Here is a 40,553-nt window from a genome sequence, read left to right on the forward strand (position 1 = left end):
CGCGCTGCGGGGCGTCTTCGGGGCCGTAGGTCCACAACGCGCCGGAGGGCGAGACGAGTTCGACGCGGAAGTCGTCGAGCGGCGCGGGGAGTCCGTGCACGCCGAAGGCGAAGTCCCGGGTCCGTACCCCGATCCACACCACATGCCTCAGCCGGTCGGTAGGTGTGCGCGCCACACCCAGTGCGTCGGCGACGTCCAGACCGTGGGCCCAGGTCTCCATAAGTCGGGCCGTGGCCATGGAGGCAGCCGACATGGGTGGGCCGTACCAGGGGAAGCGGACGCCGGTCGGCGCCTCGCGCAACGCCGCGTCGAGGGCAGCCCGCCCTTCCCGCCACCTCGCCAGTAGCTCGGCGGGCGGAAGTCCGGCCCCCTCCTCCGCCCCCTCGTCGACGAACGAACCCGGGGTGACCAGCGCCTTCTCCACCAGCGCGTGGAACGCGTCCACGTCGGTCACCGCCAGCAGCGCCGAGCGGTCCGTCCAGGCGAGGTGCGCGATCTGGTGGGCGACGGTCCAGCCGGGCGCCGGAGTCGCGAGTGCCCACCGCTCGGGGCTCAACTCGGCCACGAGCCGGTCGAGTTCCTCGCTCTCCTCGCGCAGATCGTCGAACACAGGCGTCGGATCGGACACGGTGCGCTCCCCTCGGGACACGGCGGTGTGCGGGGTGGTGCGGTGTGTGGCGCTGCGGGATGGTGCGGCGTGGTGAGGAGCATGGCAGCGGAGAAGAAAACAAGCAAGCACGCTTGCATGAATCAAGAGGCGTTCATGAAGGGAAGGGTGTGCGTGTGGGTGTGGATGTTGGCGTGCACTCAATACACTCGGCCGTCGCGCCTGCGGCATCGGCAACGCAACGCATGAGTCACGCATCGGGGGAAGCACAACGATGAGCAACTGGAACCCGAGCGGGCAGCCGCCCTACGACCCGCACGGCCAGCAGCCGTTCCCGCCGCAGCCCGGGCCGTACCCGCCCCCGCCGGCAGCGCCCGCACCGCCCGCCGGAGGCCATCCGCCTCACATCCCGCACCCTTACTCGCCGCACCCCCATCCGCCCTACTCGCCGTACCCGGTTCCGCCGATGCCCGCCCCGCCCGGGCCCTTCACGCGGCTGTGGCGGAAGATCGGGCCCATCCACACCGCGCGCAGGGTCTTCAAGCCGTCCAGGCCGGGCATCGTCGAGGACCTCGCGGTGGTCCGTATGCAGAAGATCCGCACCATGGTGGGGCTGGGCGCGATGGTGTGGCTGTCGGCCACATACAAGATCGCCAACTCCGTGCAGGACGCCGCCAGTGACCGTTTCAACCAGTCCTGGATCAGCGTTCTGGTGCTGTGCGTGACCTTCCCGGTCGCCGTGGGGATCCTGCTCGCCCTGGCCTCTCCTGAGGCACGGCGGGAGCTGCTGCGCCGGGCGGCCAAGTGCTTCGGTGCGATGGTGGCCCTGGTGGCCGCGGTGTTCGTGTTCCCGGCCTCCGTTCTCACGGGCTTCATGGACGGCCGTTTCGCCACCAACCCGGTGATGACCGTCCTCACCTACATGGGCATCGCGCTCACCTTCGTGTGGGTGCTGCCCTTCATCGTCTGGGGCATCGGCCTGGCCCTGGTCCACGTGTTCCGCACCGCCGACATCCACGAGACGATGCCGCCGCTGCTGGCCATGACGCTGGTGTGGGAGATGGCTCTGATCGACATCTTCACGAACCCCTACGAGGCCGTGCCGCTGCCGGTCCGGGTCGTGTTCATCCTGGGCGCCCCCGTCTCGGTGACCGCGGTGGGCCTGTGGGAGCTGCACCGGCTGCGCGTCCATCACGGCCGTGGAATCCAGGGATTGCTGATGCGCTAGCCGCGACCGCCGGGCCGCGACCGCCGGGCCGCGACCGCCGGGCCGCGACCGCCGGGCCGCGACCGCGCGCCTAGCCGTTCAGGACGGCTTTCGCCTTCCCCCGGCCCACCTGCGTCCGCACGGCCCCCATGCTCGCCGCGATGACCAGGGCGATCGCCAGGGCCTGCAGGGCGGACAGGGTCTGGTCGAGGATGAGGAAGCCGGCGGCGGCGGCGAGGGCCGGCTCGAGGCTCATCAGGACGGCGAAGGTCGCTGCGGGCAGGCGGCGCAGGGCGAGGAGTTCGAGGGTGTAGGGGAGGACCGAGGAGAGGATGGCCACGGCCGCGCCCAGTCCGAGGGTCACGGGGTCGGTGAGCTTCATGCCCGATTCGGCGATGCCCAAGGGGAGGAAGAGCACGGCGCCCACCGCCATCGCCAGGGCCAGTCCGTCGGCCTGGGGGAAGCGCCGGCCCGTGCGGGCGCTGAAGATGATGTAGGCCGCCCACATGGCGCCGGCCCCCAGGGCAAAGGCGACACCTATGGGGTCGAGGCTGCCGAAGCCTCCGCCGCCGAGGAGGAAGACGCCGCCGAGAGCGAGTCCGGCCCAGAGGACGTTGATCGCACGACGCGAGGACAGGACGGAGAGGGTGAGCGGGCCGAGCACCTCGAGGGTGACCGCGGGGCCCAGCGGGATACGGGCGACCGACTGGTAGAAGAGGCCGTTCATCGCGGCCATGGTGATCCCGAAGACGATCACCGTGGCCCAGTCGGTACGGGAGTGACCGCGCAGGCGCGGCCGGCAGACCAGCAGCAGGACGACCGCCGCCACCAGCAGCCGCAGCGCCACCACCCCGAGCGCACCGGCCCGCGGCATCAGGCTCACCGCCAGGGCACCGCCGAACTGCACCGAGACCCCTCCGGCGAGCACCAGACCCACGGGGCCGAGGGCGCCCCAGCGGCGCGGGGTGCCGACCGTCGGCTCGGGGACGGCCCGGGTGTGGGTCGGTGCGGGTGTCGCGGCGGCGTCAGGGGTGCTCACGGGCGTTCCAGGGCTCGGCTCAGGGATTCGTTTCGTTCATCACGCTGTACTGCCTAGTCCAGGGTATTGGACATCGTCAGGTGTGTGAACCTATGACGCGGCTGTCTCAGAGTGTGGTCGGGTGAATTCCGAGCGAGGCGCGGGGAGGCGAGCTACCGCCGAGCCATGTACAGGTCCAGTGCCTTGTGCAGCAGCCGGTTGAGCGGGAAGTCCCACTCCCCCAGGTACTCGACCGCCTCACCGCCGGCGCCCACCTTGAACCGCAGCAGGCCCAGCAGATGGTTGGACTCCTCCAGCGTGTCGGTGATGCCCCGGAAGTCGTAGACCGCGGCGCCGAGTTCGTGGGCGTCGGCCATCATGCGCCACTGCATGGCGTTGTTCGGCTGGACCTCGCGCCTGCGGCTGGTGGAGGCGCCGTAGGAGTACCAGACGTGGTCGCCGACGGTCAGCATGGTGGCGGCGGCGAGGGTGTCGCCGTCGTGGTGGGCGAGGTAGAGCCGCATGCGGTCGGGGTGTTCGGCGGTGAGCGCAGTCCACATCCGCTGGAAGTAGGGCAGGGGGCGCGGGATGAAACGGTCGCGCTCGGCGGTCTCGGCGTAGAGCTCGTAGAAGACGGGCAGGTCCTCGTAGCCGCCCCGCACGACCTTCACACCGGCCTTCTCGGCCTTCTTGATGTTGCGCCGCCACTGCTGGTTGAGGCCGCGGTGGATGTCCTCCAACGACAGCCCGGCGAACGGCACTTGGCAGACGTACCGCGGCTGCCCGACGGCGAAGCCCTCCTCGCTGTCCGGCTCGGCCTGCCGCCAGCCGGCCCGCCGCAGCCGGTCGGCGATGTCGAGGGCGCGCGTGTCGCATGACGTCGGCTCCGCGTCGCGCAGCCGCCGGGCGGCCGGGTCGGCGATGGCCGCCTTCGCCGCCTCGGTGTTCCAGCGGCGTACGACGACGGGCGGGCCCATCTTGACCGAGAAGGCGCCCTGCCGCTTGAGGTGGGCGAGCATCGGCTCCAGCCAGCGCTCGCCGAGGTCGGGGGCGTACCAGTCGATGAGCGGGCCCTCGGGGAGATAGGCCAGGTACCGCCTCAGCTTCGGAAGCGGCCGGAAGAGGACGAGCCCCGCGCCGACCAGCCGTCCCGCCTCGTCGAACCACCCCAGACTCTCCGCCCGCCAGTCGGGCTTCACGTCGCCCCAGGAGGGCACCTGCGTGTGGCTGGCGGAGGGGCGGGACGCGACGAAGGCCAGGTGCTCGTCGCGGGTGATGGGCTGGAGGCGGAGGGACATGGGTGGGCTCCTGTGCGTCTCGGCGGCTGAGCCTGTCAGCTTACGAGGCGGCCTCCCGGCCATCCCTCGGTCCGAACACCCTCAGCGCGTCGGCATCCGTGGCACGGGCATGGAGGAAGTAGTCCGCCCACTTGGCGATGTCGGCGTACCCGCACTGCGCGGTCAGCCGGGCGATCGCCCCCGGAAGGTCGTACGCCGTCACCCGCAGGTCGACGCCCGGCCCGAGCAGGCACCAGTGGGCGCCCGCGCGCCCGTACGGCATCCCTACACTCCCCGGGTTGACCACCAGCCGTCCGTGGGCGAGCCGTGCGTACGGCATGTGGGTGTGCCCGCAGACGACCGTGCGGACGGAGTCGGCGACGCCGTCGAAGACCTCCGCCCATCGATCCGGGCGCGAGTCGACCAGGACGACCTCCTCGTCGTCGCGGGGCGTGGCGTGGCAGAACAGGACGTCGCCCAGGCCGTGCACCCGGAGCGTGAGCGTCTTGGGGAGGGAGGCGAGGAACTCGACCTGCTCCTCGGTGAGCCGACCCGCCGCATAGGGGCCGATCGGGTCGGGAATCTCGTCCCGCTCGCCCCGGCGGTACTCGACCAGCTCCCGGTCCGCGTTGCCCGCGATCCACAGCACGCGGTCGCCCTGCTTGTGCAGGAGGTCGAGCACCTCTGCGGGCTGCGGTCCCGCCGTGATGTCCCCCGTGACCACGATGCGCTCGGCGGCCGCGACGTCCGGCTCGGCGAGCACCGCCTCCAGGGCGGGGAGCACCCCGTGGAAGTCGGAGAGGACAGCCACCCTCCCCAGTCCCACAGCCATCCGCCCCCGCTCAACGCCCGCCCGTCCCCGCTCACCGGTCATGTCCGTGGCCGCCCTCCAACGCCTCCGCCAGCACCTCGGCCAGATGCCGCCCCCGCACCCCGGCCAGCTGCTCCAGCTGCGTCCGGCAGGAGAACCCGTCCGCCAGCACCACAGTCCCCTCCCCCGCTCCCCGCACCGCCGGCAACAACTGCTCCTCGGCGCAGGCCACCGACACCTCGAAGTGCCCTTTCTCGAAGCCGAAGTTACCGGCGAGACCGCAGCAGCCCCCACTCAGTTCGCCGGAGAGCAGAGCGGCTTGACGCAGCCGGCGATCGGCCCCGTCGCCGAGGACCGCGTGCTGGTGGCAGTGCGTCTGACCGACCACCGGACGGTCCAGCCGGGGCGGCGTCCAGTCGGGAGCGAGGCGCTCCAGCGTCTCCGCGAACGTCAGGACGCGGTCGGCGAGGAGGCGGGCACGCGGGTCGTCGTGCAGCAGCTCCGGGAGGTCCGCGCGCAGGACTGCCGCGCAGCTCGGCTCCAGGACGACGACCGGGGCGGCCGTCTCCAGCACCGGCTCCATGAGATCGAGGGTGCGCCGCAGCACCGCGCGGGCGTGGTCGAGCTGCCCCGTCGAGATGTACGTCAACCCACAGCAGACGCGACCCCGGCCCCGCAGGAGGGACCCGGGGTCCAGCGCCACAGTCGTACCGCCGCCCGCCGTCTTCAACCGCACCGTCGGCGGCAGCGCCACCCGCAGCCCGGCCGCCTCCAGCACGTGTACGGCCGCCTGCCCCACGGACGGCGAGAGGTGCTCGGTGAAAGTGTCCGGCCACAGGATGACCAGGTCGCCGCCCCCGCCGCGCCCGCCACCCCCGCCATCCCCGCCGCCCTCGCCACCCCCGTCAAGGGCCGCCTTCTCGCGCCGCCGCTCCCACCACGCGCTGAACGTCCGCGTCGCCAGCCGCGGAATCTCCCGCTCCGGCGCGATCCCACCGAGCCGTTTCGCCGCCCGGGCCAAGGGCGGTACGGCGGCCAGGGCGTTGACCAGTGACGCCGTACGCGTGCGTGCCACCGCGCGCAGCCACTGCGGCAGTCGCCCCATGCTGTAGTGCGCGGCCGGGCGTCGGCGGCCCTCGTAGTGGTGGTGCAGGAACTCCGCCTTGTACGTGGCCATGTCGACCTCGACCGGGCAGTCGGACCGGCACCCCTTGCAGGACAGGCACAGGTCCAGCGCGTCCCGCACCTCCGTCGACCGCCAGCCGTCGGTCACCAGCTCCCCGGCGAGCATCTCGTGCAGCAGCCGGGCACGCCCGCGCGTGGAGTGCTCCTCCTCGCCGGTGGCCCGGAAGGACGGGCACATGACGGCGGAGCCGGTCGCCGACGTCGTACGGCACTTGGCGACCCCGACGCACCGCCGTACGGCTGCCGAGAAGTCGCCGCCGTCGGCCGGGTAGCCGAAGGCCACGTCCACCGGTTCGCGGGGCAGGACGGAGAAGCGGAGGTTGGAGTCGAGGGGGGCCGGGCGCACCAGCATCCCCGGGTTGAGCAGGTCGTCGGGGTCCCAGACGCCCTTGGTCCGCTCGAACAGCCCGACCATCTCGTCGCCGTACATCTTCGGCAGCAACTCGGCGCGCGCCTGCCCGTCCCCGTGCTCCCCGGACAGCGAACCGCCGTGCGCGACGACGACCTCGGCGAGCTCCTCCGAGAAGCGCCGGAAGCGGCCGATGCCCGCCTCGGTCAGCAGGTCGAAGTCGATACGGACGTGGATGCAGCCGTCGCCGAAGTGCCCGTACGGCGTGCCGCGCAGCCCGTGGGCGGTCAACAGCGCGCGGAAGTCCCGTAGATACGCCCCGAGCCGCTCCGGCGGCACCGCGCAGTCCTCCCAGCCGGGCCAGGCCTCTCTCCCGTCCGGCATCCGGGTCGCCGTCCCGCTCGCGTCCTCCCGGATGCGCCACAAGGCCCGCTGCCCGGCCGGATCGGTCACGACCAGCGCGTCGACGACATCGGCGGCCCGCACGATCGCGTCCGCACGCGCGCGTGCCTCCGCCGCCGACTCCCCGCCCGTCTCGACGAACAGCCAGGCACCGCCCCGCGGCAGCGCCGTCGCCGACGGCACCAGGTCGGCCGCCATCCCCTCCACCGTCAATGGCCTGTGCGGCAGCAGCCCGGCCGCCGCCTCCGCGGCCGCGCTCTCGTCGGCGTATGCCAGCACGGCGAGCGCACGCGCGCGTGGCGCCTGAACCAGCCGTACGGTCGCCTCGGTGAGGATCCCGAGGGTGCCCTCGCTCCCGCAGAAGGAACGGGCGACATCGGCGCCCTTCTCGGGCAGCAGGGCGTCGAGCGCGTATCCGGAGATACGGCGGGGCAGTTCGGGGAAGCCGGTGCGCAGCCGCGCCAGGTCTCCTTCCACCAGGTCCCGCAGCCCCCGCGGCGCACCGGCCCACTCCTGCCCGAGCCGCAGCCGCTCCCCACGCCCGCTGATCACGTCCAGCTCCCGCACGCTGTCCGCGGTCGTCCCCCATGCCACCGAGTGCGAGCCGCACGAGTTGTTGCCGATCATTCCGCCGAGCGTGCACCGGCTGTGGGTGGAGGGGTCGGGGCCGAAGCGGAGTCCGTGCGGGGCGGCGGCGTCCTGGAGACGGTCGAGGACGAGGCCGGGCTGGACCACGGCGGTGCGGGTCTGCGGGTCCAGGGACACGATGCGGTTCATGTGGCGGGTGAAGTCCAGCACGATGCCGGTGCCGGTGGCCTGTCCCGCGATCGAGGTACCTCCGCCTCGTGCCACGACCGGCACCATGTGGTCCCGGCACACCTCCAGCACCGCTGCCACGTCAGCGGCGTCATGTGGTGCCACCACACCCATGGGGACACGCCGGTAGTTGGAAGCGTCCATGGTGGTCAACGCCCGAGAGGTGACATCGAAGCCGACCTCGCCTCGGACGGCGGTACGCAGCGCAGCCTCGAGATCCGTCATACCTCCAGCAAACCAGCCGACGCCCACCGAAACGCCGTCTCATCCGACGGACGAGGTTTCGCCCAGGTTTCCCCCACCGGCTAACCTCCCTGTCGTGGCTGAGATCCAGATTCCCGCTGACATCAAGCCCGCCGACGGACGTTTCGGCGCGGGCCCCTCCAAGGTGCGGACGGAAGCGCTGGACGCGCTGGCCGCGACCGGTACCTCCCTCCTCGGCACCTCCCACCGCCAGGCCCCGGTCAAGAACCTGGTCGGCCAGGTGCGCGAGGGCATCTCCGAGCTGTTCCAGCTGCCCGACGGCTACGAGGTCGTGCTCGGCAACGGCGGCTCCACCGCGTTCTGGGACATCGCGACGCACGGCCTGATCGAGAACAAGTCGCAGCACCTCACCTTCGGTGAGTTCAGCTCGAAGTTCGCCAAGGCCGCCAAGCTCGCCCCGTGGCTGGCCGAGCCGGAAGTCATCTCCACCGACCCCGGCACGCACCCCGAGCCGGTCGCCGCGGCGGGCGTCGACGTCTACGCCTTCACGCACAACGAGACCTCCACCGGCGTCGCCATGCCGATCAAGCGCGTGGCCGGTGCCGACGAGGGCGCCCTGGTCCTCGTGGACGCGACGAGTGGCGCCGGCGGCCTGCCCGTCGACGTCTCCGAGACCGACGTCTACTACTTCGCCCCGCAGAAGTCCTTCGCCTCCGACGGCGGCCTGTGGATCGGCGTCTTCTCCCCGGCCGCGATCGAGCGCGCCGAGCGCATTCACGCGTCCGGCCGCCACATCCCGGAGTTCTTCTCGCTCCCCACGGCGATCGACAACTCCCGCAAGAACCAGACGTACAACACCCCGGCGCTCGCCACCCTCTTCCTGCTGAACCAGCAGCTGGAGTGGATCAACGGCCAGGGCGGCCTGGACTGGTCGGTCCGCCGCACGGCGACCTCCGCCCGCACCCTGTACGGCTGGGCCGAGGACATCAAGTACGCCAACCCGTTCGTCACCGACCCGGCCAAGCGCTCCCAGGTCATCGGCACGATCGACTTCACGGACGAGATCGACGCCGCCGCCGTCGCCAAGGTCCTGCGCGCCAACGGCATCGTCGACACCGAGCCGTACCGCAAGCTCGGCCGCAACCAGCTCCGCGTCGCGATGTTCCCGGCGATCGACCCGGCGGACGTCGAGGCGCTGACGAAGTGCATCGACTACGTGATCGAGAAGCTCTGATCACTCCCGTACGACAACAAGGGGCGCCCGGTGAGTACCGGGCGCCCCTTGTTGTCGGCGTTGTCGGCTCACCGGCGCGATCCCCCTCGTCTCAGGCCGTCACGACGTTGAAGGCAGGAAAGATCTTCGGCTGCACATCGGCGACGCCGAGGTCCCGCAGGATGGGAAGGATGATCTGGCCGAACTGGTTGAAGGCATCCTCGGATTCCCAGACGTCCGTCACGAACCAGCCGTTCTGGGTGGGACCCGCGATGTGGGCGAGAAGACCGGGCACCGGCCAGTCGGAGCCGGCTTTGGGCAGGCCGCGCCCCTGGTTCACTCTGTTTGCCCCGTCCTCGTACTGGGCCTGCGTCATGCCGGGCATGTCGAACACCGCGATGATGGCCATGATCACTCCGTCTCGTCGAGAGTCCTCAGGGCTCCCAGTCGACAGGCCAGGCCACCCGCCCGCACCCCGAAGCCCGCCATCCGGACGAGCCGACCCTTCGACGGCGTCGGCATCCCGCGGTCCGGCGGGGCGCCCAGCACACCAGGCGCCCCGCCTCACAGCGCCGTCACGTCGCCGTACAACTCACACTCGGCACACCTCCACCCCCGGGCGCACCCCCGAACCCGAAACTCGCCGAACCTCCCGCCGCGATCGCCCCGTTGTGGCCCGCGTTGATGGCGGTGACGGTCGCCCCGGTCTGGGTGTACGACGCGTTCCACATGCTGGTCACCCGCTGGGAGCCGGTCCAGGTCCAGGTCACCTTCCAGGAGTTGACCGGTGTCGTCCCCGTGTTGGTCACCTTCACCTCGGCGTTGAAGCCGCCGCCCCAGTCGCTGCTGACGGTGTAGACGGCGCTGCAAGCGGCCGTGCCTCCGCCGGGGTCGGGATCACCCCCGCCCCCACCCCCGCTCCCCGGAAATCCCGGCGCCTTGACGCTCGCCAGGTACCCGTCCTTCACAGTGTCCACCGTCTGCCAGTCGTCCTTCAGGATCCCGCCGGTGTCACCGGAGTTGGGGTTCCACGACCAGAAGGTCCAGTGGAAGGAGTCGGCGCCGTACGTCGACGTCGGCCGCAGGTAGTTCACCAGCGCCGCCAGCCACTTCTGGTCCACCGCCGACTGGAGCGTCGTACCGAACTCGCCGACCCACACCGGGGCGATGTTCTGCTTGAAGATGTAGCCCCAGTACTTGTCCCAGATGCCCGGCATGTTGTCGGGGAACGCCGGATCGCTGAACCACGGCTGCTGGGCCACGGACGTGGCGTAGTCATGGGCGGAGTACACGAGCCGGTTCGGCACATCCAGTTGCACCGGGTACTGGGCCACGCCCATGAGGTTGCCGCCCCACCAGCCGTTGACGCCGTTGAACGACTGGACGCCCTCGACCATGATCAGCAGCTCGGGGTTGACGGACAGGACGGCGTTGCCGGCTCGTTGCGCGGCGAGGCGCCAGTCGCGGGTCGTGTCGCCGCAGCCCCAGCAGGCGGGGTCGTGGGGCTCGTTGTGCAGGTCGATGCCGATGACGGTGCTGTCGCCTTTGTAGCGCTGCGCCAGTGCCTTGAGGTTGGCGATCCACGTCGCCTCGGGGACCGACGCCGTGTACCAGAGCGCCGACTGGCCGCCGGAGTCTGGGCGATGCCGGTCGAGGACGATCTTCAGGCCGGTCTGACCGGCATACGTCACGATCTTGTCGAGGACCTGCAGGGACGTCAGCCCCTGCAGGTCGGCGTTCTTGCCGTCGGCGAAGTTGATGCTGTCCGGCATGGTGCCGGGCTTGAGGATGTCGTCGCTGAAGGGCAGGCGGAGGGTGTTGTAGCCCAGCGACCTCATCTGGTCGAGCATGCTCTTGTAGTCGCGGGCCCACAGGCCGTGGAGGACGTGGTTGCCGGTCTCGAAGCCGAACCAGTTGATCCCGGCGATACGGACCGGCTGCCCGGCCGCGTCCAGGATCTGCCGGCCGCTGGTGTGCCAGTATCCGGCGCCGGCCTCGGCCTCGGCCGCGTGGGCCGTTTGCGCGCCGACCCCGACCAGCGGTAACAGGAGCGCCGCGGTCACCACACACAGCGCTCTTCGCAAGCTGCGGAACATGTCGCTGCTTCCTCTCGGGAGGCGCGGGCCCGGAACATGTGGGAGCGCTCCCACATCCCGCACCTCCCATGGAAGTCGGGTGACTTGGACACGTCAAGGACGCCGTATCAATATGCGGCTCCGCCGCGCGGCGTCACCGGCTCAGCTTCTGGAACCTCCGCACCGCGAGCGGCAGGAAGATCACCGTCAGGATCACCGGCCACACCCCCGCCATCAGCAGCGCATGCTGCTCGACCCAGGAGTCCCCGGCGACAGCCGTGCCCGGCACCCCGAACAGCTCGCGGCTGGCCGCCGCCGTGGACGAGATCGGGTTCCAGGCCGCCACCCAGCCCAGCCAGTCGGGCATCAGCTGCGGCGCGACGAAGATGCTGGAGATCATCGTGAGCGGGAAGGCGACGGCGAACAGACCGCCCGCGGCCTCCGGGTTCGGGACCAGCAGGCCCAGCCACACCCCGATCCAGATCAGCGCGAACCGCAGCCACAGCAGCAGACCGAAGGCGCCGAGGAAGCCGAACCCGCCGTCCGGGCGCCAGCCCATCGCGAAGGCCGTCAGCATCATGATCGCCAACTCCGCGCAGGCGGCGAGCAGATCGGTGATCCCGCGCCCGGCGACCACCGCGGACGAGGCCATCGGCATGGAGCGGAACCGGTCGATGACGCCCTTCGTCGAGTCGTAGACGACGAGGGTGGCGGTGTTGATGAAGCCGAACGCCATCGTCATCACGAACATGCCCGGCATCAGGAAGTCCTTGTAGTTCCCGCCGCCGGGCACCTTCATCGCGCTGCCGAAGACATAGCCGTAGAGCAGGACGGACAGGATCGGGAAGCCCAACTGCCAGGCGATGTTGATCGGTTGGCGCTGGTAGTGGGTGAGGCCGCGGCGGACGATGTTCCAGACGTCGGCGAGGGTCCAGTACAGGCGGCCGTGCGTGGCCGGGACGGTCAGGTCTACGGCGGTCACGCGACGGCCCCCTTCTCGGTCTTCTCGGTCTGCTCGGTCTTGTCAGTCTTCTCGGCGCGGTGTCCGGTCAGGCGCAGGAAGACGTCGTCGAGGCTCGGCCTGCGCAGCCCGATGTCCTCGACCTGGACGCCCTCGTCCTGCAACGTCCGCGCGACCTCGGTCAGCGCGGACACCCGGTCGACCACGGGCGCGTGCACCCGCAACTCGCCCTCCTCCGTCTCGGGTTCGCCGTCCGAGACGCGGGCGACGACCTTCGCCACCTGGGGGAGGTCGGCCCGGTCGGCGACGACGACCTCGATACGGTCGCCGCCGACGAGGTTCTTCAGCCCGTCCGGGGTGTCGTCGGCGATGGCCCGGCCCTGGTCGATGACGGTGATGTGCGAGGCCAGCTTGTCGGCCTCCTCCAGGTACTGGGTGGTCAGCAGCACGGTCGTACCGCTCTCCACCAACGCCCGTACCGAGTCCCAGACCTCGCCCCGGCTGCGGGGGTCGAGCCCCGTCGTCGGCTCGTCGAGGAAGAGGACGGCCGGGGCGAGGATCATCGAGGCGGCGAGGTCGAGGCGGCGCCGCATACCGCCGCTGTACTTGCCCACGCCCTTGTCGGCGGCGTCGGTCAGGTCGAACTGTTCCAAGAGCTCGGCGGCGCGCAACTTCGCCCGTTTGCCGCCCAGATGGAAGAGCCGGCCGAACATCTCCAGGTTCTGCCGGCCGGTGAGCACCTCGTCCACGGCCGCGTACTGTCCGGTGAGCCCGATGCGGGCCCGCACCTCGCGCGGCTGCCGGGCCACGTCCAGGCCGGCCACCGTCGCCCGGCCGGCGTCCAGCCTGATCAGCGTGGACAGGATGCGTACGGCGGTGGTCTTGCCCGCGCCGTTCGGCCCGAGCAGACCGTGCACCGTGCCCTCGCGGACGGCCAGATCGAAGCCACCGAGGGCGCGTTTCTCGCCGTAGCGCTTCTCCAGCCCCTCGGCGCGGACCGCGTATCCGTCGTCACCCATGAGTCCCCCTTTCGATAACTGAGTACAGCGTACCCGATTGCGCGTACGCCGTACTCAGTTTTTTCGGAGGACTTAAGCTGAACTGCATGACGAGCGGCAAGGGCGGCACCAGCGGTACGGAGACCAGCGGCAGCGGCGACATCGTCCGCACGTTGGAGCTGCTCTGGGAGACGGGCCGGCGCCCCAGCCGCGGGCCGAAGCCGACCCTCACCCTGGACCAGATCGTGGAAGCGGCCGTCCGGGTCGCGGACGCCGAGGGCCTGGAGTCGGTGTCCATGCGCCGGGTCGCCGCCGAGCTGGGCACCGGCACGATGTCGCTGTACCGGTACGTCCCCGGCAAGGCCGAGCTGCTCGACCTGATGCTGGACCGCGTCCAGCGCCCCTCCGAGAACCCGGCCGACCTCGGCGACGGCGGCTGGCGCTCGGCCCTGGAAGCCCTGGGCCGGGCGACTCTGGCCCTCTACCGCCGCCACCCCTGGCTGCTCCAGGTCAACCAGTCCCGCCCGATCCTCGGCCCGAGCGCCCTGGACGGCATGGAGAAGGTGCTCGACCGCATCAAGCCGATGGGCCTGACCGACCGCGAGCTGGTCTCCGCGATCATCATGATCGACGGGTACGTCGTCGGCGCCGCGCGCACCCAGCTGTACCAGCGGGAGGCCGAGCGCCGGACGGGCCTGACGGACGGGGAGTTCTGGCAGGCCCAGGCGCCGATGCTGGAGAAGATCATGGCGTCCGGCCGCTACCCCCTCCTCGCCTCCCTCGACGAGAACACCTGGAATCCCGACTTCGACCACTTCGAGTTCGGGCTGCAGCGGATCCTGGACGGGCTCGAGGTCTTCGTCGCCCGGCACGGAGACCCCTCGCCCCGGCGCCCTAGCTAGGGCCTGTCTGACAATTCCCGTCGTCCGCCCGGAGGGCGGGCCCCGCGGCGTCATGGGGGAGGAGCCACGTGGGCGGTTCGGCAACGCGGCTGGGGGTCCCCCTCTGGGGGGAGTGCGTGCCAGGCGTCGCGGGGCAGGCGGGAATTGTCGGACAGGCCCTGACCGCTCACCTGCGGCGCACCAGCCGCCGGAACCCGAAGACGACCGCGCAGGCGACGAGCACGGCGATGGCGCCGAGCTTGAGGTCGCCGGTCCGGTCGCTGTCGCCGTCGTCCGAGGAGGCCGAACTCCCGCCGCCGGACGAGGATTCGGCGGACCCGGCGTTCCCGGGGGCGTCCTTCGCCACGACGCCGCTGTTGACTCCCTCGCTGCCGAGCATGATCTTCGTGCCGTCGGTGGAGTAGGAGACGGACTCCCCCTGGCCCAGGGGCACGCTGATGCGCTCCAGGCGCTTGAGCTTGCCGCTGTTCCAGTCGTAGGCGATGCCGCCGAAGTAGCCGCGTACGGCGAGCGTGTTGCCGTCCGGGGAGAAGGCGGCGTCGGTGGCCCACAGGTCGACCGGGCTGATGGGCTTGAAGACGTTGGTGCCGGTGGCGGAGAGCTCGGCCGGCGCCTCGTACAGGTGCCCGCCGTCCTCCTGCTTGTCGATGATGTAGACGCGCCCGGTCTTGGGGTGCACGACGAGCGACTCGGCGTCGCGCGGCCCGTCGGAGTACTTCACCACGTACTGCGTGGCACGGATCGTCTGATCCTTGAGCGTCTTCGGCTCGGGCAGCCGGTAGACCCACACATAGGGCCACTCCACACCGTCGTTGTCGCCGATGTCACCGACGTAGATCTCGTTCCCCGGCCCCATGGAGATGGCCTCCACGTCGCGCGGGGTGCCCACGCCGGTCAAGGTGATCGTCGCGACGGTCTCGCCGGTGCTGCTGTCGACGGCGTAGAGGTAGGCGCCCTTGTCCTGGTCGTTGTGCGTCCAGTAGATGCCCGGGTGCTGACGCGACGCGGCGAGACCGCTGGACTCTGTGATGCGCGGGTCCTTGATCGTGAAGTCCTCGTCGCCGTCGGCGGCGGAGGCGGGTAGGGCGCACGCGCCCGCGATCAGGAATCCGGCGAGAAGGGCGATCGGTCGGCGCATGTCCCCAAGCCTGCCATCCGGCCCGGTGTTTCGGAGTCCGGGTCGGCAGCGGGGTGAACTGCTCCGGGAGTGTCAGGCTTCACACCCGGCCGCCCCCTACCGAAAGGTAGCGATCGTCCATCATGAGCGGATGCTCAGGTTCATGCCCGTCGGCGACTCCCAGACCATCGGCAGCGCCGGCGAACACACATGGCGCTACCGCATGTGGCAGCACCTGCGTGAGACATACGGCGGCCCCTTCGCCCTCGTCGGCCCGCGCGAGACGCTGTACGACAAGGCCACGGACGCACCCACGTCGTACGAGTACGCCGACCCCGACTTCCCCCGCGCCCACCTCGCCGGCTGGGGAGAGGGCTGGCTGCACATGGCACCGCTGATCGGCGAGGCGGTGCGGGCGTACCGGGCGGATGTGCTGCTGGTGTCGCTGGGCCTGATCGACCTGGGGTTCTATACGAACGCGGGGCAGACAGCGGAGAACGTGCGGGGGTTCGTGGCGGCGGCGAGGGCGGCGAACCCGCGCGTTCGGATGGTCGTGCTCCCGGTGATCCCGAATGTGCGCGCAGAGTCCGAAGTGCTCTTCGCCGCCGAGGTCGCCCGCTTCAATGAACTCCTGGCGAAGGCAGTCGCCGACCTGGACGAACCCCGCTCACCCCTGCTCCTGGCCTCCCCTCCCCCGTCGTACGACATCCATCTCGACACGTACGACGGCACGCACCCGAACGCGAGCGGTGAGCACAAGATCGCGGAGGCGTTCGCGGAGGCGATGTACCAGGCGTGGGACCTGGGCGAGCCCTACGCGGTCTGAGTGTCCGGGGCAGGCATGTGAGGTTCCCTCGGTGTCCCGGTTACGGTGCGTATCGTTGTACTGCGCGGCTGCACCTTTCCGTGGAGCGGCCGGGGAGGAGCGCCACGATGACCGTCCTTGAAGACAGGATCGAGATGGCCGAGGAAGACGGCGAGCTGACTCTGGACGGGCTGTTCGAGTCGCTTGAGCGGACCACCCCCGAGGGCTACAAGGTCGAGATCGTCGAGGGGGCCATCTTCATGTCACCGCAGCGGGACACGCACTGGGAGATCATCGCCGACATCTACGAGCAGCTGCGCACCAAGTACCCGCGCAAGCGCGTGAAGTCGGATGTCCGCGTCGACTACCCGGGGCACCTCAACGGCTTCGCCTCGGACGTGACCCTCGTGGCCGAGGGAGCCGAGAAGAACGAGAAAGGCCTCTGGCGCTGCCAGGACGTCGTCTTCGTGGCCGAGGTCATCTCGAAGGGCACGGCCCACAACGACTACGGCCCCAAGAAGACCGCCTACGCCCTCGCCGAAGTCCCCGTCTATCTCATCGCCGACCCCTACCAGGGCAAGTGCCACCTGTACACGCAGCCCAAGGACGGCGACTACATCACGGAGACGACGGTCACCTTCGGCGGGGACGTCGACCTCACCATCACGGACATCGGCCTCACCCTCACGACCGACGAGTTCCCCCGCGACTGACTGACGCCGATCAAGACGTGCCGAAGGCCCGCCGGGCAAACCGGCGGGCCTTCGCGTGAGAGCGAGGTCAGGCTCGCTCAAGGGGCGGGATCACGGGTCGATGAAGATCGTGCAGGTGTAGGTTCCGGGCTCCAGGCCGGGGACTGAGAGGTCGGCCGGGTCGGCGAGCTCACCGCTGCTCTCGCCGTCGCAGGTGATCCGGGACTTGGTCTCGTCGTTCAGCTGACCCTTGACGTGCACCGTGAGATCGGTGAGCGGCGGGTCCGAGAACGTGACCTGGCCGTTGGACTGCCCGGTGGGCTGGTTGTCCGTGCAGTTCGTCCCGGAGACCACCGTGGCGGTCTTGGTGTCCTGGTCCCCGGCGTACCCCTGGGGAGCCTTGGTCTCGGCGACGGTGTACTGGCCGGGGGTCAGACCCGAGATGCAGATCTCGCCGGTCTCCGGGTCCTCGTCGGGCACCTGTCCGTTCGGGGTCGTCGTGCTGTCGGTCACCTTCTCGCTGTAACCGGAGCCAGTGACCGAGAACTCGGCGCCTGGGGTCTGGACGAGCCCGCCCTTGCTGCTGTTCTTCACGATCCGCAGGGCGCCGGGCTGAACCTGGCCGATGCAGAACGAGATATGGCTGAGGTCGAAGAAGCGGTTGTTCCGCGTGTTGACCGGCGCGTGCAGGAGGGAGTCGTCCGCGTTGCCGGTCGGCCGGTAGTCGTAGAGGTTGCCGCCCGAACCACCCTTGGCGAAGACACCGATGGCGACGAAGTCACCGTCGAAGTCGAAGCTGAACACCTGCCCCTGAGAGCTGTTGCTGACGTCGATGTCCAGCGTTCCCATCAGGGTCTGGCCCGTGTCGGCGTTCGTGAAGGACAGCGGGATGTTCGTCGCGTCCTCCACGGGCTCCTCCTGCTTGTACTCGAACAGGAAGGAGTCCGGGGGCAGGAGCGCGGCACAGGTCGGGTTGCCGTCCACGAACGTGGGCTGCACGTTGTCCCCACTGGGGGGCCCAGCCGTCTGGGCCGCCGCCGAGCCGGCGAGGCCGATCGACATCGCCGTCGCCAGGCCGACGGCGAGGAAGGACGTCCGGAGCCGTCTGACCCGGGACCGCGAAGGGGCTCGAAATGCTCGAGCGATTACTTTCATAGAGATTGCTCCACCTTGTTGGCGCTCGTCTTCGGGATTTCACCCAAGGGCGAGTATTCGAACCGGCAGACACAATTGGCACGCCGCCGCGCCGTCGAAGAACCCATATAGACCTTTCATCTGCCTATTCCGCCGATCCGGTGATGCGGGGGCGGCGACGGAGAAAGTTCCGGCTTCAATCTTGTTGGGATTTCAACACCACTTCGTGAAGCAGATCCCCACCACGAAAGGGACTTCCTCCGTCGGTATCGACCGCCATTCCAGCGGCCAGGTGACGCCGGTCAGGGCCGGTACGCCTACGTATGCCAGGCAGCCGGCGGCGCGTGTCAGGGTGCGTACGCCGGGGGGCCAGCGGTGGGTGGCGGCGGGTTGCGGGGGCAATAGGAAGTACAGGTATCGCTCGCCCGCGAGCTCGCGGATGATCGAGCCCGCGTCGAAGTGGGCGCGGAGGAGGAGTTCGACGGCGGTGCGTTCTGCCTGGGCGCCTTTCATGCGTACGGCGTCGAAGTGGATGCCGGCGTGGCGGAGAGCGTGGCCGGTGTCGGGGATCCAGGTGGGGAGCCAGGGGTTGGCGATTTTCTCGTACATGCCGCAGATGCAATCGGCTGCTTACATACTGTGACCAGAGGTTTGTGGTGGTGGTGCGGGGCTGTGCTGGAGATGTTCGGCTCGTTGTTGCGGTTCTTCCGCGAGCGGGCCGGGATGACGCAGGAGGCGCTGGGCAAGTACGTCGGGTACTCCAAGTCCCAAGTGGCCATGGTGGAGCGGGGAGAGCGGGCACCCAAGGGCAAGTTCGTCGAGGTCGCGGACGAGGTGCTCGGTGTACAAGGTGCACTCCTTGCAGCGGGGCGGGAGTTGAAGGTCAGTCGTTTCCGGTCGTGGTTCGAGGACTACGCGGAACTGGAGGCGACGGCGACCGTGATCTACATGTACGCCAACCACGTGATCCCCGGAATGCTCCAAACCCCGGCGTACGGGCGGGGGGTCTTCGCCTCCCACTGCCCGCAGCTGGAGGACGAGGAGATCGAAGCCGACCTCGAAGCCCGCCTGAGCCGACAGGCAGTCTTGCGGCGCAAGCCTGCGCCCATCGTCGGCTTCGTACTGGAGGAACACACGCTCAGGCGTCCGCTCGGCGGTAACCAAGCCCTCAAGGAGCAGTTGGACCACCTTCTCGATGTCGGCCAACAACGCAACGTCGAGATCCAGGTCATGCGCACCGACCGCGAGGGGCACGCGGCGCTGGACGGCCCGATGATGCTGCTCGAACCGACGAGCGCGAACGCATCGCGTACGTCGACGGGCCGAGCGGCGCGTACTTTGTGACCGAACAACCGCACCTGGGCAACATGTTCGCCCGGTATGGCATCCTGCGAGCGCAGGCTCTCAACCCCGAAGAGTCCTGTTGCAGTGGGACGACGAACGGGTGCCGCGCGCCCAGGGCTTGGCCCTGTTCGACGCCTTGGCCTCCGCCGAGAGAACCTTGCACGCCAACCCCGGCAGACACGCGGAGATCCCGGCGTTCGAACTGGACAGCACGCTACGGTTCTTCACCCGGCACCTCGGCCAGGGCCGCCGCAGAGCTACTCATCCACCCTCCGGGCCCTCGGCCAGTCGGCGCCACCACCAGCGATTGGAACGCCACGGCCGAGGAGCAGTAAGCGGATCCGGAAGTGTGCGCTGGACGTACTTGGCGTCCAGCGCACGCACTCGGGCATTGAGTTCGGCGCGTGGCCGGGGAGGCAACGCAAGACTTTCTCAAGCACGTCGCGGGCGTGCCGCACATCCTCGAAGGAGCAGCCGCGGCACGAACACCCGCCCTCCCGCGGATAGCGGGACCGTCGGCCCGGTGGATGCAGGAACGCCCGATAGCGCCGCAGTCCACGGGCGGTGGCGCCGGGGTAGAGGTAGCAGCCGTCCGAGAGCCTCTCGACCCGGTCTATCGCCACGCTGGTTCGGGCCGAGAGGCTGTGGATCCGGTCGGGAGGCAGACCCCACGCGACACAGAGAGACTGTCGAGACTGTTCAGCGCGCAGCGCGCCAGGCCGTCTACGCGGCATCGGCCTTTCGGTACATGGTCATGACCATCATCACGCCATCGCGAAGCGGGACGGCCCTAGAACATCCCGTTGTCATTCGCGGACGTCGCCGGCACATCCTGGATCACGTCCCAGTGCTCCACGATCTTCCCGTTCCGCACCCGGAAGAGATCCACGATCGCCTGCCCCCGCTCCCCCGGCGCGTTCACGTAGTGACTGTGCACCGCCACCAGGTCACCTTCCGCGATCACCCGCTTCGGCGTGACCTTCAGCTGCGGGAACGCCTCGAAGTAACCGCCCAGCCCTGACTTCACGCCCTCCACCCCGTCGGCGATCGCCGGGTTGTGCTGGTGGTATTCGGTACCCCAGTACCGGTCGATGGCGGACAGGTCCTTGTCGACGATGAGTTGGTCGAAGGCCTTGGTGACCAGCTTCTTGTTGTACGCAGTGAGCCAGGCCGGCCCCGGCCGCTGCGTCTGCGGCCAACTCACCGTGGAGAACATGTCGTTGCCGTTGGCGGAACTCTCCGGCACCTCCTGCCCCACATCCCAGTGCTCGGCGATCTTCCCGCCCTGGAAGCGGAAGATGTCGAAGACGGCCTGACCGCGCGCGCCCGGCGTCAGCACGACGTTGGAGTGGACCAGCACGAGGTCGCCCTCGGAGATGACCCGCTTGACGTCGTACTCGGCATCCGGGAACTGCTGGTGGATGGCCTTGCCGAGGTTCTTCAGCGTCTCGGCGCCATCGGGTGCCAGCGGATTGTGCTGGATGTAGTCGGGGCGGACGTAACGGTCCACGACGTCGGTGTCGCCGCGCTCGAACACGCCCTTCAGGACACGGACGGTGACAGCCTTCTGGTAGCCGAGGTGCGCGGAGTCTCCGTAACCGGCGAAGGAAGCGGCGAAGGCGGGCGCGGAGGCGACGGCCGGCACGGCAGCGGCGCCGAGCAGGGCGGCCGAGGCCAGTACGGCGACGAGGGCCTTGCGGGCAGAGGAGGTGGGGGTCACGACGCTCTCTTTCCAAGGAGATTGAAAGTTCAAGCTAGTGCTAACCAAAGGAAAGCACTAACCAGTGGTTAGCGTCAAGATCGCTTGCATAGAGCGCACTCGAAGCCGTTGGCTGGGTGGTCATGAAGTACACGCAGCTCGGACGCACGGGACTCAAGGTCAGCCGACTCGTCCTCGGCACCATGAACTTCGGTCCGCAGACCGACGAAGCGGACAGTCACGCGATCATGGACGCGGCGCTGGACGCGGGCATCAACTTCTTCGACACGGCGAACGTGTACGGCTGGGGCGAGAACAAGGGCCGTACCGAAAGCATCATCGGCAACTGGTTCGCGAAGGACGGCGAGCGGCGGGACAAGGTCGTCCTCGCCACCAAGGTGTACGGCAACATGGGCCCGGACGGCGCGGCGTGGCCCAACCACGACAAGCTGTCGGCGGTGAACATCCGGCGCGCCGTCGACGCCTCGCTCAAGCGGCTGCAGACCGACTACATCGACGTCTACCAGTTCCACCACATCGACCGCGCCACTGGCTTCGAGGAGATCTGGCAGGCGATCGACGTCCTCGTCCAGCAGGGCAAGATCCTGTACGTCGGCTCGTCCAACTTCCCCGGGTACAAGATCGCCCAGGCCAACGAGATCGCCGCCCGGCGCGGCGGCACCATCGGCCTCGTCAGCGAGCAGTGCCTCTACAACCTCTTCGAGCGCCGCGCCGAGATGGAGGTCATCCCGGCCGCGCAGGACTACGGCCTCGGGGTCATCCCCTGGTCGCCGCTGCACGGCGGACTGCTCGGCGGCGTCATCAAGAAGGAGGTCGAGGGCGGGCGCCGCAGCTCCGGCCGGGCCGCCGAGGTCCTCACCGACCCGGCCGTACGCACCAAGATCCAGGCGTACGAGGACCTCCTCGACAAGCACGGCCTGGAGCCCGGCGAGGCCGCCCTGGCCTGGCTGCTCACCCGCCCCGGCGTGACCGGCCCGATCGTCGGCCCCCGCACGGCCGAACAGCTCGACTCGGCCCTACGCGCGGCGGAGCTGGAGCTGAGCGAGGAACTTCTGGCAGGTCTGGACGAGGTGTTTCCCGGGCCGGGGCCGTCTCCTGAGGCGTTCGCCTGGTAGGGAAGCAGGAGCGGCGGCGGTGGCGCTCGGTTACCTGCCGAGCGCCGCAGCCAACGCCACCACCACGAACATCAACACAAGCGCACCGGCCATGATCCGGTTCCGGGTTTTCGGGTCCACGGAAACGAGCCTAACCGGCCCCTCCGAGCGGCCAGCGGGCGACCGCCTCGTACCGGGGCTGCTCGCCCGCCACCCCCGACTTCGGCAGATTGCTGCGCACCAGCACCAGCTCGTCCACCGTCCAGGTGCGGCTCGTGAACGAGTCGAGGGCCGCGACATACGGCCGTACGTCCACCGCCCACCGGCTCCTCGCCACCGTCAGGTGGGCCTTGTACCGCCGGTGCTCCCCCATCGGCACCCCGGCTTTGCGCGCCGCCGCCTCGCTGCGGTCCGCCAGCAGCCGCAGGGTCTCCAGGTCCCCTTCCGCGCCCGTCCACAGGGCCCGCCCGTGCCCGAACTGGCCGCCGCCGCGCAGGGCCAGCCGGAAGGACGCCGTACGGTGCGCGGCGCGCTCCAGGCGGGCCGAGAGGTCGGGGACGAGGTCGTCGTCGACCTCGCCGTAGAAGGCGAGGGTGAGGTGCCAATTAGCGGCTCCGCCGCGGGGCCAGCCGGGCCGGCCGGTCCAGCGCAGCCCGTCCGCGCCGGGCAGCTTCTTCAACTCGGCGACTTCGGTGGCCAGCTCACGCATCACGCCCTCTGGGGGCAGCACGGCGGCGAAGAGTCTCATGCCCCCAGCCTGGCACCATGAGGGGATGACGATCACCATCCGGGACGGCGGGCCCGACGACATCCCCTTGATACTCCGCATGCTCGACAGCGGCGTGGAGTGGCTGGTCGCGCAGGGGCGCCCGGGACAGTGGGGGACGAAGCCTCTGTCGAAGCGGCCGGGGACGGTGGAGTCGGTGACCCGGCACATGGACGAGGGCAGCGTCTTCATCGCCGAGATCGACGGCGTACCGGCCGCCGGCCTCACCCTCACCGACTCCCCCGGCGCCTCCCTCTCCCACCTCCCGCCGCCCGGCGAGCCCGAGCGCTACATCCACTGGCTCGCCTCCGACCGCCGCTTCAAGGGCCACGGCGCGGGCAGCGCCCTGCTCGCACACGCCGCCGAGGTGACCCGGCGGGCGGGCGTCTCCCTGCTGCGGGTGGACTGCTACGCCGGCGACGACGGCAAGCTGGTCCGTTACTACGAGAGCCAGGGCTTCGTGCGTACCGAGACTTACGTGGGCACGCACGACTGGCCGGGGCAGGTGCTGGCGCGGAGGGTCTAGCTCCCTCGGGACGGGAGCGTGACCATCGCCACACGTGACGCGGTCACTGTGCGTATCGTTGTACTGCGCGGCTGCCACTGACCGAGCGGCGGCCGGGGAGGAGCGCCACGATGACCGTCCTTGACGACAGGATCGAGATGGCCGAGGAGTGCGGCGAGCTGACTCTGGACGTGCTGTTCGAGTGGCTTGAGAAGATGCCCATCCCCGAGGGAATGAAGGTAGAGATCGTCGGGGGGAACATCTTCATGTCACCGCAGCGGCAGACCCACTGGGAGATCATCGCTGCCATCTACGACCAGTTGCGCGCCAAGTACCCGCGCAAGCGATTGGCGTCTGATGTGCGGATCGACTTCCCCGGCCATCTGAACGGGTTCGCCTGCGACATGACGGCCATGGCCGAGCGGTCTGTGAAGGACAGCAAGGGCCGCTGGCGCTATCAGGACGTCGACTTCGTGGCCGAGGTCATCTCCAAGGACACGGCGGCCAATGACTACGGGCAGAAGAAGGACACCTACGCCGCGGCCGAAGTGCCGGTGTACCTGATCGTGGACCCGTACAGCGGCGAGTGGCATCTGCACACCCTGCCAAAGGACGGCAAGTACCACAACGACGTCAGCTTCTCCTTCGGTGAGGACATCGACCTGACCGGGACCGTCGTCGGCCTCGTCCTCAAGACCGACGAGTTCCCCCACGACTGACGTCCCTACGCCACTGTCGCCAACTGCTCCTCCCGCCGCTGCCGCGACACGAACCCCACCTGCGGATGCCCGCGGTTCCAGCCCACCGACAGCCGCAGGCCGCCGACCCGGGCCAGGACCAGGGCGATGGTGACGGCCGCGGTGGCCGTGATCGCGCCGCCCACCGCCAGGCCCGCCCGGACGCCGTACGCGTCCGTGATCCAGCCGGCGATCGGCGCGCCCAGCGGTGCGCCGCCCATGAACACCATCATGTACAGGGCCATCACGCGGCCCCGCATGGCCGGGTCGGTGGTCATCTGGATGCTGCTGTTGGCGGTGACGTTCACCGTCATGCCGAACATGCCGATCGGGACCATGAGCAGGGCGAACAGCCACAGGGAGGGCGCGAGAGCGGCCACCATCTCCATGGTGCCGAAGGCCACCGCCCCCGCGATCAGCACCCGCATCCGGGCCGTACCGCGCCGGGCCGCGAGCAGGGCGCCCGCCAGGGAGCCCACCGCCATCAGCGTGTTGAAGAGGCTGTAGGAGCCGGCGCCCGCGTGGAAGACGTCGTCGGCGAAGGCCGACAGATAGACGGGGAAGTTGAAGCCGAAGGTGCTGACGAACCCGGCGAGGGCGATGGTCCAGATCAGCTCCGGTCGCCCGGCGACATAACGCAGCCCTTCCCGCAGCTGCCCCTTGCCACGCGGCGCCCGCTGGACGACGTGCAGCTCACGCGCCCGCATCAGCAGCAGTCCGGTGATGGGCGCGACGAAGGACAGGCCGTTGGCGAGGAACGCCCACCCCGTGCCGACACCGGTGATCATCAGGCCGGCCACGGCGGGGCCGATCAGGCGGGCCGACTGGAAGTTCGCGGAGTTCAGGCTGACCGCGTTCTGCAGCTGGTCCGGGCCGACCATCTCGGAGACGAAGGACTGCCGGGCCGGGTTGTCGACGACCGTGGCGAGGCCGACGGCGAAGGCGGCGAGGTAGACGTGCCAGACCTGGACGTGTCCGGTGAGGGTGAGGGCGGCGAGCGCGATACCGGTGAGGGCCATCGACGTCTGGGTGACGAGCAGCGTGCGGCGCTTGGGCAGACGGTCGACGAGGACGCCGCCGTAGAGGCCGAAGAGCAGCATCGGCAGGAACTGCAGGGCCGTCGTGATGCCGACGGCGGTGGCGGAGCCGGTGAGGCTGAGCACCAGCCAGTCCTGGGCGATGCGCTGCATCCAGGTGCCGGTGTTGGAGACGACCTGGCCGAGGAAGAACAGGCGGTAGTTCCTGACCTTCAGTGAGCTGAACATCGAGGACTTGCGGGGCTTGAAGGTGGATGTGGGTTCGTGGGCATCTGGTGCGGGTGCGGAAGCTTTTCCGGGTCCCGTACTCAAAAGAGTTCGCCTCCCAGCGATGGTTGCTTACAGATGTGCGAGCTTCTCCAGGACGGGGGCGGCGGCGCGGAGTTTCGCCCACTCGTCCTCGTCGAGGCCCTCGACCAGGGTGGCCAGGAAGGCGTTGCGCTTGCGGCGGCTCTCCTCGAGCATCGCCTCGGCCTGCTCGGTCTTCGTGACGACCTTCTGGCGCCGGTCCTCCGGATGCGGCTCCAGACGGACCAGTCCCTTGGCCTCCAGCAGGGCGACGATGCGGGTCATCGACGGCGGCTGGACGTGCTCCTTGCGGGCGAGCTCACCGGGGGTGGCCTTGCCGCAGAGGGAGAGGGTGCCCAGCACCGACATCTCGGTGGGGCTCAGCGACTCGTCGACCCGCTGGTGCTTGAGCCGGCGGGACAGTCGCATCACGGCGGAGCGCAGAGAGTTCACGGCGGCAGCATCGTCGCCATGGGTAAGGTCCGACATGTTGTTTAGGATAACTCATTACTCTGGCTAAAGACCACTCGCCGCACCATCACTCATCTGGGTGATCCGATGGCGGAACGTGACACACCGGACCGACCGGTGCCGTAACCCTCGTGTTCATGGGGACCAGCGTGCTCAGCCTGCGGATAGACCACGAGCTGCTCGAACGACTCCGAGAGCATGCGGCAAGAAGAGGAATGAGCGTCCAGGACTACGTCGTCCGGACGCTCATCCGCGATGACTTCGACGAGCGGTTCCAGACCGCCGTGGAAGAGACAGAGAAGTTCTACGGGCTTACATGAGGCGGCTTACGTGAGGCCCAGCGCCGGCATCAGGTAGTAGAAGCCGAACACCGCCGCCACGACGTACATCGCGACCGGCACCTCCCGGCCCCGTCCGGCGGCCAGCCGCAGTACGGCGAAGGTGATGAAGCCCATGCCGATGCCGTTGGTGATCGAGTAGGTGAACGGCATCATCACCATCGTCACGAAGGCCGGGATCGCGACCGTGTAGTCGGCCCAGTCGATCTCCTTGACGGAGTTCGCCAGGATCAGGAAGCCGACCGCGAGCAGGGCCGGGGTGGCCGCCTGGGACGGGACCATCGTGGCCACCGGCGTCAGGAACAGCGCCACGCCGAACAGGGCGCCGGTGACGACGTTCGCGAAGCCGGTACGGGCGCCCTCGCCGACGCCGGCCGTGGACTCCACGAAGGCGGTGGTGGCGGACGAGGAGCTGGCGCCGCCCGTGGCGACGGCGAGGCCGTCCACGAACAGGACCTTGTTGATGCCCGGCATCTGCCCCTGGGCGTCGGTCAGCTTCGCCTCGTCGCTGACGCCCATGATCGTGCCCATGGCGTCGAAGAAGCTGGACAGCAGGACCGTGAAGACGAAGAGGGTGCCGGTCAACGCGCCGACCTTGTCGAAGCCGCCGAAGAGGCTGACCTCGCCGAGCAGGCCGAAGTCGGGGCTGGCGACCGGGTTGCCGGGCCACTTCGGGGTCGTGAGCCCCCAGGACGGCACCTTCGCGACCGCCTCGATGACGACCGCGAGCACGGTCATCGTGACGATCGAGATCAGGATCGCGCCGGAGACCTTGCGGACGATCAGCGCGAGGGTGAGCAGCGCGCCGAGGATGAACACCAGGACCGGCCAGCCGCCCAGGTGACCGTCGCCGCCGAGCTGGAGCGGGACCGTGGTCTGGGCGACGTCCGGGATGCGGGAGACGAAGCCGGAGTCGACGAGGCCGATCAGCATGATGAACAGGCCGATACCGATGGAGATGGCCTTGCGCAGGCTGTAGGGGACGGCGTTCATGACGCGCTCGCGCAGACCGGTGGCGACGAGCAGCATGACCACGAAGCCGGCGAGCACCACCATGCCCATGGCGTCCGGCCAGGACATCCGGGGCGCCAGCTGGAGGGCGACGACCGAGTTCACGCCCAGACCGGCGGCGAGTGCGATCGGCACGTTGCCGATGACGCCCATCAGGAGCGTGGTGAACGCCGCCGTGACGGCCGTCGCGGTGACCAGCTGGCCGTTGTCCAGCTGGTGGCCGTACACGTCCTTCGCGCTGCCGAGGATGATCGGGTTCAGCACGATGATGTAGGCCATCGCGAAGAAGGTGGCGAAACCGCCGCGGATCTCCCGGGGCAGGGTGCTGCCGCGTTCGGAGATCTTGAAGAAGCGGTCGAGTGCGCCGTATGCGGGGCCGGCTCCCGGCTGTTCAGGGGCGGGGACCTTGGCGGGGGCCGAGGAGGGCATGCGTTCGGTGTTTCCTACGAAGAGAAGTGGTCAGACACAAACCGTTTCAGTATGAACATATAAGGGCTGGATCGGCTATCTCCGCGCGTAGATCTGCGCAGATCCGATCGCCTCGTAAGCTGTCCCTCATGGCGAAGTGGACCCCCAAGCACGAGGCGCCGGAGCCCCTGGAAGGGCCCGTGGTCGCGACCATCACCGGCGGCACGATCATCTGGTTCGTCCTCTTCGTCGTTCAGCTGCCCTTCTACGGCTGGTTCGACGACCACGGATACGCCAAGTGGGTGTGGACCTGCCTGGCCGGCGCGGGCCTCGGGCTCATCGGCATCTGGTACGTCCGCAGGCGCGACGCGGCGATCAAGAGGGCGGCCGCCACCCCCGCGGAGCCCCGGGAAACCACCGGCGAACCCCAGTCGTCCTGAGGTGCCGCGCCCTACAACCACGGCACGACACCCCGTCCTCCCCAGGTCGGAACTTCCGCCCACTCGGCGGGTGAAGCCGTAAATCCGCACGTACCGTCGAATGCATGACGCATACCGATGCGGGCGCCGATGTGGACAATCCCGTGCACCCTGCCGCCGTCCCGGTGGCGACGGGTGGGCTGACCGCGGCCGAGGTGGCCGAGCGGGTCGCGCGGGGGCAGGTCAACGACGTGCCGGTGCGCAGCAGCCGGTCCATGGCCGACATCGTCCGCGCCAACGTCTTCACCCGGTTCAACGCGATCATCGGCATGCTCTGGCTGATCATGCTGTTCGTCGCGCCGATCCAGGACAGCCTGTTCGGCTTCGTGATCCTGGCCAACACCAGTATCGGGATCATCCAGGAGTGGCGGGCGAAGAAGACCCTCGACTCGCTCGCGGTGATCGGTGAGGCGCGGCCCACGGTCCGGCGCGACGGGGTCGCCGCCGAGGTGAGTACGTGCGAGATCGTGCTGCACGACCTGATAGAGATCGGGCCGGGTGACAAGGCCGTCGTGGACGGGGTGTGCGTCGAGACGGACGGGCTGGAGATCGACGAGTCGCTGCTCACCGGGGAGGCCGACCCCGTCGTCAAACGGCCGGGAGACCAGGTGCTGTCCGGCAGTTTCGTCGTCGCGGGGGGCGGCGCCTTCCAGGCCACCAAGGTCGGCCGCGAGGCCTACGCCGCCCAGCTCGCCGAGGAGGCCTCGCGCTTCACCCTCGTCCACTCCGAGCTGCGCTCCGGCATCTCCACCATCCTCAAGTACGTGACGTGGATGATGATCCCGGCCGCGATCGGCCTGATCATCACCCAGCTCACCGTGAAGGACAGAGACCTCGACGACTCGATCGCCCGGACCGTCGGCGGCATCGTGCCCATGGTCCCGGAGGGGCTCGTACTCCTCACCTCGGTCGCCTTCGCCATCGGCGTCATCCGGCTCGGCCGCCGGCAGTGCCTGGTCCAGGAACTCCCCGCCATCGAAGGCCTCGCCCGCGTCGACACCGTCTGCCTCGACAAGACCGGCACGCTCACCGAGGGCGGCATGGACGTCACCGAGCTGCGGCCCCTGGACGGCAACGACGAGGAGTACGTACGGAAGGTGCTGGGCGCCCTCGGCGAGTCCGACCCCCGCCCGAACGCCTCCCTCCAGGCCGTCATCGACGCCTACCCGGACTCCGAGGACTGGCGCTGCACCGAGTCCCTGCCCTTCTCCTCCGCCCGCAAGTACAGCGGCGCCTCCTTCAGCGAGGGCAACGGCGAGGCCAGCACGTGGCTGCTGGGCGCCCCCGACGTGCTCCTGCCCACCGACGACCCGGCCCTGGCCGAAACCGATCGGCTGAACGAACAGGGCCTACGGGTCCTGCTGCTCGCCCGGGCCGACCGCGACCTCGACGATCCCGACGTCGCGGACGGCGCCAAGCCCGCCGCCCTCGTCGTACTGGAACAGCGGCTGCGGCCCGACGCCGCCGACACCCTGCGCTACTTCGACGAGCAGAACGTGCGCGCCAAAGTGATCTCCGGGGACAACGCCGTGTCCGTCGGCGCGGTGGCGAACAAGCTCGGGCTGACCGGTACGACGGTCGACGCCCGCACGCTCCCCCGCGACAAGGACGCGATGGCGACGGCCCTCGACGACGCCACGGTGTTCGGGCGGGTCACCCCGCAGCAGAAGCGGGACATGGTGGGCGCGCTCCAGTCCCACGGGCACACCGTCGCCATGACCGGCGACGGCGTGAACGACGTCCTGGCCCTGAAGGACGCCGACATCGGTGTGGCGATGGGCTCGGGGTCGGAGGCGACCCGGGCGGTCGCTCAGATCGTGCTGCTCAACAACAGCTTCGCGACGCTGCCGTCGGTGGTCGCGGAGGGGCGGCGGGTCATCGGCAACATCACGCGGGTCGCGACGCTGTTCCTGGTCAAGACCGTCTACTCGGTGCTGCTGGCGCTGATGGTGGTGTTCTGGCAGGTGGAGTACCCCTTCCTGCCCCGCCATCTGACCCTGCTCTCCACCCTCACCATCGGCGTCCCGGCCTTCTTCCTGGCCCTCGCACCCAACAAGGAACGCGCGAAACCCCATTTCGTACGGCGGGTCATGCGGTACTCGATCCCGGGCGGCCTGGTGGCCGCGGTGGCGACCTTCGCGACGTATCTGATCGCCCGTCACTACTACAGCGGGGAGGGCGCGTTGGACGCGGAGACGAGCGTGGCGACGCTGACGCTGTTCCTGATCTCGATGTGGGTGCTGGCGATCATCGCCCGGCCGTACACCTGGTGGCGTCTGGCGCTGGTGGCCGCGATGGGCCTCGGGTTCCTGCTGGTGCTGGTCGTGCCCTGGCTGCAGGAGTTCTTCGCGCTGCGGCTCGTCGGGGTCACGATGCCGTGGATCGCGGTGGGGATCTCGGCGGTGGCGGCGGTCGCCCTGGAGTTCACGTGGAAGTGGGTCGACCGCCGCTTTCCTGCCTAGGAGAAGGGCTGTGGCCGGCTACTGCACGTCGACGAAGTCACCCGTGGCGTTGGCCGCCGGGGTCGTCGTCGTGCCCGCGAAGGTGTAGCGGAAGTAGCCGTCCTCGGTGGCCTTGACCGTGGTCTTCAGGCCGCCCGTGGCGTTGGTCTTGATGGTCTTCACCGTGGTGTAGGTGCTGCTGTTCTTCTTGCGGAACTGCAGGTTCACCGGCTGCTCGACGTAGCCGTTGTACGTGCCGCGGTCCCAGTTGGCGCGGGACAGCTTGCCGGTGATCGTGATGGTCTTGCCCTTCTTCACCGGCTCGGGCGAGGCGTTGACCGTCAGCTTGGAGAAGCGCTGCATCAGCGTGGTGCCGAGGCCGTCCTGGCGCTTGTAGCCGACCTTGGTGATGTCGAAGGTCTCGCCCTCCGGGTCCTGGCCGTTGAAGGCGGTGGCCTCCGCCGCGGCCTTCCAGGTGCCGGCGTCCGTGTTGATGAGCTCGTGGGCGCCCGGGTAGACGTCGATGGTGCCCTTGCAGGTGGCAGTGGTCGCCGAGGCCGCAGTGCACTTGGCCTTCTTGTTGCCGTAGAGCCGGTTGTCCGGGCTCGTGAAGGAGCCCTTGTAGATGTAGGGGTCGGTGATGAAGTCGGCGGCGGCGATGTTGACGTCCTCGCCGTGGGTCAGCGTGTACGTCACCGTGGCCGCGACGTGGTTGGTCGTGCCGACCTTGATCGCCTTGGCGATCTTGAAGTTGGAGAAGGTGACGTTCAGGGCGTACGGCTTGCCCTCCTCGGCCGCGGCCCTGCCGGACGCGGCATCGGCGGCCTGGCGGATCTTCGCGACGTCCGCACGCTGGGCGGCGGTGGAGTCGGCGGCCTGCGCGGCCGGAACGGCGAGGGCGGAGAGGGCCAGGGCGCCGGAGACGGCGGCCACGGTGGCTCTGATGCGCATGCGTTCCCCTGGTACGGAAAGGGGCCCCGCTGGTCGTCGTTCCGTGCACTGCCGGTCACGTCGGGGCCCGAGTGATCGTGGGGCCTGTTGACCCATGTGATCAGATAGGCGACCGGGGTTGCCGGTTGTGCGGCCGGCGCGGAAGTTTCGTGAGCTTCGTCACGAACTCCCGGCGGGGGCCGGGAAGTTCGTGACGCATGCCCTTTTTCTCCTACTGCCGTGCTGCCCTACTGCCTACTACTGCCTACTGGACGTCGACGAAGTCACCCGTGGCGCTGACCGCCGGGGTGGTCGAGGTGCCCTCGAAGCGGTAGCGGAAGTAGCCGTCCGTGGACGCGGTGACCGTGGTCTTCAGGTTGCCGTAGGTGTTCGTCTTGATGGTCTTCAGCGTGGTGTAGGTGCTGGTGCCCTTCTTGCGGAACTGCAGCTTCACCGGCTGGGTGGAGTAGCCCGCGTACTTGTGGGTCTCCCAGTTGGCGCGCGACAGCTTGCCGGTGACCGTGATGGTCTTGCCCTTCTGCACCGGCTCCGGCGAGGCGTTCACCGTCAGCTTGGAGTAACGCTGCAGCTTGGTGCTGCCCAGGCCGTCCTGCATCGCGAAACCGACCTTGCTCCAGTCGATGTCCTCGGACTCCGGGTCCTGGTCGTTCCAGTCGATCGCGTAGCCGCCGGCCTTCCACGTGGTGGCGTCGGCGTTCACCAGCTCGAAGTCCGGGTAGACGTCGATGGTGCCCTTGCAGGTGTCGGTGGTCGAGGAGGTGGGGGTGCAGACCGGCCAGTCGTCACCGAAGAGGGTCTTCGTCGCGTCCTCGTAGGTGGTGCCGCGGTAGATCTCGACGTCGATCATGAGGTCGGCGGCGTTGAGGTCCATGCCCGCTTCGTGGGTGACCGTGTAGGTCACCGGCACGGTCACCTGGTTGCTGATGCCGGCGACGATCGGCTTGCCGCTGTTGATCTTCACGTTGGAGAAGGAGAGGTCCAGGGCGTACGGCGTGCCCGTGTCCTCGGCGGCGAAGGTGCTGCGGGCGGGGCCGTCGGCGTCCGCCTGACGCGCGGCCTGCGCCGCCGCCCGGACGTCTTCTTTGCTGTACGACGGGGCGTCGGCGGCCTGCGAGGCCGGCACGGCGAGGGCGGAGAGGGCCAGGGCGCCGGAGACGGCGGCCACGGTGGCTCGGATGCGCATGCGCTCCCCATGGGGATGAGGGACCCGGCGATGGTCGTCACGGGACCGGAGTGATGGTGGAATCGGGAACCGCCCGGCGCCGGAAGAACCGGCACCGGGCGGCAGGCGTCCCGTCGCTCTACTGACTGGCGGACGTCCTGCTGACTAGCGAACGTCGACGAAGTCACCCGTGGCGCTGACCGCCGGGGTGGTCGAGGTGCCCTCGAAGCGGTAGCGGAAGTAGCCGTCCGCGGACGCGGTGACCGTGGTCTTCAGGTCGCCGTAGGTGTTCGTCTTGATGGTCTTCAGCGTGGTGTAGGTGCTGGTGCCGTACTTGCGGAACTGCAGCTTCACCGGCTGGGTGGAGTAACCGTTGTACGTGCCGCGGTCCCAGTTGGCGCGGGACAGCTTGCCCGTGACGGTGATGGTCTTGCCCTTGGCGACGGGCTCCGGCGAGGCGTTCACCGTCAGCTTCGAGGCGCGCTGGACGAGGAAAGTCTTGGCGTTTTCCTTCAGGACGTAGTCCGCGTCGTTACCCGCGGCGATCGCCCAGACCTTCCAGGTGCCGGCCGCGCTGTTGAACACGTTGTAGCCCGGGTCGAGGTTGAAGGTCGACTTGCAGTTCGACGTGGTGGCGCTGACCGCGGTGCAGGTGGCACGGCCGTCGCTGCTGTTGGCCACGGCGCCCGTGTCGGAGCTGTCGATGTCGGCGCCGTGGTACAGGATCGCCTGCGCCCAGTCGACGCCCGAGGCGTCCTGGACGGTGAAGGAGACGGTGATCGTCTTCGTCGTGGTCGCGCCGACGACGGCCGCCTTGCCGCCGTTCACGACGACGTTCGAGATCGTCGTGTCGCCCTGGACCTCGTCGGCCTGCGCGGCCGGGACGGCGAGAGCGGAGAGGGCCAGGGCACCGGTGACGACACCGAGGGTGGCACGCATGCGCATGAGTCGTTCCCCACGTGGAGAAGGGGGTCCCGGCGCCGGTCGCGTGTCGTACCGAGCGGCCCACGGCGCCTTGCGGGACCCGAGTGATCAGGGAGCCTATTGGCTCGCATGATCAGATTCACGACACAAGCGAAAGGTTGTACGGCTCCTGAATAATTTGTGCGGGAAATTTCAAGATCAGCCCCGGAAGGTGATGTCATGACGGTGTACTTCCTCGTCGTCCGCTATCTCAAGGACGACGACCTCCCGGACTCGTCCACCGACGTCACCGCGGTCGGCGCGGAAGCCTTCGGAGAACTCCTGGGGATGCCGGCGGACCATCTGGTCGACGTGTATCCGCTGACGCAGGAACACGCCGAGCGCGTCCGGCAGCTGACCGGTATCGCGCTCGACCTGGAGAAGTACGACTACTTCCTGGAACCCGAGGCGGACTGACGAAACGAGCGGGGACAGGGCCGCCCGAGGGGACGACCCCGGAGGCTCAGTCGAACCAGCGGTCGTCCGGTTCACGAGGTCCGGGATGGACCCGCGGTTCCGGGCGGCGCTGCATGAGCGGTTCGAGCAGCTCAGGCAGCAGTACCCTGACCTCGACCTCAGACTGGAGATCGCAGATTGAGCTACCCCTTCGAGTACGGCAACGAGACGCTCTGGGACGCGGGCTACCACAGCGGACAGCTGTACGCCTCTTTCGTCCAGGGAGCGGCCGAGTTCCTCGATGTTCCGTCTGGTCTGGCACCTACCCGCGAGGGTGGCTGCGAGGTGGATCCGGCGGCGTTGCAGGAATTCACTGCGCGGCTGTACCGCCTCTACTCCTCCACCAATAGTGACGTACTGCGTGGGCTCACGCAGGGCCTGCTGGTCACATCGCTCGTCCTGATGGAGCGGGTGGGCGGCGCCATCACTCTCCGGCCCGAGCACGAGGCGTACTTGAGAGAACAGATGACGGCCTTCGCACACTCCATGGCGTAGCACGCCGAGGCTCGATGCGGACGACCCGGTGAGAAAAGGGTGCCCCCGGTGACTCCGGGGGCACCCGCATGCGTAACGGTCACGCTCTCAGTCGAACCACCGATCCCGCGCCAACTCCCCCGTCCGCGACGGATCCTCCAGCAGCGCCGCCACCTCGAACCGCCGCGGCCACTGCCCCGCCGCCCACGCAAGCCCCGCGGCCACGCCCTCCAAGGTGGCGGCGTGCAGGACGCCGTCGTTGGTCAGCCGCCAGTCGATCTCCACGCCGTCCACGACGAGTTCCTCGTGCTCGACGTACGACTCCGGCGTCCGCGCCCCCAGCAGCACCCGCACCGGCTCCGGCACCTCATGCTCGGTGCCCTCGCTCGTCACCTCCCCGGTGACGGACTCGCTCAGCCGCCGCACCTGGAACAGTTCGGCCAGCTCGGCGGCCCGCGAAGGCCGCACCGGCAGCAGCGGCACCCCCTCCGTGAAGGGCAGCAGGTCCGGCGAGTCCACGACCACCGCGTCGGCCGCGTCGACGACCTCGACCCGCCCGTCGACGACGGCCCGCACCTCGTCCGGCAGGGTCACCTGCTCGGGGTCCAGGTCGGCCAAAGCGCCGTACAAGGCGTGCAGCTGGGCGGAGGTGACGGGGCGCTCCGGGTCGGCGAGCCGGTCGAGCAGCTCGGCGGCGCCGCCCGGCTCCTCCAGCAGCGCGGCGACGGACGTCCGCACGCCCAGTGCCCGCAGCACCTGCTCGTCCTCGAAGCCGGTCGCGTCGGCCTCGTCGTACAGGCCGCGCAGGAGCGGGTCGCCGCCGGAGGCGAGCAGGCCCGCCGGGCGGCGGCCGTCCAGCACCGGGTGTCCCCGCAGCCACCAGGCCGTGTACGGCCGTACGACTTCATGCGTGCCGTCGGGCAGCAGGATCCGTACCTGCTGGGTCAGCGCGTCCCGCAGGGGCGGCTGGGCGAGCAGGGCGAGGGCCTGCGGCCACTTGTCGTCGTCCACCAGATCCAGATCGCGTACGGCGATCAGCTCGGTGGCGACCGGCGGTACGGGGGTGTCCGGGAAGCGGTCGAGGATGTCCTCGCTCCACACGTCCACGGCGTCCAGCAGACCCGCGTCGTCGGGCTCGGCGAAGTCCCCTTCGCGCGGCTCCAGTTCATCGGGGTCGAGGACGACGTCCGTGGCCCGGACGAGGGCGAAGTTGGCGAGGACGCCACAGGCGGCGAGCGGCTGCTCGCCCCACTTCTCGGCCAGCTCGGCGTCGACGGTGGCGAGTTCGTCCTCCCGCATGACCTGCGCGAAGGGGCTGCCGGGGAGGACGAGTTCGCCGGCCGGAGCCAACTCCCCCTCCTCGTCGGGCAGGGCGAGGGCGCCGAGCCACGGCTCGTCACCGGGCTCCAGACCCGCGTCCCGCACGAGGGCGAGGACGGTGTCGGCCAGCTCCTCGGCGTCGAGGGTGTCCTCCTCCCAGCCCATGCCCGCCCCGCCGTCCTCGTCGAGGGAGGCGGCGACGGCGGCGCGCACCTGGGGCGTGGTCAGGACCGCGCGGGGCGTGGCCGGCAGGGCGCCGAGCTTCTCCAGCAGCGGGTGCGCGGCGTCCGGGTGAGCGACCTTGAGGCCGAGGCGGGCGAGGATCTCGGGGTCGATGGAGGCGCCGTCAGGGGTGGGGAGCAGGACCTGCCGGGGCCCGATGGTGGTGCGCCCGTCGGCCAGCGGCACGGGGAGACCGGACAGGCGGTCCGGGTCGACCCCGGCGAGGCTGTCGTAGAGCCGCCGCCACCAGCCCGGCGCCTTCTCCAGTCCGGCGAGCCGGTCGATCGCGTCGGTGAGCGGGACGCGGGCGACGCCCAGGGTCCGCAGCTCCACGCGCCGTTCGAGCCCGGCGGGGAGCAGCGTGGGCAGCACCTCGGCCAGCACGCGCACCGTGTCGGCACCGGCGCCCTCGACGACCTCGGCGTCACGCGGCCGGAGCGACTCGGGCAGCTCCGGTTCCAGTTCGTGTGGCTCGACGGCCGAGGGGAGGGAGGCCGGGTGGGCGGGCGGCAGAAACCCGGTCCGGGGCAGCCGCTCCAGGATCGCCTGACGCAGGGCGCCGTCCAGTTCGCCCTTGCCGAGCGGCCCGGGCACGAGTCCGATGATGCCCTCGCTCACCGGGCGCCAGTCGGCGAGCAGCTCGGCGTAGGCGTCCGCCGCGCGCTGCACGAGGAAGTCGGTCAGCGGGCCGGGGGCGGCGTGGCGGCGGGTGGTGTCGAGGGGGAAGGAGGCGATGAGGAGGGCCGGGACGCCGAGGGGTTCGTCGCTGGGGGTGGGCGCGTGCAGGACGAGGGCGGTGCGGGGCCGGTCCGGGGTGCTGTCCGCGGCGTTGACGGGGACGGCCCAGGTGAGGGACCAGTGGGGCCGCAGCCGCTCCTCCACGGGGCGGTCGGCGAGGAGCTCGGGCGTGAGCGGGCCGTGCGCGGCGGCCGTACGCCAGTGGGTGACACCGTTGCCGGAGTCCTCCACGACCGTGAAGGGGCCGTCGACCCGGCGGCGCAGCGTGCGCGGCTCGGCGTCGCCGACCTCGACCACGACCTCCTCCAGGCCGGGCAGGGCGAGCAGCAGCGCGTCGTCGACGGCGTGCAGCAGCCGCTCGGCGAGATCGGCGGCGGCGGTGTCGCGCAGAGGGAGGATGACGGCGGTGTCGTACGGATCCGGGGCGGTCCCCTCGGCGGCGAACGGCAGCCGGAGCAGGGGCACATGTCCGTCACGGCGCCGGATCTCATCCCCGAGCCCCGGACTGTGCCGCGCGGTCTCCCGGGCCAGCTCCCGGGCCTCGGCGAGGGACCACCGGATGCCGCCGTGCCGCCCGACGACGGCGGGCTCGTCGGTGACGGAGATGACGGCGGCGAACCCGACACCGAAACGCCCCACGGAGGCCGTGTCCCGCTTGGCGGAGGCGCGCAGGGTGGACAGCGACTCGACGCCGGCCGCGTCGAGGGGGGCGCCGGTGTTGGCGGCGACGAGAACGTCTTCGCGGAGAGTGAGCCGAAGCCGTCCGGCCACCCCTGCCCTGGCCGCGGCGTCGGCGGCGTTCTGAGCAAGCTCGACGACGAGCCGGTCCCGATACCCCCCGAGGACGAGATCCTCCTCGGCGTTGGCGTCCTCGCGGAAACGGGCGGGACTGGTGGCCCAGGCGTCCAGCACGCCGCGGCGCAGACGGGCCGTACCGAAGGGGTCGGCACCTTCGGCTGCGGGCCGCACGAACTTGCTCACGTTGACTCTCCTCATCGGCTGACGATGAAGGTACCGCTTGGGGCGGCGGGCGCACGGCACAGGATGCGGTGCTAGTCAGCCGGAGGCGATGCGCCTCACTCCGTCAGGAGTTCTTAAGCTGAGCCGGTTGATCACGTAGACGTCTCATCTGCACGGGAGTGCCGAATAATGCTGGAGCTGATCAAGGAGACCCTCAGTGAAGTGGCCTGGGTGGTCATCGGGCTCATCTCGCTCGTCTGGTGGGTCGGCGGTCCGGCGTTCACCGCCTTCATCTGGAGCGACGGCGACAAGAACCTCGCGCTCCAGTTCCTGGCGCTCTGGGCGGCCGTCACCGCGCTGTACCTCACCGCGTCCCGACTGATCCGCCGCGCGAGGCGCGCCCGGCGCGGTTGATCGCGCGTCGGCGCGCCGTTACGGGGCCACCTGGAGGCGTACGGGGAGCTGAAGCAACTACGGCAGGCGCCTGGACCGGCCAGTCCTCCCGCTTCTGACCGAGGCCGGCCGCCTCAGCTCTCGGACGCGTACGTGACGAAAGCGGACCAGGCCTGCGGCGCGAGGGCGAGGCGGGGGCTGGCGTCGACATACTTGGAATCGCGGACGTGGACGGTGCGGGGCGCTACCGCGATCTCGACGCAGGAGTCGCCCTCGCTGCCGCTGCTGTAGCTGCTCTTGAACCACAGCAGCTCGGAGGCGTGCCCGGCCGAGGCGTTGCGGATCATGTTTCCCCCAGCAGTTGCTCGATGAAGGCCGTCGACTCACGTGGTGTGAGAGCCTGCGCCCGGATGATGCCATACCGCAGTTCAAGGATACGGAGCAGCTTGGGCTCGGTCACCGGGCGGCCATTGGCCACTGCTGGCGAACGCCCCACAGCCGAACCGTCGCCGAACTTCAGCACCTCGATCCCGCCGTCCACCCCGGCGTGCTCCTCGCGATCCATCGGCATCACCTGGAGCTCGACGTTCCGCAACTGCCCTGCCGCCAGCAAATGTTCGAGCTGGCCTCGCAGCGCCGTCCTACCACCGAGGGGCCGCCGAAGCGTCCACTCCTCCAGGACGAAGCTGAGTTCAGGCGCCGGATCCCGCTCGAATACGGCCTTACGGGCCACGCGCGCCGAGATGAACCGCTCCACCTCGTCCTCGGTGTACGCGGGGCGCCGCATGAGGAGCAGCCCACGTGCGTACTCCGGCGTCTGCAAAAGGCCGTGGATGTTCAAGGGGTCGTAGAGCTGCATCTCGACCGCCTTGGCCTCCATCTCCCCCAGCGCCCGCACCTTCTTCGGATACCGGACCTTCTGCACGTCCTCCCACGTCGCCGCGATGAGCCCGCCCGCCTCCAGCACCTCGTCGGCCTTGTCCAGGTACTCCTCCCGGGGAATCCGCTTCCCGCCCTCGATCTTGTAGACGAGGTCCTCCCCGTACCCGACCGCCTTCGCGAAGTCGGCGGCCCGCATCCCCACCGCCTCCCTCCGCAGCTTCAACTGCCGCCCCACGGTCGTGATCACCGCCACGCCCCACTCGTCGTCCGGATCCACCTCCCAACCCGGCTCATCCGCCTCGCTCTTGAGCCGACCCGTGTCCACCTCAAGCGACATCCGTACCCCTCCGTTCGTACCGCCGCGATGCAGCAGCGCCCTACCCGCGCACCCATCCCGACAGCCTGGACACCACTGGACAAGCTCCGGACAGTCACTCGACGCACGCGCTGAGTCACTGTTCACAGTAAGCACGCACCGCCACGCTGAGTGACGTGAATCTGAAATCCCCCGAACTCCCCACCCGGATCCGCAACTTCAGCGTCCAGCTCTCCCCCACCCCCCGCGCCGCCCGCCTCGCCCGCCTGCTCGCGACGGAGCAGCTCCGTTCCTGGGGACTGCCGCTGGACCCGGCGAGGCAGGTCATCGCCGAACTGTCGGCCAACGCGGCGATCCACGGGCGCGTCCCGGGACGCGACTTCCGGCTGCTGCTCTACGTCGTCGCCGACACCCTCCGTATCGAGTTGACCGACACCTACGGAGACCGTCTCCCCCGCCCCCAACACCCGACCACCGACGCCGAGTCAGGCCGAGGACTCGTACTCGTCGAGGCGCTGGCCAGCCGCTGGGGCGTCTCCCCGGGCCCCACCCCGCGCAAGACCGTGTGGGCCGAAGTCGTCCTCCCACCGGCCGTCAGGAATCCATGCTCCGGTGCCGCGGGCTGTCTCCCCCAAGAAACACGAGGGTGAAAGGACCCCCACCAAACCCCACCCCTCCTCCCGCTCCTCCCGCCCGCGACGGCAAACTCACCCACTCGGGTGAACATCACCAACTCGGCTGGATTCGGGCACGGTTGCCTGCCCTACGCTCGGCGCAACACAACCGCAGACATTCAACGGCCCTCGCCGGGACGGCAATCCCAGTGCGAGGGCCTGACCACCAAGGAAGTAGCACCTTCCCGATGGATGCTCAAAACCCTAGCGCGCCCACGCGCGCCCAGTCCCGTACCGCGGGCAAAAACCACCCCCACCGACAGGCCAACTCCGGCGGCCTCATCCACGACAACGCCCGCCACACCACCCGCTTCACGGTGATCGGCAACCACCTGGCCCAGCACCCGGACCTGTCGGGCCTGGCCATCGGACTGGCGGTGTACATCCAGTCCCTCCCCGCCGGAGCCCGCGCCGACATCAAGACCCTCGCCGCCCGCTTCCCCGAGGGCACGACCCGTATCGCCGCCGCCCTGCGCGAGCTGGAGGCCCACGGCTACCTACGCCGCGAACGCCACCGCACCCCGACCGGCCGCATCGTCACCCGCACGATCTCCTGCAACCAGCCCGGCCACAGCCCCGCCCAGGACCAGGACCACCCGGCCCCGCCCCGGAAGAAACGAACCCCGGCAC

At 69.6% G+C, this 40,553-nt stretch carries 39 protein-coding genes and 2 pseudogenes (1 of these 41 only partly in view); 18 read left to right on the plus strand and 23 right to left on the minus strand.

The window, feature by feature from the left end; genetic code table 11:
- On the minus strand, nucleotides 1–628 hold the 5' portion of the coding sequence (locus tag ADL12_RS17805; RefSeq protein WP_062703581.1) for a TIGR03084 family metal-binding protein. 167 nt of this gene lie to the left of the window's left edge; the window shows 628 of its 795 coding nt (coding positions 1–628); it begins with the start codon at nucleotides 626–628; its stop codon lies beyond the left edge, outside the window.
- 253 nt (nucleotides 629–881) lie between these two features.
- On the opposite strand from ADL12_RS17805, the gene ADL12_RS17810 reads away from it, so the two are divergent.
- Complete coding sequence (locus ADL12_RS17810) at nucleotides 882–1,835, plus strand: hypothetical protein (protein ID WP_244187930.1); 954 nt, start codon at nucleotides 882–884, stop codon at nucleotides 1,833–1,835.
- A 70-nt stretch (nucleotides 1,836–1,905) separates the two neighbouring features.
- On the opposite strand, the gene ADL12_RS17815 is transcribed toward ADL12_RS17810, so the two are convergent.
- The 4 genes from ADL12_RS17815 to ADL12_RS17830 all read right to left on the minus strand — a co-directional run bounded on the left by ADL12_RS17815 (nucleotide 1,906) and on the right by ADL12_RS17830 (nucleotide 7,897).
- The gene (locus tag ADL12_RS17815; RefSeq protein ID WP_079052105.1) at nucleotides 1,906–2,853 is read right to left on the minus strand and encodes an EamA family transporter; all 948 of its coding nucleotides are present in this window, start codon (nucleotides 2,851–2,853) and stop codon (nucleotides 1,906–1,908) included.
- A 152-nt stretch (nucleotides 2,854–3,005) separates the two neighbouring features.
- Complete coding sequence (locus ADL12_RS17820; protein WP_062703585.1) at nucleotides 3,006–4,130, minus strand: lipid II:glycine glycyltransferase FemX; 1,125 nt, start codon at nucleotides 4,128–4,130, stop codon at nucleotides 3,006–3,008.
- A 40-nt stretch (nucleotides 4,131–4,170) separates the two neighbouring features.
- Nucleotides 4,171–4,941 carry a metallophosphoesterase family protein gene (locus ADL12_RS17825; RefSeq protein WP_062703587.1) on the minus strand — a complete coding sequence of 257 codons (771 nt, stop codon included), beginning with the start codon at nucleotides 4,939–4,941 and terminating at the stop codon, nucleotides 4,171–4,173.
- 31 nt (nucleotides 4,942–4,972) lie between these two features.
- Entirely contained in the window at nucleotides 4,973–7,897 is a 2,925-nt protein-coding gene (locus tag ADL12_RS17830; RefSeq protein ID WP_062703589.1) for an FAD-binding and (Fe-S)-binding domain-containing protein, read from the minus strand.
- Between the two features lie 94 nt (nucleotides 7,898–7,991).
- Here ADL12_RS17830 and serC point away from each other — a divergent pair, with 94 nt between their 5' ends.
- A complete protein-coding gene (gene serC / locus ADL12_RS17835) occupies nucleotides 7,992–9,110 on the plus strand; it encodes a phosphoserine transaminase (protein WP_062703591.1) in 1,119 nt (372 codons plus the stop codon).
- A 91-nt stretch (nucleotides 9,111–9,201) separates the two neighbouring features.
- Here the strand turns inward: serC and ADL12_RS17840 are convergent, their stop codons facing one another.
- The 4 genes from ADL12_RS17840 to ADL12_RS17855 all read right to left on the minus strand — a co-directional run bounded on the left by ADL12_RS17840 (nucleotide 9,202) and on the right by ADL12_RS17855 (nucleotide 13,144).
- On the minus strand, nucleotides 9,202–9,498 hold the full coding sequence (locus ADL12_RS17840) for a hypothetical protein (RefSeq protein ID WP_062703671.1): 297 nt from the start codon (nucleotides 9,496–9,498) through the stop codon (nucleotides 9,202–9,204).
- 166 nt (nucleotides 9,499–9,664) lie between these two features.
- Nucleotides 9,665–11,185, minus strand: coding sequence for a cellulase family glycosylhydrolase (locus ADL12_RS17845; protein WP_062703593.1), 1,521 nt, complete (start codon nucleotides 11,183–11,185; stop codon nucleotides 9,665–9,667).
- A gap of 133 nt (nucleotides 11,186–11,318) precedes the next feature.
- Complete coding sequence (locus ADL12_RS17850) at nucleotides 11,319–12,146, minus strand: ABC transporter permease (RefSeq protein WP_062703595.1); 828 nt, start codon at nucleotides 12,144–12,146, stop codon at nucleotides 11,319–11,321.
- Complete coding sequence (locus ADL12_RS17855) at nucleotides 12,143–13,144, minus strand: ATP-binding cassette domain-containing protein (protein ID WP_062703597.1); 1,002 nt, start codon at nucleotides 13,142–13,144, stop codon at nucleotides 12,143–12,145. Before ADL12_RS17855 ends, ADL12_RS17850 begins: the two co-directional genes overlap by 4 nt.
- Before the next feature lie 86 nt (nucleotides 13,145–13,230).
- On the opposite strand from ADL12_RS17855, the gene ADL12_RS17860 reads away from it, so the two are divergent.
- The gene (locus ADL12_RS17860; protein ID WP_062703599.1) at nucleotides 13,231–14,025 is read left to right on the plus strand and encodes a TetR/AcrR family transcriptional regulator; all 795 of its coding nucleotides are present in this window, start codon (nucleotides 13,231–13,233) and stop codon (nucleotides 14,023–14,025) included.
- Nucleotides 14,026–14,191: 166 nt separating this feature from the next.
- Here the strand turns inward: ADL12_RS17860 and ADL12_RS17865 are convergent, their stop codons facing one another.
- Nucleotides 14,192–15,163 carry a hypothetical protein gene (locus ADL12_RS17865; protein WP_062703600.1) on the minus strand — a complete coding sequence of 324 codons (972 nt, stop codon included), beginning with the start codon at nucleotides 15,161–15,163 and terminating at the stop codon, nucleotides 14,192–14,194.
- Between the two features lie 130 nt (nucleotides 15,164–15,293).
- Between ADL12_RS17865 and ADL12_RS17870 the strand changes: the two genes are divergently transcribed.
- Nucleotides 15,294–15,968 (plus strand): SGNH/GDSL hydrolase family protein, encoded by a 675-nt coding sequence (locus ADL12_RS17870; RefSeq protein ID WP_062703601.1) that lies wholly within the window; start codon nucleotides 15,294–15,296, stop codon nucleotides 15,966–15,968.
- Nucleotides 15,969–16,075: 107 nt separating this feature from the next.
- Nucleotides 16,076–16,660, plus strand: a complete 585-nt coding sequence (locus ADL12_RS17875) for a Uma2 family endonuclease (protein WP_062703602.1) — start codon at nucleotides 16,076–16,078, stop codon at nucleotides 16,658–16,660.
- Between the two features lie 90 nt (nucleotides 16,661–16,750).
- Here ADL12_RS17875 and ADL12_RS17880 read toward each other — a convergent pair whose 3' ends face one another.
- A complete protein-coding gene (locus tag ADL12_RS17880; RefSeq protein WP_159053184.1) occupies nucleotides 16,751–17,638 on the minus strand; it encodes a prealbumin-like fold domain-containing protein in 888 nt (295 codons plus the stop codon).
- Nucleotides 17,639–17,986: 348 nt separating this feature from the next.
- On the minus strand, nucleotides 17,987–18,382 hold the full coding sequence (locus ADL12_RS17885; RefSeq protein ID WP_062703604.1) for a hypothetical protein: 396 nt from the start codon (nucleotides 18,380–18,382) through the stop codon (nucleotides 17,987–17,989).
- A gap of 72 nt (nucleotides 18,383–18,454) precedes the next feature.
- On the opposite strand from ADL12_RS17885, the gene ADL12_RS17890 reads away from it, so the two are divergent.
- Both ADL12_RS17890 and ADL12_RS56480 read left to right on the plus strand, forming a co-directional pair.
- Entirely contained in the window at nucleotides 18,455–19,117 is a 663-nt protein-coding gene (locus ADL12_RS17890) for a helix-turn-helix domain-containing protein (RefSeq protein ID WP_341846362.1), read from the plus strand.
- Nucleotides 19,118–19,163: 46 nt separating this feature from the next.
- Nucleotides 19,164–19,358: pseudogene (locus ADL12_RS56480) on the plus strand (alpha/beta hydrolase); the annotation flags it as partial.
- Between the two features lie 549 nt (nucleotides 19,359–19,907).
- Here ADL12_RS56480 and ADL12_RS17895 read toward each other — a convergent pair.
- Nucleotides 19,908–20,837 carry a nuclear transport factor 2 family protein gene (locus tag ADL12_RS17895; RefSeq protein WP_062703606.1) on the minus strand — a complete coding sequence of 310 codons (930 nt, stop codon included), beginning with the start codon at nucleotides 20,835–20,837 and terminating at the stop codon, nucleotides 19,908–19,910.
- A 122-nt stretch (nucleotides 20,838–20,959) separates the two neighbouring features.
- Between ADL12_RS17895 and ADL12_RS17900 the strand changes: the two genes are divergently transcribed.
- Nucleotides 20,960–21,952, plus strand: a complete 993-nt coding sequence (locus ADL12_RS17900; protein ID WP_062703608.1) for an aldo/keto reductase — start codon at nucleotides 20,960–20,962, stop codon at nucleotides 21,950–21,952.
- Nucleotides 21,953–22,082: 130 nt separating this feature from the next.
- Here ADL12_RS17900 and thpR read toward each other — a convergent pair whose 3' ends face one another.
- Complete coding sequence (thpR, locus tag ADL12_RS17910; protein WP_062703610.1) at nucleotides 22,083–22,679, minus strand: RNA 2',3'-cyclic phosphodiesterase; 597 nt, start codon at nucleotides 22,677–22,679, stop codon at nucleotides 22,083–22,085.
- A gap of 25 nt (nucleotides 22,680–22,704) precedes the next feature.
- On the opposite strand from thpR, the gene ADL12_RS17915 reads away from it, so the two are divergent.
- Together ADL12_RS17915 and ADL12_RS17920 are read left to right on the plus strand one after the other, a co-directional pair.
- Nucleotides 22,705–23,223, plus strand: coding sequence for a GNAT family N-acetyltransferase (locus ADL12_RS17915; protein ID WP_062703612.1), 519 nt, complete (start codon nucleotides 22,705–22,707; stop codon nucleotides 23,221–23,223).
- A 110-nt stretch (nucleotides 23,224–23,333) separates the two neighbouring features.
- On the plus strand, nucleotides 23,334–23,921 hold the full coding sequence (locus ADL12_RS17920) for a Uma2 family endonuclease (protein ID WP_062703614.1): 588 nt from the start codon (nucleotides 23,334–23,336) through the stop codon (nucleotides 23,919–23,921).
- 5 nt (nucleotides 23,922–23,926) lie between these two features.
- Here ADL12_RS17920 and ADL12_RS17925 read toward each other — a convergent pair whose 3' ends face one another.
- Together ADL12_RS17925 and ADL12_RS17930 are read right to left on the minus strand one after the other, a co-directional pair.
- The gene (locus tag ADL12_RS17925; RefSeq protein WP_062703617.1) at nucleotides 23,927–25,204 is read right to left on the minus strand and encodes an MFS transporter; all 1,278 of its coding nucleotides are present in this window, start codon (nucleotides 25,202–25,204) and stop codon (nucleotides 23,927–23,929) included.
- 111 nt (nucleotides 25,205–25,315) lie between these two features.
- Entirely contained in the window at nucleotides 25,316–25,753 is a 438-nt protein-coding gene (locus tag ADL12_RS17930; RefSeq protein WP_062703619.1) for a MarR family winged helix-turn-helix transcriptional regulator, read from the minus strand.
- Nucleotides 25,754–25,872: 119 nt separating this feature from the next.
- On the opposite strand from ADL12_RS17930, the gene ADL12_RS17935 reads away from it, so the two are divergent.
- Complete coding sequence (locus ADL12_RS17935; RefSeq protein WP_062703673.1) at nucleotides 25,873–26,055, plus strand: ribbon-helix-helix protein, CopG family; 183 nt, start codon at nucleotides 25,873–25,875, stop codon at nucleotides 26,053–26,055.
- 6 nt (nucleotides 26,056–26,061) lie between these two features.
- Here ADL12_RS17935 and ADL12_RS17940 read toward each other — a convergent pair whose 3' ends face one another.
- Nucleotides 26,062–27,513 (minus strand): NCS2 family permease, encoded by a 1,452-nt coding sequence (locus tag ADL12_RS17940; protein WP_062703622.1) that lies wholly within the window; start codon nucleotides 27,511–27,513, stop codon nucleotides 26,062–26,064.
- 128 nt (nucleotides 27,514–27,641) lie between these two features.
- On the opposite strand from ADL12_RS17940, the gene ADL12_RS17945 reads away from it, so the two are divergent.
- Nucleotides 27,642–27,932: a DUF2530 domain-containing protein gene (locus tag ADL12_RS17945; RefSeq protein WP_062703624.1), complete on the plus strand. Its 291-nt coding sequence runs from the start codon at nucleotides 27,642–27,644 to the stop codon at nucleotides 27,930–27,932.
- Between the two features lie 104 nt (nucleotides 27,933–28,036).
- On the plus strand, nucleotides 28,037–30,433 hold the full coding sequence (locus tag ADL12_RS17950) for a cation-translocating P-type ATPase (RefSeq protein ID WP_062703626.1): 2,397 nt from the start codon (nucleotides 28,037–28,039) through the stop codon (nucleotides 30,431–30,433).
- 18 nt (nucleotides 30,434–30,451) lie between these two features.
- Here the strand turns inward: ADL12_RS17950 and ADL12_RS17955 are convergent, their stop codons facing one another.
- From ADL12_RS17955 to ADL12_RS17965, 3 genes are all read right to left on the minus strand, one after another.
- A complete protein-coding gene (locus ADL12_RS17955; protein ID WP_062703628.1) occupies nucleotides 30,452–31,363 on the minus strand; it encodes a hypothetical protein in 912 nt (303 codons plus the stop codon).
- A gap of 244 nt (nucleotides 31,364–31,607) precedes the next feature.
- On the minus strand, nucleotides 31,608–32,546 hold the full coding sequence (locus ADL12_RS17960) for a hypothetical protein (RefSeq protein ID WP_062703630.1): 939 nt from the start codon (nucleotides 32,544–32,546) through the stop codon (nucleotides 31,608–31,610).
- A gap of 144 nt (nucleotides 32,547–32,690) precedes the next feature.
- On the minus strand, nucleotides 32,691–33,470 hold the full coding sequence (locus ADL12_RS17965) for a hypothetical protein (RefSeq protein ID WP_062703632.1): 780 nt from the start codon (nucleotides 33,468–33,470) through the stop codon (nucleotides 32,691–32,693).
- A gap of 198 nt (nucleotides 33,471–33,668) precedes the next feature.
- Here ADL12_RS17965 and ADL12_RS17970 point away from each other — a divergent pair, with 198 nt between their 5' ends.
- On the plus strand, nucleotides 33,669–33,905 hold the full coding sequence (locus ADL12_RS17970) for a DUF7683 domain-containing protein (RefSeq protein WP_062703633.1): 237 nt from the start codon (nucleotides 33,669–33,671) through the stop codon (nucleotides 33,903–33,905).
- 177 nt (nucleotides 33,906–34,082) lie between these two features.
- Complete coding sequence (locus ADL12_RS17975; protein WP_062703635.1) at nucleotides 34,083–34,439, plus strand: DUF6086 family protein; 357 nt, start codon at nucleotides 34,083–34,085, stop codon at nucleotides 34,437–34,439.
- 87 nt (nucleotides 34,440–34,526) lie between these two features.
- Here the strand turns inward: ADL12_RS17975 and ADL12_RS17980 are convergent, their stop codons facing one another.
- Nucleotides 34,527–37,679 carry a sacsin N-terminal ATP-binding-like domain-containing protein gene (locus ADL12_RS17980; RefSeq protein ID WP_062703637.1) on the minus strand — a complete coding sequence of 1,051 codons (3,153 nt, stop codon included), beginning with the start codon at nucleotides 37,677–37,679 and terminating at the stop codon, nucleotides 34,527–34,529.
- Nucleotides 37,680–37,847: 168 nt separating this feature from the next.
- On the opposite strand from ADL12_RS17980, the gene ADL12_RS17985 reads away from it, so the two are divergent.
- Nucleotides 37,848–38,072 carry a hypothetical protein gene (locus ADL12_RS17985; RefSeq protein ID WP_062703639.1) on the plus strand — a complete coding sequence of 75 codons (225 nt, stop codon included), beginning with the start codon at nucleotides 37,848–37,850 and terminating at the stop codon, nucleotides 38,070–38,072.
- A 113-nt stretch (nucleotides 38,073–38,185) separates the two neighbouring features.
- Here the strand turns inward: ADL12_RS17985 and ADL12_RS17990 are convergent, their stop codons facing one another.
- Entirely contained in the window at nucleotides 38,186–38,398 is a 213-nt protein-coding gene (locus tag ADL12_RS17990; protein WP_062703641.1) for a DUF397 domain-containing protein, read from the minus strand.
- Nucleotides 38,395–39,270, minus strand: a complete 876-nt coding sequence (locus tag ADL12_RS17995; protein ID WP_062703644.1) for a helix-turn-helix domain-containing protein — start codon at nucleotides 39,268–39,270, stop codon at nucleotides 38,395–38,397. The genes ADL12_RS17990 and ADL12_RS17995 overlap by 4 nt, the downstream gene beginning before the upstream one ends.
- Before the next feature lie 155 nt (nucleotides 39,271–39,425).
- Between ADL12_RS17995 and ADL12_RS18000 the strand changes: the two genes are divergently transcribed.
- Both ADL12_RS18000 and ADL12_RS18005 read left to right on the plus strand, forming a co-directional pair.
- A complete protein-coding gene (locus tag ADL12_RS18000) occupies nucleotides 39,426–39,899 on the plus strand; it encodes an ATP-binding protein (RefSeq protein WP_062703646.1) in 474 nt (157 codons plus the stop codon).
- A gap of 212 nt (nucleotides 39,900–40,111) precedes the next feature.
- A pseudogene (locus ADL12_RS18005) lies at nucleotides 40,112–40,553 on the plus strand (helix-turn-helix domain-containing protein); the annotation flags it as partial.

This window comes from Streptomyces regalis (assembly GCF_001509475.1).
GTDB lineage: Bacteria > Actinomycetota > Actinomycetes > Streptomycetales > Streptomycetaceae > Streptomyces > Streptomyces regalis.

What these genes read in the sequence shown, in the direction of transcription:
- ADL12_RS17955 (WP_062703628.1), bottom strand. Translation starts at nt 31,363, where the DNA reads ATGCGCATCAGAGCCACCGTGGCCGCCGTCTCCGGCGCCCTGGCCCTC.
- ADL12_RS17855 (WP_062703597.1), bottom strand. Translation starts at nt 13,144, where the DNA reads ATGGGTGACGACGGATACGCGGTCCGCGCCGAGGGGCTGGAGAAGCGC.
- ADL12_RS17930 (WP_062703619.1), bottom strand. Translation starts at nt 25,753, where the DNA reads ATGTCGGACCTTACCCATGGCGACGATGCTGCCGCCGTGAACTCTCTG.
- ADL12_RS17830 (WP_062703589.1), bottom strand. Translation starts at nt 7,897, where the DNA reads ATGACGGATCTCGAGGCTGCGCTGCGTACCGCCGTCCGAGGCGAGGTC.
- ADL12_RS17870 (WP_062703601.1), top strand. Translation starts at nt 15,294, where the DNA reads ATGCTCAGGTTCATGCCCGTCGGCGACTCCCAGACCATCGGCAGCGCC.
- ADL12_RS17990 (WP_062703641.1), bottom strand. Translation starts at nt 38,398, where the DNA reads ATGATCCGCAACGCCTCGGCCGGGCACGCCTCCGAGCTGCTGTGGTTC.
- ADL12_RS17840 (WP_062703671.1), bottom strand. Translation starts at nt 9,498, where the DNA reads ATGGCCATCATCGCGGTGTTCGACATGCCCGGCATGACGCAGGCCCAG.
- ADL12_RS17995 (WP_062703644.1), bottom strand. Translation starts at nt 39,270, where the DNA reads ATGTCGCTTGAGGTGGACACGGGTCGGCTCAAGAGCGAGGCGGATGAG.
- ADL12_RS17970 (WP_062703633.1), top strand. Translation starts at nt 33,669, where the DNA reads ATGACGGTGTACTTCCTCGTCGTCCGCTATCTCAAGGACGACGACCTC.
- ADL12_RS17925 (WP_062703617.1), bottom strand. Translation starts at nt 25,204, where the DNA reads ATGTTCAGCTCACTGAAGGTCAGGAACTACCGCCTGTTCTTCCTCGGC.
- ADL12_RS17875 (WP_062703602.1), top strand. Translation starts at nt 16,076, where the DNA reads ATGACCGTCCTTGAAGACAGGATCGAGATGGCCGAGGAAGACGGCGAG.
- ADL12_RS17810 (WP_244187930.1), top strand. Translation starts at nt 882, where the DNA reads ATGAGCAACTGGAACCCGAGCGGGCAGCCGCCCTACGACCCGCACGGC.
- ADL12_RS17950 (WP_062703626.1), top strand. Translation starts at nt 28,037, where the DNA reads ATGACGCATACCGATGCGGGCGCCGATGTGGACAATCCCGTGCACCCT.
- ADL12_RS17845 (WP_062703593.1), bottom strand. Translation starts at nt 11,185, where the DNA reads ATGTTCCGCAGCTTGCGAAGAGCGCTGTGTGTGGTGACCGCGGCGCTC.
- thpR (WP_062703610.1), bottom strand. Translation starts at nt 22,679, where the DNA reads ATGAGACTCTTCGCCGCCGTGCTGCCCCCAGAGGGCGTGATGCGTGAG.
- ADL12_RS17820 (WP_062703585.1), bottom strand. Translation starts at nt 4,130, where the DNA reads ATGTCCCTCCGCCTCCAGCCCATCACCCGCGACGAGCACCTGGCCTTC.
- ADL12_RS17920 (WP_062703614.1), top strand. Translation starts at nt 23,334, where the DNA reads ATGACCGTCCTTGACGACAGGATCGAGATGGCCGAGGAGTGCGGCGAG.
- ADL12_RS17825 (WP_062703587.1), bottom strand. Translation starts at nt 4,941, where the DNA reads ATGGCTGTGGGACTGGGGAGGGTGGCTGTCCTCTCCGACTTCCACGGG.
- ADL12_RS17865 (WP_062703600.1), bottom strand. Translation starts at nt 15,163, where the DNA reads ATGCGCCGACCGATCGCCCTTCTCGCCGGATTCCTGATCGCGGGCGCG.
- ADL12_RS17885 (WP_062703604.1), bottom strand. Translation starts at nt 18,382, where the DNA reads ATGTACGAGAAAATCGCCAACCCCTGGCTCCCCACCTGGATCCCCGAC.
- ADL12_RS17985 (WP_062703639.1), top strand. Translation starts at nt 37,848, where the DNA reads ATGCTGGAGCTGATCAAGGAGACCCTCAGTGAAGTGGCCTGGGTGGTC.
- ADL12_RS17915 (WP_062703612.1), top strand. Translation starts at nt 22,705, where the DNA reads ATGACGATCACCATCCGGGACGGCGGGCCCGACGACATCCCCTTGATA.
- ADL12_RS17960 (WP_062703630.1), bottom strand. Translation starts at nt 32,546, where the DNA reads ATGCGCATCCGAGCCACCGTGGCCGCCGTCTCCGGCGCCCTGGCCCTC.
- ADL12_RS17900 (WP_062703608.1), top strand. Translation starts at nt 20,960, where the DNA reads ATGAAGTACACGCAGCTCGGACGCACGGGACTCAAGGTCAGCCGACTC.
- ADL12_RS17890 (WP_341846362.1), top strand. Translation starts at nt 18,455, where the DNA reads ATGTTCGGCTCGTTGTTGCGGTTCTTCCGCGAGCGGGCCGGGATGACG.
- ADL12_RS17935 (WP_062703673.1), top strand. Translation starts at nt 25,873, where the DNA reads ATGGGGACCAGCGTGCTCAGCCTGCGGATAGACCACGAGCTGCTCGAA.
- ADL12_RS17965 (WP_062703632.1), bottom strand. Translation starts at nt 33,470, where the DNA reads ATGCGCATGCGTGCCACCCTCGGTGTCGTCACCGGTGCCCTGGCCCTC.
- ADL12_RS17860 (WP_062703599.1), top strand. Translation starts at nt 13,231, where the DNA reads ATGACGAGCGGCAAGGGCGGCACCAGCGGTACGGAGACCAGCGGCAGC.
- ADL12_RS17945 (WP_062703624.1), top strand. Translation starts at nt 27,642, where the DNA reads ATGGCGAAGTGGACCCCCAAGCACGAGGCGCCGGAGCCCCTGGAAGGG.
- ADL12_RS17940 (WP_062703622.1), bottom strand. Translation starts at nt 27,513, where the DNA reads ATGCCCTCCTCGGCCCCCGCCAAGGTCCCCGCCCCTGAACAGCCGGGA.